The sequence below is a fragment of the Kitasatospora sp. NPDC048715 genome (assembly GCF_043198905.1).
Taxonomy (GTDB): Bacteria; Actinomycetota; Actinomycetes; order Streptomycetales; family Streptomycetaceae; genus Kitasatospora; species Kitasatospora lactacystinica.
Genome location: NZ_JBICVH010000024.1, coordinates 113,570 through 164,134 on the forward strand (window position 1 = coordinate 113,570; position 50,565 = coordinate 164,134).

44 protein-coding genes (1 of these 44 running past the window's edge) are annotated in these 50,565 nt (G+C 72.3%); 15 read left to right on the forward strand and 29 right to left on the reverse strand.

The window, feature by feature from the left end; genetic code table 11:
* From ACGFSC_RS37120 to alaS, 3 genes are all read left to right on the forward strand, one after another.
* Window positions 1-528, forward strand: partial view of a phosphoribosyltransferase family protein gene (locus ACGFSC_RS37120; RefSeq protein ID WP_359910228.1) — the 3' portion only. The gene continues 24 nt to the left of window position 1, outside the view; 528 of the gene's 552 nt are visible here — the last part of the coding sequence; its start codon lies off the left edge, out of view; it ends in the stop codon at window positions 526-528.
* The gene (locus tag ACGFSC_RS37125) at window positions 525-1,193 is read left to right on the forward strand and encodes an HAD family hydrolase (protein WP_359910231.1); all 669 of its coding nucleotides are present in this window, start codon (window positions 525-527) and stop codon (window positions 1,191-1,193) included. The genes ACGFSC_RS37120 and ACGFSC_RS37125 overlap by 4 nt, the downstream gene beginning before the upstream one ends.
* A 229-nt stretch (window positions 1,194-1,422) precedes the next feature.
* Window positions 1,423-4,083: an alanine--tRNA ligase gene (alaS, locus tag ACGFSC_RS37130; protein WP_359910233.1), complete on the forward strand. Its 2,661-nt coding sequence runs from the start codon at window positions 1,423-1,425 to the stop codon at window positions 4,081-4,083.
* 72 nt (window positions 4,084-4,155) lie between these two features.
* Here the strand turns inward: alaS and ACGFSC_RS37135 are convergent, their stop codons facing one another.
* Window positions 4,156-4,617, reverse strand: a complete 462-nt coding sequence (locus ACGFSC_RS37135; RefSeq protein WP_359910235.1) for a GNAT family N-acetyltransferase — start codon at window positions 4,615-4,617, stop codon at window positions 4,156-4,158.
* Between the two features lie 551 nt (window positions 4,618-5,168).
* Here ACGFSC_RS37135 and ACGFSC_RS37140 point away from each other — a divergent pair.
* Entirely contained in the window at window positions 5,169-8,885 is a 3,717-nt protein-coding gene (locus ACGFSC_RS37140; protein WP_392864729.1) for a hypothetical protein, read from the forward strand.
* A gap of 306 nt (window positions 8,886-9,191) precedes the next feature.
* Here the strand turns inward: ACGFSC_RS37140 and ACGFSC_RS37145 are convergent, their stop codons facing one another.
* A complete protein-coding gene (locus ACGFSC_RS37145; RefSeq protein WP_359908275.1) occupies window positions 9,192-9,857 on the reverse strand; it encodes a hypothetical protein in 666 nt (221 codons plus the stop codon).
* Window positions 9,858-9,967: 110 nt separating this feature from the next.
* On the opposite strand from ACGFSC_RS37145, the gene ACGFSC_RS37150 reads away from it, so the two are divergent.
* Window positions 9,968-10,594: a TetR/AcrR family transcriptional regulator gene (locus tag ACGFSC_RS37150; RefSeq protein ID WP_359908277.1), complete on the forward strand. Its 627-nt coding sequence runs from the start codon at window positions 9,968-9,970 to the stop codon at window positions 10,592-10,594.
* Window positions 10,595-10,654: 60 nt separating this feature from the next.
* The gene (locus ACGFSC_RS37155) at window positions 10,655-11,299 is read left to right on the forward strand and encodes a TIGR03085 family metal-binding protein (RefSeq protein WP_359908280.1); all 645 of its coding nucleotides are present in this window, start codon (window positions 10,655-10,657) and stop codon (window positions 11,297-11,299) included.
* 54 nt (window positions 11,300-11,353) lie between these two features.
* Here ACGFSC_RS37155 and ACGFSC_RS37160 read toward each other — a convergent pair whose 3' ends face one another.
* Both ACGFSC_RS37160 and ACGFSC_RS37165 read right to left on the reverse strand, forming a co-directional pair.
* Complete coding sequence (locus tag ACGFSC_RS37160) at window positions 11,354-11,986, reverse strand: PASTA domain-containing protein (RefSeq protein ID WP_359908283.1); 633 nt, start codon at window positions 11,984-11,986, stop codon at window positions 11,354-11,356.
* Window positions 11,986-12,531 (reverse strand): SigE family RNA polymerase sigma factor, encoded by a 546-nt coding sequence (locus ACGFSC_RS37165; protein ID WP_380358256.1) that lies wholly within the window; start codon window positions 12,529-12,531, stop codon window positions 11,986-11,988. The genes ACGFSC_RS37160 and ACGFSC_RS37165 overlap by 1 nt, the downstream gene beginning before the upstream one ends.
* 279 nt (window positions 12,532-12,810) lie before the next feature.
* On the opposite strand from ACGFSC_RS37165, the gene ACGFSC_RS37170 reads away from it, so the two are divergent.
* Window positions 12,811-13,590, forward strand: a complete 780-nt coding sequence (locus tag ACGFSC_RS37170; RefSeq protein WP_359908286.1) for a VOC family protein — start codon at window positions 12,811-12,813, stop codon at window positions 13,588-13,590.
* A gap of 81 nt (window positions 13,591-13,671) precedes the next feature.
* Here the strand turns inward: ACGFSC_RS37170 and hisF are convergent, their stop codons facing one another.
* The 8 genes from hisF to hisD are packed head-to-tail and all read right to left on the reverse strand — an operon-like array spanning window position 13,672 to window position 19,581.
* Window positions 13,672-14,442 carry an imidazole glycerol phosphate synthase subunit HisF gene (gene hisF, locus ACGFSC_RS37175; RefSeq protein WP_359908289.1) on the reverse strand — a complete coding sequence of 257 codons (771 nt, stop codon included), beginning with the start codon at window positions 14,440-14,442 and terminating at the stop codon, window positions 13,672-13,674.
* Window positions 14,439-14,942, reverse strand: coding sequence for a RidA family protein (locus ACGFSC_RS37180; protein WP_359908292.1), 504 nt, complete (start codon window positions 14,940-14,942; stop codon window positions 14,439-14,441). The genes hisF and ACGFSC_RS37180 overlap by 4 nt, the downstream gene beginning before the upstream one ends.
* Complete coding sequence (gene priA / locus ACGFSC_RS37185) at window positions 14,939-15,661, reverse strand: bifunctional 1-(5-phosphoribosyl)-5-((5-phosphoribosylamino)methylideneamino)imidazole-4-carboxamide isomerase/phosphoribosylanthranilate isomerase PriA (protein WP_380548722.1); 723 nt, start codon at window positions 15,659-15,661, stop codon at window positions 14,939-14,941. Before priA ends, ACGFSC_RS37180 begins: the two co-directional genes overlap by 4 nt.
* Before the next feature lie 20 nt (window positions 15,662-15,681).
* A complete protein-coding gene (gene hisH, locus ACGFSC_RS37190; RefSeq protein WP_359908295.1) occupies window positions 15,682-16,317 on the reverse strand; it encodes an imidazole glycerol phosphate synthase subunit HisH in 636 nt (211 codons plus the stop codon).
* A 51-nt stretch (window positions 16,318-16,368) separates the two neighbouring features.
* Window positions 16,369-16,521: a hypothetical protein gene (locus tag ACGFSC_RS37195; RefSeq protein ID WP_359908297.1), complete on the reverse strand. Its 153-nt coding sequence runs from the start codon at window positions 16,519-16,521 to the stop codon at window positions 16,369-16,371.
* Entirely contained in the window at window positions 16,518-17,111 is a 594-nt protein-coding gene (hisB, locus tag ACGFSC_RS37200) for an imidazoleglycerol-phosphate dehydratase HisB (RefSeq protein WP_049650368.1), read from the reverse strand. The genes ACGFSC_RS37195 and hisB overlap by 4 nt, the downstream gene beginning before the upstream one ends.
* 5 nt (window positions 17,112-17,116) lie before the next feature.
* Window positions 17,117-18,268 (reverse strand): histidinol-phosphate transaminase, encoded by a 1,152-nt coding sequence (locus ACGFSC_RS37205; protein ID WP_359908300.1) that lies wholly within the window; start codon window positions 18,266-18,268, stop codon window positions 17,117-17,119.
* 5 nt (window positions 18,269-18,273) lie between these two features.
* The gene (gene hisD, locus ACGFSC_RS37210) at window positions 18,274-19,581 is read right to left on the reverse strand and encodes a histidinol dehydrogenase (RefSeq protein ID WP_359908303.1); all 1,308 of its coding nucleotides are present in this window, start codon (window positions 19,579-19,581) and stop codon (window positions 18,274-18,276) included.
* Between the two features lie 90 nt (window positions 19,582-19,671).
* Between hisD and ACGFSC_RS37215 the strand changes: the two genes are divergently transcribed.
* The 3 genes from ACGFSC_RS37215 (at window position 19,672) to ybaK (ending at window position 22,624) form a co-directional block, all read left to right on the forward strand.
* Window positions 19,672-21,252, forward strand: coding sequence for an oxidoreductase (locus tag ACGFSC_RS37215; RefSeq protein ID WP_359908306.1), 1,581 nt, complete (start codon window positions 19,672-19,674; stop codon window positions 21,250-21,252).
* A 126-nt stretch (window positions 21,253-21,378) separates the two neighbouring features.
* Window positions 21,379-22,107: an LON peptidase substrate-binding domain-containing protein gene (locus tag ACGFSC_RS37220; protein WP_359908309.1), complete on the forward strand. Its 729-nt coding sequence runs from the start codon at window positions 21,379-21,381 to the stop codon at window positions 22,105-22,107.
* A 22-nt stretch (window positions 22,108-22,129) separates the two neighbouring features.
* Window positions 22,130-22,624, forward strand: a complete 495-nt coding sequence (ybaK, locus tag ACGFSC_RS37225; RefSeq protein ID WP_359908312.1) for a Cys-tRNA(Pro) deacylase — start codon at window positions 22,130-22,132, stop codon at window positions 22,622-22,624.
* Between the two features lie 94 nt (window positions 22,625-22,718).
* Here the strand turns inward: ybaK and ACGFSC_RS37230 are convergent, their stop codons facing one another.
* The 6 genes from ACGFSC_RS37230 to ACGFSC_RS37255 all read right to left on the reverse strand — a co-directional run bounded on the left by ACGFSC_RS37230 (window position 22,719) and on the right by ACGFSC_RS37255 (window position 29,252).
* Window positions 22,719-23,522 (reverse strand): hypothetical protein, encoded by an 804-nt coding sequence (locus ACGFSC_RS37230; RefSeq protein ID WP_359908315.1) that lies wholly within the window; start codon window positions 23,520-23,522, stop codon window positions 22,719-22,721.
* A gap of 127 nt (window positions 23,523-23,649) precedes the next feature.
* Window positions 23,650-24,459, reverse strand: coding sequence for an ABC transporter permease (locus ACGFSC_RS37235; RefSeq protein WP_380355618.1), 810 nt, complete (start codon window positions 24,457-24,459; stop codon window positions 23,650-23,652).
* Window positions 24,456-25,454, reverse strand: coding sequence for an ABC transporter ATP-binding protein (locus ACGFSC_RS37240; protein WP_359908318.1), 999 nt, complete (start codon window positions 25,452-25,454; stop codon window positions 24,456-24,458). Before ACGFSC_RS37240 ends, ACGFSC_RS37235 begins: the two co-directional genes overlap by 4 nt.
* A 78-nt stretch (window positions 25,455-25,532) precedes the next feature.
* On the reverse strand, window positions 25,533-26,882 hold the full coding sequence (locus tag ACGFSC_RS37245; RefSeq protein ID WP_359908321.1) for an NYN domain-containing protein: 1,350 nt from the start codon (window positions 26,880-26,882) through the stop codon (window positions 25,533-25,535).
* A gap of 318 nt (window positions 26,883-27,200) precedes the next feature.
* Entirely contained in the window at window positions 27,201-28,250 is a 1,050-nt protein-coding gene (locus ACGFSC_RS37250) for an aspartate-semialdehyde dehydrogenase (protein ID WP_359908324.1), read from the reverse strand.
* A 114-nt stretch (window positions 28,251-28,364) separates the two neighbouring features.
* Entirely contained in the window at window positions 28,365-29,252 is an 888-nt protein-coding gene (locus tag ACGFSC_RS37255; RefSeq protein ID WP_359908327.1) for a dihydrodipicolinate synthase family protein, read from the reverse strand.
* Window positions 29,253-29,345: 93 nt separating this feature from the next.
* Between ACGFSC_RS37255 and ACGFSC_RS37260 the strand changes: the two genes are divergently transcribed.
* On the forward strand, window positions 29,346-30,233 hold the full coding sequence (locus ACGFSC_RS37260) for a LysR family transcriptional regulator (RefSeq protein WP_359908330.1): 888 nt from the start codon (window positions 29,346-29,348) through the stop codon (window positions 30,231-30,233).
* Between the two features lie 88 nt (window positions 30,234-30,321).
* Here ACGFSC_RS37260 and dnaE read toward each other — a convergent pair whose 3' ends face one another.
* Together dnaE and ACGFSC_RS37270 are read right to left on the reverse strand one after the other, a co-directional pair.
* Window positions 30,322-33,855 carry a DNA polymerase III subunit alpha gene (gene dnaE, locus ACGFSC_RS37265; protein WP_359908333.1) on the reverse strand — a complete coding sequence of 1,178 codons (3,534 nt, stop codon included), beginning with the start codon at window positions 33,853-33,855 and terminating at the stop codon, window positions 30,322-30,324.
* Window positions 33,856-34,034: 179 nt separating this feature from the next.
* Window positions 34,035-35,114 (reverse strand): hypothetical protein, encoded by a 1,080-nt coding sequence (locus ACGFSC_RS37270; protein ID WP_359908335.1) that lies wholly within the window; start codon window positions 35,112-35,114, stop codon window positions 34,035-34,037.
* Between the two features lie 136 nt (window positions 35,115-35,250).
* Here ACGFSC_RS37270 and ACGFSC_RS37275 point away from each other — a divergent pair, with 136 nt between their 5' ends.
* Window positions 35,251-35,670 carry an I66 family serine proteinase inhibitor gene (locus ACGFSC_RS37275; RefSeq protein WP_359908338.1) on the forward strand — a complete coding sequence of 140 codons (420 nt, stop codon included), beginning with the start codon at window positions 35,251-35,253 and terminating at the stop codon, window positions 35,668-35,670.
* A 42-nt stretch (window positions 35,671-35,712) separates the two neighbouring features.
* Here ACGFSC_RS37275 and ACGFSC_RS37280 read toward each other — a convergent pair whose 3' ends face one another.
* Window positions 35,713-36,216, reverse strand: coding sequence for a DUF3592 domain-containing protein (locus ACGFSC_RS37280; protein WP_359908341.1), 504 nt, complete (start codon window positions 36,214-36,216; stop codon window positions 35,713-35,715).
* 117 nt (window positions 36,217-36,333) lie between these two features.
* Window positions 36,334-37,014 carry an MOSC domain-containing protein gene (locus ACGFSC_RS37285; RefSeq protein ID WP_359908344.1) on the reverse strand — a complete coding sequence of 227 codons (681 nt, stop codon included), beginning with the start codon at window positions 37,012-37,014 and terminating at the stop codon, window positions 36,334-36,336.
* A gap of 159 nt (window positions 37,015-37,173) precedes the next feature.
* Here ACGFSC_RS37285 and ACGFSC_RS37290 point away from each other — a divergent pair, with 159 nt between their 5' ends.
* A complete protein-coding gene (locus ACGFSC_RS37290; RefSeq protein ID WP_359908346.1) occupies window positions 37,174-37,953 on the forward strand; it encodes a VOC family protein in 780 nt (259 codons plus the stop codon).
* Between the two features lie 70 nt (window positions 37,954-38,023).
* On the opposite strand, the gene ACGFSC_RS37295 is transcribed toward ACGFSC_RS37290, so the two are convergent.
* The 3 genes from ACGFSC_RS37295 to ACGFSC_RS37305 form a co-directional block, all read right to left on the reverse strand.
* On the reverse strand, window positions 38,024-38,602 hold the full coding sequence (locus ACGFSC_RS37295; RefSeq protein ID WP_359908348.1) for a dienelactone hydrolase family protein: 579 nt from the start codon (window positions 38,600-38,602) through the stop codon (window positions 38,024-38,026).
* Between the two features lie 75 nt (window positions 38,603-38,677).
* Complete coding sequence (locus ACGFSC_RS37300; RefSeq protein ID WP_359908379.1) at window positions 38,678-39,535, reverse strand: ABC transporter permease; 858 nt, start codon at window positions 39,533-39,535, stop codon at window positions 38,678-38,680.
* A gap of 131 nt (window positions 39,536-39,666) precedes the next feature.
* Window positions 39,667-42,438, reverse strand: a complete 2,772-nt coding sequence (locus tag ACGFSC_RS37305) for an alpha/beta fold hydrolase (protein ID WP_359908350.1) — start codon at window positions 42,436-42,438, stop codon at window positions 39,667-39,669.
* A 97-nt stretch (window positions 42,439-42,535) separates the two neighbouring features.
* On the opposite strand from ACGFSC_RS37305, the gene ACGFSC_RS37310 reads away from it, so the two are divergent.
* Complete coding sequence (locus ACGFSC_RS37310) at window positions 42,536-43,555, forward strand: mechanosensitive ion channel domain-containing protein (RefSeq protein WP_359908353.1); 1,020 nt, start codon at window positions 42,536-42,538, stop codon at window positions 43,553-43,555.
* Between the two features lie 135 nt (window positions 43,556-43,690).
* Here ACGFSC_RS37310 and ACGFSC_RS37315 read toward each other — a convergent pair whose 3' ends face one another.
* From ACGFSC_RS37315 to ACGFSC_RS37330, 4 genes are all read right to left on the reverse strand, one after another.
* The gene (locus ACGFSC_RS37315; RefSeq protein WP_359908356.1) at window positions 43,691-44,155 is read right to left on the reverse strand and encodes a GNAT family N-acetyltransferase; all 465 of its coding nucleotides are present in this window, start codon (window positions 44,153-44,155) and stop codon (window positions 43,691-43,693) included.
* 1 nt (window position 44,156) lies between these two features.
* Entirely contained in the window at window positions 44,157-45,095 is a 939-nt protein-coding gene (locus ACGFSC_RS37320; protein ID WP_359908359.1) for an RluA family pseudouridine synthase, read from the reverse strand.
* Window positions 45,096-45,147: 52 nt separating this feature from the next.
* Window positions 45,148-45,798: a signal peptidase II gene (gene lspA, locus ACGFSC_RS37325; RefSeq protein WP_380355635.1), complete on the reverse strand. Its 651-nt coding sequence runs from the start codon at window positions 45,796-45,798 to the stop codon at window positions 45,148-45,150.
* A gap of 166 nt (window positions 45,799-45,964) precedes the next feature.
* Window positions 45,965-46,429 carry a TraR/DksA family transcriptional regulator gene (locus ACGFSC_RS37330; RefSeq protein ID WP_359908365.1) on the reverse strand — a complete coding sequence of 155 codons (465 nt, stop codon included), beginning with the start codon at window positions 46,427-46,429 and terminating at the stop codon, window positions 45,965-45,967.
* Between the two features lie 660 nt (window positions 46,430-47,089).
* Between ACGFSC_RS37330 and ileS the strand changes: the two genes are divergently transcribed.
* The gene (gene ileS / locus ACGFSC_RS37335) at window positions 47,090-50,221 is read left to right on the forward strand and encodes an isoleucine--tRNA ligase (protein WP_359908368.1); all 3,132 of its coding nucleotides are present in this window, start codon (window positions 47,090-47,092) and stop codon (window positions 50,219-50,221) included.
* The last annotated feature ends 344 nt before the right edge of the window (window positions 50,222-50,565 follow it).

A 50,565-nucleotide genomic window follows, 5' to 3' on the forward strand; every position in this document is an offset into this window, starting at 1 on the left:
GGCCTCGCCGCCCGGCTCGCCGAAACCGCGTGCGTCAACGCCCCGTTCAAGCTCGCCGACGGCGGACGGCTCGACGCGTACTTCGACGAGTACCGGCTCGCCTCCGACCCCGCGCTCCTGCGCGACACCGCCACCGCCATGGCCGACCTCGTCCCCGACGACGCCCAGGTGCTCGCCGGCATCGAACTCGGCGGCGTCCCCCTCGTCGTGGCGCTGTCCGCCGCCATCGGCCTGCCCGCCGTCTTCGTGCGCCGCAAGCCCAAGGGCTACGGATCGTTCCACCAGGTCGAGGGCCGTCCCATCGACGGCCGCCGCATCGTCCTCGTCGACGACGTGGTCCGCTCCGGCGCCCAACTGCTCCACATGGCACGCATCCTGCGGATGGTGGGCGGACCGGTCACCCACGCGCTCTGCGTCCTTGAGCGCCCGCTCGGCGGCCGGACGCTGCTGGCCGAGCACCGCGTCACCCTGAACTCGCTGTTCACCGAGGCCGACCTGCCGGCGCCCCGGGCGGGCGGTGCCGCGTGAAGCGGGCCGTGCTCTTCGACCTCGACGGCGTCCTCGTCGACAGCCGGGACGCCCAACTCGCCACCCTGGCAGGCTATGCGACCGCCGCGCTCGGCAGGCGGGTGACCGTCGCCGACCTCCCGACCGCCGCCGCGACCACCCCGCGCGAGTACGTCCTGTCCGACCTCGGGCTGGACGGACCGATCAACGAGGATGGCTGGGTCGCGGCGAGCGCCACGGCCACCCTGACCGCCGAGGTGTTCCCCTACGTCGCCGAAACCCTCGCCGCGCTCCGCGAGGCGGGAGTCGGCACCGGTGTCGTCACCCTGAGAAGCCGCGAACGGGTCAACTGGCTGCTGCCGCAGGACATCCTCGACCAGCTGGACACCGTCGTCTGCTACGAGGACGCCCAGCCCAAGCCCGCCCCTGACGGCGTGCTGCTCGCCCTCGAGCGGCTCGACGTCGCCCCGAGAGCGGGCATCTTCGTCGGCGACACCGAGACCGACATCCACGCCGCCCACGCCGCGGGCGTCACCGCCGTCGGAGCCGGCTGGGGCTTCGCCGGCCCTGAAGCGCTCACCCGGGCCGGAGCCCACCTCGTGATGCCCCGCGCCGACCACGCCGCCTTCGTCCTGCCCCTCCTGGTCGGCATCGGCCGTCAGGAGGACAACTCCAAGCGATCTTGACTCCGGAGCCGCTACTGTTGGTGGCGCAGTCGCAGCGCACCGTTGCGTCCGCTGTCGGCTGCGCCACCTCAGAGCGACGGAATACCGGAGTCATGGTCCACACCGTGGGGGCGCGAGCTATCTGCGCCGAGCTGGAGAACTGAGAACCACTCAGTCCTCGTTCTCGGCCCGGCTCGGCGTGTGATCACCCCCCACCTCTCCGCGACTCTTCCGTGAGGGCCCTACCGCCATGCGCTCGACGCAGATCCGCTCCACCTTCCTGGACTTCTTCACCACGCGCGGCCACCGCCACGTCCCGTCCAGCCCGCTCATCCCCTCCGACCCGACCCTGCTGCTGGCCAACGCCGGCATGAACCAGTTCAAGCCCTACTTCCTGGGCGAGGTCACCCCGGAGTACCCCCGCGCCACCACCATCCAGAAGTGCGCCCGCACCTCCGACATCGACAACGTCGGCCGCACCAACCGGCACGCCACGTTCTTCGAGATGATGGGCAACTTCTCCTTCGGCGACTACTTCAAGGCCGACGCCATCGCCTACGCCTGGGAACTCCTCACCCAGGGCTACAACCTGGAGAAGGACCGCCTCTGGATCACCGTCCACCAGGAGGACGACGAGGCCGAACAGCTCTGGCGCAAGATCGGCGTCCCCGCCGAGCGGATCCAGCGCCTCGGCGCGGACAACTTCTGGGACATGGGCGTCCCCGGCCCCTGCGGCCCCTGCTCCGAGGTCAACTACGACCGGGGCCCGGCCTTCGGGCGCGAGGGCGGCCCGGCCGTCGACGGCGAACGGTACGTCGAGATCTGGAACCTCGTCTTCATGCAGTCCATGCGCGGCGAGGACGACGACAACGGCACCTTCCCGATCCTCGGCAACCTCGCCCAGCAGAGCATCGACACCGGCCTCGGCCTCGACCGCCTCGCCGCGATCCTCCAGGACGTCGAGAACGTCTGCAGCACCGACCTCCTCCTGCCCACCCTGACCACCGTCCAGGAACTCGCCGGCCGTGACTACCCGGGCAGCGGTTCCGGTGGTGAGGAGAAAGTCTCGTTCCAGGTCGTCTCCGAGCACGCCCGTTCCATCGCCTACCTCATCGCGGACGGCGTGCTGCCCGCCAAGGACGGCCGCGGCTACGTCCTGCGCCGTCTGATGCGCCGGGCGATCCGGCACGCCCGCATGCTCGGCATCGACCAGCCCGTCCTCGCCCCGGCCACCGCCAGCGTCATCGCCAACCTCGGCGACGTCTGGCCCGAACTCACCGGCCAGGCCAGCCTCATCGAGCAGGTCGTCATCGCCGAGGAGGAGTCCTTCACCCGCACCCTCACCCAGGGCACCCGGCTGCTCAACGCCGCCATCACGCGCAGCCGTGAGGGCCGTTCCACTGCCCTCACCGGTGAGACCGCCTTCGAACTGCACGACACCTACGGCTTCCCCGTCGAGCTGACGATCGAGGCCGCCCGCGATGCCGGCCTGACCGTCGACGAGGACCGCTTCACCGCCCTGCTCGCGGAACAGCAGAAGCGCGCCAAGGCCGGCGGCAAGGCCAAGACCGCCGAGGCCCTGCGCCACCAGGACGCCTACCGCGAACTGTCCTCCCGCCACGGCCGCACCGACTTCGTCGGCTACGACCGCCTCGACACCGAAGCCACCGTCCTCGGCCTCATCTCCGACGGCACCGTCGTGCCCGGCGCCGACCAGGGCAGCACGCTCGAACTGGTCCTGGACCGCAGCCCGTTCTACGCCGAGTCCGGCGGCCAGGTCGGCGACAGCGGCACCATCCGCACCACCGGCGGTGCGCTCCTGGAGGTGCTGGACACCAGGCTCGGCCTGGAGGGCTTCCACGTGCACACCGTTCGCGTCTCCGGGGGTGAGATCCGGGCCGGCGAGCAGGCCGAAGCCCTGGTCGACGGCCCGCGCCGCGACGCCGTCGCCCGCTCCCACACCGCCACCCACGTCCTGCACGCCATGCTCCGCCGCACCCTCGGCGACCACGCCCGCCAGCACGGCTCCCTTGTCGACGCCGGCCGCCTGCGCTTCGACTTCGCCCACTTCTCCGCCCTCGACCCCACCCAGCTCGCCGCCATCCAGGCCCTCGTCAACGACCACCTCCTCGACGGCCCCGAAGTCCGCATCTGGCACGCCACCCGCTCAGAGGCCGAGGCTGCCGGAGCCACTGCCCTGTTCGGCGAGAAGTACGGCGACCACGTCCGCATCGTCGACATCGGCGACTTCTCCCGCGAACTCTGCGGCGGTACCCACGTTCCCCACGGCGCTGGCGCCGGCCCCGTCCGCATCCTCGGCGAAGCCTCCATCGGCTCCAACCTGCGCCGCATCGAAGCCCTCACCGGCCGCGACGCCCTCACCTACCACGACACCGAACGCCGTCTCCTCGAAGAACTCTCCGCCCTCCTCGGCACCCGCCCCCAGAACGCCCCCGACACCCTCCGCAAGCGCCTCGACGCCCTCACCACCGCCCAGCAGGAACTCGCCCGCCTCCGCGACACCGAGCTCCGCACCCGCGCCCAGCAACTCGCCGCCTCCGCCCGTACCGTCCCCGGCGGCCGGATCGTCGCCGAGAAGGTCACCGGCCTGGTCCCCGACGAACTCCGCGCCCTTGCCGCTAACACCGCCGACCTCCTGGGCAGCGACCACGCCGTCGTCGTCCTCGGCACCGAGCACGGCGGCAAGGCCCTCCTCGCCGCCGCCGTCACCCGCAGCCTCCACGACACCGGCGCCCAGGCCAGCCAGATCCTCGTCCCGGCGGCCCGCCTGGTCGGTGGCGGAGCCGGTGGCAAGGGCCCCGTCGCCAGCGCCGGCGGACGCCGCCCAGGGTCACTCGACCGAGCGCTCGCCCTGGCCGCCCAGGACGCAACCCAGGTTCTCGGGCAGTAGAGCCAGGCCGCCCTGGCACGGGCTGGAGGCTTTCCCTCCCCGGAGGTCCCGCCGGCCCGTGCCACCTCCGCCTCAGGCCGTCAAGTCCTTCTGCAAGACCACGCTCTCGTAGTTGGTCACATCCCACCGCCACGTCCCGACTGGCGCGTACCCCCGCCTGCGGTACCAGCCCACCAACTCGACGGCCTCGGCCGACGTATCGATGACAGCCACCGTGGAACCGAGCGCAACGATGCGATCCTCCACCAAGGTCAACAGCCGCTGCCCGAGACCCGTCCCCCGATACGTGGGATCCACTGCGAGCTGCCAGAACGAGCCCGCCCCGGCCGTAGCCGGATACCCCTCGGGCGCCACGTAGGGGGCCGCCACCGTCACCGACCCCACCATCTTGTCGTTCCGGAACGCGAGCCAGCACTCCCCCGTCGCCACACGGTCAGCCGTGTCCTGGACTGACTGGTACGACGCGAAGAAGACCCGTCCAGCCTCTGCGTGCTGAGCGTAAGCGCAGTGGAGTAGACCGGTTAGATCATCCACGGAATCGCCAGCCTCGAAACGCCGCACCACAACACCCGCACAAAGGCCTGGCGGTTTGGGTGTGCCGGTTGATCGCACTGTCACACAACAAGTGTCGGCCTGGTGCTGGCGTCCGGCATGTCGATGTCCAGGCTGGACAATTTCTCGACGTGTCGCGACCGATCTCCACCCCGAACCGATCCTGGTCAACGGCCTCGCTTAGGAAGCTACCGCAGGTGTCTGACCGGCCTGTCATGCTTCCCACATGGCCAGCAAGAGAAAGAGGCAGCAAGGGCGAGGCCGTCCCATCGCGGCCGCACAGCAGAGCGAACCAAGCAGCGGAAGCGCCGAGGCTCTATGGACGACAACACGTTCGGGCGCGCGCTGGGCGCGGGTTCCACTACCAGGATGCCGTTGGAGCGTGGCTGTGCGGACGTGTTCTCTCCGGTGCCATCGGCGCCGATCGGATCGTTCCGGAGGGTCTGGAAGACCTGTCATGTGACGGGCCGACGCCCTGGCACGTCCAGGTCAAGTCCCGACAAGAGCGTATCGGCGATTTCACCGCACCTGAAGTGGCCGAGCACCTCGTCACCATGGCCAAGGCGCACGCAAAGCGCGCCCGCGCAGGGGTGTCTGGTCAACCGCTCCTTGTGCTCGAACGACCAGTGGAAGGTGAGTCGTTCACCCGGTGGGGCCAGCCTTTGATCGATCTCCCGAAAGATCACCGGTTGCTGAACGCGTTCAGGATGAAGGCTGTGAAGGCCGGCCTGAACAGCGACGAGCTCGAAACGTGGTGTGACGCCGTCAGCCTCTATGTTTTGCCATGGGGTCTCGCCGCAGAGGGCACTCGTAGCGCAGTGGTGCAGCGACTCGGCTTGCTGCCCGTAGCAGCAGAGGCTGCCGTACTGGCCCTGCGCAGCACCGTGGCAAGCCGTGCCGACGCCAACGCCGAGACCAGCCTGTCAGAAGCTGCTGGGCTGAGCCGCACGGACATCCTCCGGATCGTGACCGAGGTTGCCGAGACCATCGACCATGCGTCGCTGGGGGAGGCACTGTCCGCAGGAATCTGCGAACCAGTGGACTTCGATCGGCCACTTGAGGCGGCCGGCTTCTACGAAGGCATCGATGTCCAGCCTGGCCATATCGCAGCTGGGCTACCGGCTCCCAGGCCGGTGTTGGCCGGGCAGATCGCGGATGCAATCAATCGTGGCCAGAGCGTTCTCGTTGCAGGCCCCTCCGGCGTCGGTAAGTCCACCGTGATGTGGACGGCCGCCTATGCGACCAGGCATGTGCTCTGGTACCGGATTCGGCGGCTCCGAGCCGAGGACATCGCACCGCTGGTACGGCTGGTCAGGGCGTTGAAGCCGTCGACCCGGTCTCCGGTTGGCTTCGTGGTGGACGGCGTCGGGATCGGAGCGGCCGACGCCTGGGATACCCTCCACCGTGAACTCGCGCCGATCCCCGGTGCCTTGTTGTTGGGCTCCGTCAGGAGTGAGGACCTCCTACCCCTCCGAAGCCAGGCCGATTGCGTCCAGATCACGGTATCGCTCGACGAAGAGGTCGCGGAGCAGATCCACGCCGGGCTGTCGGCGTCCGGTGCCACGACGGCTCCGCACTGGCGTGAAGCGTACGAAGCAGCGGACGGGCTGACCCTGGAGTTCACACACCTCCTCACCCGTGGACGAAGGCTCTCCGACGTCCTGTCGGAACAGGTCGAACGGAGGGTGTTCGAGGGACGGCAGGCGGAAATCGAGATCCTGGCCAGGACCTCGATCGCCCACCGATGGGGCGTCGATCTGCCCCTTCGAGCTCTTCAACAGCAACTCGGTCTTGGGGACTCGGACCTTCGCATCGCTCTGTCCCGTCTGGCGGATGAACATCTTGTCCACGAGCAGCTGGGGCGGCTGTCAGGGCTGCACCAGCTACGTTCGTCCCGCCTGGCCGACGCCGTGCATGCGCTCCCGCCGCCGGTTCTGGACGAGACCGTGATCGCGGTGATGCAGCTACTGGCGGATACGCAGCTCCAACCCTTCGTCGTCGGTGTTCTCTCCGACCGCCCCGACCTGGATTCCGTCGTGCTGGACCAGATCACAGTCGAACTCGCACGCAGGTCGGGCATGGAGGCCACTGTCGGCGCGCTGCAGGCACTTCGCCTGGTCGACGTCACCCGCTGTGCCACCGGCTGGGCGCAAATCCTCGACCGACACCAAGTCCCACCTGCTCTGCGTCCCACGACCTTGCAGTTCGCACTGATGGATGGGGACCTGCTCCCGAACCTGAAAGACGAAGTCGAAGCTGCCATCCCCGAGATCCGTGCGACCAGTTCATCTGGTTCGCCTCTGCGCGACGCACTAACAGATCGGCTCGGGACGACCACCACTGGTCTTCTCCTGTCCCAGTGCGACGACCCTGCCGAAGCCCAACGGCTGCTGGCCGTACTCGCCGGAGTAGAACTGGACATCACAGGCTGGCCCTCGATGCTCTCCGACTCGCCGTTTAGCCGAGTGCTTGCCGCTGCACCTGTCGAGTCACTGGGAGACATCTTCACCGCAGCTGGCGCCGTGTCAGTGGGGTTGGCTGGAGAGCTGTTGCGACTCGCGGGCGGCGAGGAATACGTCCTGAGTGCATTGACGGCACATTCGCCATGGGTAACTGAGGCGTCTGTTGTTGAGCGGGATGGCAGCCGCGTGGCGTACGCCCGTCTGCTGCATGTCTCTGATCAGGCCCAGCCGGACTCGGAGCGGGCACTCCAGGATTTCGGGCGGACCCTCCTACGGTGTCTCCCGGAATGCGACAGTGTGGACGTTCAGAGTCTGCTACCTGGCGGTGTCCCTCTGGCCATCGGTGACTTCATCAGTGGAGTCAGTCACCTGAAGCGCCGGTATGACAGTTCACCGACCCAGGTGGCATGGCTTCGGGCCCGCTCGCTGATCGGCGCGATGGCGGCCAATGCTGCCGACTGGACCACACGAACTGCCACCGCCTGCGCCGAACTCCCTACACTGCACCGCTACCTGACGGAGCTGACGCGAATCTGGTGCACCGGCCGCCACCCAAGGGACCCCAACGACCTAAGCACGATGCAAACGAAGCTGCAGGAGTGGGCCAACTCACTGGTCCGCCCTGTGGACATCTCCTTTCTGTCCACGCTGCCCGTCGGCAAAGTCGCACCAGGCGGCGGTGCCGATAGCCTGCAAATGCTCGTGAACGGGATCGCCGAGAACCTCACACGAAGGATCGGCGACCCTCAGCAGTATGCGGCGCTAGCCGGTTATGTCGGCGAAAACCTCAAGGGCCTCGCGTTGCGCGTACGGGACGAGGAACGCTGGCACCTCATCGGCCAGGAACCACCGGATGTCCTCGACCAACTGGCGACGATTCTCGCCGACCTGCACGTCGTTCTGGCTGAACTCGTCTGGGGAGCGCTCGGACCGAAGCCGCTAACGGCTGAGGCCCGATCCGGACCTTCCACACAAGCGCTCGCCCGGGCGGCGAACCTTGCCCGCCGGGTCGCCGAAGCACGGTCAGTCGCTGCCCCGCTGAAGCTCCAGGCCGACGCTGGGGCCGCAGGGCTCCGCATAAGCGTCTACACCAGACCAATCTCCGACCCCGGCACGACGGAGTGGCCTGCCATGGAACTGGCCGTGGGCGTGGAGCTCAACGAACTCACCGAGTGGCAGACGGCGCTGGAACAGTTGAGCACCCTGCTGAAGCACAACCCGGGCTCTCAGGGAAGCCGTAGGGCAGTCCTGCTTGTACCTCTGATCGCCGGCAGGCCGGTCAGACTCATGGCGCAGCAACTCCAGACGACGCTGTGGCCTGGAAGTGAACTCTTCGACACTTGGAAGACAGCACTGCCCGCGGCACACCCGACCCCACTCACCGATGCCTGCATCGATGCTCACCAGGCCCTTCAATGCCTCTCCGGATTGGCTTACCTTGCAAGCGTTCGGGACATCGACCCTCGGCATCAGGAAGTCGCAGACCAGGCGGCGGCGCGGTTCCACCAGGCGTGCCGCGCCATCGCGGAACTCCGGCTGGGAAATTCGGTCGCCGAGACGGTCGTCGGCTTCCTTGAGGGCCTGGCTCTCCGGGTGGATGGTGAAGCCACCGAGGCCGAAGCCCTCCGAAACTCAGGCATTCCGACCCTTGCCGCCGCCATCGCTCATGGCGCAACCGGCCACCCAAACGATGACTATCGGCAACTGGATGGTCTGACAACGATCGCCCTTCAGTGGGATCTCGACCCCGCTCGGGCAGCACGACTCCTCGCCGGAGTCGATGTCTGAACCACAAAGACCGGGGCCCATGACCGATGCTGCCCGCCGCCCCCGGGCAGCGAGGCGGGCAGCATCAAAGCCCGGAACGACAGACGGTGGCCTCCCCCTGCGAGAAGGCAGCCGTCAGAAGTCAGCACGCGGATTCACCACTCACGGCGCACGAGAGAACTGGTCGAGCACACGTAAACCACGCCACCTCTCATGAAGTCTGATCCCGCCTGCCCGCCGTCCGTCCACCAGCGCGGACGACGGCCCCGACCGAACCGGTCGGGGCCGTCGTTGCCGGCGTGCCGCGAGCGGCCGCCGGGCTGCGGGTCAGGCCGTCCGGCCGGGGGCCGGGCGGGGCAGGCGGCGGAGCGCCCAGACGGCCGCCGCGAGGGCGAAGCCGTAGACGGACACCAGCCCGTGGCCGTTCTCCTGGGCGAGCCACATGGCGAGGCCCAGCGCGGGGACGCCGGCGGCCAGGGCGATCTCCTTGGGGAGGCGGGTGCGGGTGAGGAGGGCGAGGGCGAGGGTGGCGCCGAGGAAGTAGGTGGCGCCGGAGCTGCCGGCGAAGTTGCGCGGGTCGGTGCTGGGGCCGCCGCCGAGGCCGAGCAGGGTGTCGATGCGGCCGGGCAGCAGGATGCCGGCGAGGAAGAAGCCGAGGGTGAGCGGACCGCCCCAGTACCAGTGGGCGAGCGCGGCGACGGCGGCGAGGGTGACGAGGTTCCACAGGCCGCCGAACAGGCCGCCGTTCTGCATGAACACCGAGGTGAGCTCGCGCCACCAGCCGGACTTGGCGGGGTCCGCGTCCAGCGCGTCCATCGCGCCGGACCAGAGGAGTTGGAGCAGCACGCCCGCGACGGCGACCGCGGTCAGGGCGATCGCGGCCCACGGGAGCGGGCGTCCGCGCAGGGTGTCGCGGCCCACCACGCCGAGCCCGCAGTTGACCATCATGACCATCAGTGCGGCCGTGGTCACGTTGAAGACGATCGCCCCCATGTCCGGCTCCTCCCCCTGGCTCCGGCGTTTTCCAACACCGTTCGAAAACTTGATGGGGCAAAGCTAGCACAGTTTTCGAACGGTGTTGGAAAACGCTGTACGGTGAGGTCATGAAGCTCACCAAGGACCGCATCGTCGACGCGGGCATGGCCGTCTTCGCCGAGGTCGGCTACCAGAACCTGTCCATGCGCCAGGTCGCCGACCGGCTCGACGCCCACGCGGGCAGCCTCTACTACCACGTACGCGGCAAGGACGAACTCCTCGCCCTGATGGCCGACCGGGTCTGTCTCCGGGCCTACGACGCCGGCACCCGAGCCCTCACCGCACTCCCACCCACCGCCACCTGGCAGGACCGCACACAGGCCCAGGCCACCGCCCTGCGCCTGAGCATCAAGCAGCACCCCGGCGGCGCCCAACTCCTCGCCGAGAGCCCCGGCATGCTCAGCACCGGCGCCCTCTCCCTGATGGAACGCCTCCTGCGCACCCTCCTCGACGCCGGCCTGCCCGCCGACCACTGCCACATCGCCGCCGACACCCTGCTCAGTCACGTCACCGGCTTCGTCCTCCAGGAACAGAACCAGCCCGCGACACCCCCACCCGTCACCGCCGAGCTCTACTCCGAACTGCGCGAACGGTTCCCCCTCCTCATGGACCCGTCCACACCCCGCCACAGCCAGGACGAGAAGTTCGCGCGAAGCGTCCGCCTGCTCTGCGCCGGCATCGCGACGCTCCCCTAGGGCGTGTCTGACCCGCCGCGCACCCGGCGGGAATGGTCAGACACGCCCTAGGCTGACGGCATGTCGAACCACGCCCTCGCCGAACGCCACCGGCTCGCCCAACTCCTCACCGCCGCCGGGCCGGACGCGCCCACGCTCTGCGCCGGGTGGACCACCCGGGACCTCGCCGCCCACCTGGTGGTCCGGGAGCGCCGGCCCGACGCGGCGGCCGGCATCCGGGTCGGGGCGCTGGCCGGGTGGACGCGGCGGGTGCAGGACGGGTACGCCGAGCGGCAGTACGAAGAACTGGTGCGGCTGTTCCGGGCCGGGCCTCCGGTCTACTCCCCGTTCGCCCTGCCCGGCGCGGACGAGGCGGCGAACACGGTGGAGTACTTCGTCCACGCCGAGGACGTCGTACGGGCGGCCGAGGACTGGACCGCTCAGCCCGTGCCGCCCGGGCGCGCCGAGGCCCTCTGGCGCCGCCTCCCGCTCATCGCCCGCCTGGAGGCGGGCCGCCGCTCCCCCGTCCGCCTGGCACTCACCCACCCGGACGGCCGTTCCCTCACCGTCGGCCCGGCCGGAGCCGCCACCGTCCGCGTCACCGGAGAACCCGGCGAGCTGGTGCTCTTCACCTACGGCCGCGGGGCCCTGACCGCCCTCGCCGTCGACGGTGCCTCCGACGCCGTCGAGGCCCTGCGCCACGTCCTTCCCCTGCCCCCGAGGTAGCAGCGGAACGGGGGCCGGGTGGCCGCCGGCCCACGCGCGGCCGGGGGTGGGCGGTCAGCTTCCGGGGCGGCCCTTGGAGACGAACAGCTGGACGACGCCGTTCGCCGCCGCGGTGCGCCCGGCCTGCGGCTCGGAGTTGACGACCGACCCGGCGGGCACCTTCCAGTCGGTGAGTTCGTGGACCTCGTAGCGCAGCCCGGCCGCGTCCAACAGCCGGGTGGCGGCGTCCCGGGACAGGCCGGTGACCGCGGGGACGGTCACGGTCGCGGTGCCGCGCGCGGGCGGGGCGACGGGGGAAGGGGTGCCTTCGGTCGCCGACGGCGCGAGCGCGGACGCCGACACCGGGGCGGAAGGAGCGGAAGAAGCGGCAGGGGAGGCGGGCGGGGCAGGGGCCGGTGGCGCTGACTGGACGGCCGGGCCCGGCGCGGTCCCCGCCGGGCCGTCGCCGCCGCCCGGCGATCCGGGCAGGAGCAGGGCCGCGCCCGTCGCGATGGCGGCCACCGCCGCCACCGCCGCGACCCCGGCGAGAGCGGTGCGACGGCGCACCGCGCGCCGGATTCCGGCGGCGTCGATCACGGGGGTGGGGGTGTTGTCGGCGAAAGCGGTCATGGCGGCGAGGAGTTCCTTGTCGAAGCCGGGGTCGGGGGCGGGGGCGGAAGCGGGGTCCTGGGGCGGGAAGCGGATCATCACGCACCTTCACGCGAGGTCGACGACGCGGACGGGACGTCCTGCCGGGGCAGCGCGGCCCGCAGTTTCGCGAGCCCGCGGGCGAGTTGCGAGCGCACGGCGCCGGGGGAGATGTCGAGGGTCTGCGCGATCTCCCGGTCCCCCAGGTCGTGGAGGTAGTACAGGACGACCACGGTGCGCATCCCCATCGGCAGGGTGTGCAGCGCCGCGACGAGCTCGGCGCGCAGCTCCACCGACCGGTAGGCGTCGCGGGGGTCGGGGCGCTCGATGACGGGTTCCGGCGCGGGGCGCTCACCCGAGCGGTGCAGGCGCCGCCAGCGGTCGTTGGCCAGGTTCACCAGGATCCGGCGCACGTACGCCTCGGGCACCTCCGCGCGCGCGACCCGCCGCCAGTGTCGGCAGGCCCGTTCCAGGGCCTCCTGCACCAGGTCCTCCGCGGTGTGCGCGTCCCCGGTGAGCACGTACGCCGTGCGGAACAGCGCGCCCGCACGCTGTTCCACGAACTCGACGAAGTCGATCCCGGGACTGGCCCTGCGCAGCCTCACCCGCGGCCTCACTCTCTCTCCCGCCGTCTCTTCCGCCCCCCTGACGGCCCCCGTCCGCCCGCTGCTGCACCGCGGGCGGGGAAGTGACGCGGCTCACAGCGGGCCCCGGCCGCCTCCCCGGCTGTCCCAGGCCGTCCCGGGCCGTCCCCGGCCACCTCCCAGGCCGTCCCCCCGGCGGCTTCCCCGGCTGCGGATGTCAGTGCCCGGGTGCAGACTCGCAGGTGGCCGGGGTCCGCCCCGGGCCACCCGGCCGTCCCATCCGTCGAAGGGCACACCGCCATGCTCACCACCGACTTCCCCATCGGCTCGCCCTGCTGGATCGACCTGGGCAGCCCGGACATCCCCGCCACGGCCGCGTTCTACAGCACGGTCTTCGGCTGGACGTTCCTGGAGATCCCCGACACCGGTGGCTACGGCTTCGTCCAGCTGAACGGGAAGACCGTCGGCGCGATCGGCTCGCTCAACGAGGGTGACCCGTCCACCTGGACGACGTACTTCCGCAGCTCCGACGCGGACGCCACCGCCAATGCCGTCCGGCAGGCCGGCGGCAAAGTCCTGGTCGAGCCGATGGACGTGATGCAGGAGGGCCGACTGGCGCAGTTCTCGGACCCGCAGGGCGCCCGGTTCGCCGTCTGGCAGTCCGGCAACACCAAGGGCCTGGACGCCGTGTCGGAGGAGGGCGCCCTGGTCTGGGCCGAACTGCACACCTCCGACCAGGACGGCGCCTTCGCCTTCTACCGGCAGCTGTTCGGCTGGCGGGTGGAGAACTTCGAGCCGTCGCCGGGCATGACCTACCGGGTGCTCTCCACCGCCGAGGGCGACCAGCGGGACACCAGCTTCGGCGGCATCGCCCCGACGATGTCCCCGGAGCAGCCCTCCGCCTGGACGCCGTACTTCGCCGCCGAGGACGTGGACGCGGTGATCGCCAGGGCGACGGCGGCCGGCGGCTCGGTGCTGATGCCGGCCGCGGACGTGGAGAACGTCGGCCGGCTGGCCTGGCTGGCGGACCCGAACGGCGCCCCCTTCGCGCTGATCAAGGGCGAGCCCCAGGAGTCCTGAGGGTGCGGCGAGGGCCCGCGGTTCCGGGAACCGCGGGCCCTCGTCACGCACGGAACGCGCACGGAACGCACGCGCCGAACGTCAGCGCACCGGGTGCCCGGCCTCGCGCAGCGCGCCCTTGACGTCGCCGATCCGCAGGTCCCCGAAGTGGAACACGCTGGCGGCCAGCACCGCGTCCGCGCCCGCCTCGACGGCCGGCGCGAAGTCGGCGAGCCTGCCCGCTCCGCCGGAGGCGATCACCGGCACCGAGACGGCCTTGCGCACGGCCCGGATCATCTCCAGGTCGTAGCCGTCCTTGGTGCCGTCGGCGTCCATCGAGTTGAGCAGGATCTCGCCCGCGCCCAACTCGGCGGCGCGGCCCGCCCATTCGACGGCGTCCAGGCCGGTGCCCTGCCGCCCGCCGTGCGTGGTGACCTCGTAGCCCGACTCGGTCTCCGTCCCGGGCGGGCAGCGCCGGGCGTCCACCGAGAGCACCAGGACCTGCCGGCCGAAGCGCTTGGCGATCTCGCGGATCAGCTCGGGCCGGGCGATGGCCGCGGTGTTGACGCCGACCTTGTCGGCGCCGGCCCGCAGCAGCTTGTCGACGTCCTCGACGGCACGGATGCCGCCGCCCACCGTCAGCGGGATGAAGACCTGCTCGGCGGTGCGGCGGACCACGTCGTAGGTGGTCTCCCGGTCGCCGGAGGAGGCGGTGATGTCGAGGAAGGTGAGCTCGTCGGCGCCTTCGGCGTCGTAGAGCTTGGCCATCTCGACCGGGTCGCCGGCGTCGCGCAGGTTCTGGAAGTTGACGCCCTTGACCACCCGCCCGGCGTCGACGTCCAGGCAGGGGATGACACGTACTGCGAGGGTCACGGCTGTTCGCCTTCCAGGGCTTCCAGGGTTTCCAGTGCTTCCAGGGTCTTCGCCAGCCCGGACCGGTAGGCGTCGAGCTCGATCTCGACCATCATCCGGGAGTCGATGAGTCCCTCGACCACCACCATGGTGGCCGCCGGGCGTGCGGCGTCGAAGAGTTCACGGTGGGCGCGGCCCACCTCCTCGGCGTCGCGGACGTGGGTGATGTACATCCGGGTGCGGACCACGTCGTCGATGGTCAGACCGTACGCGGCCAGGGCCTTGAGCCCGACGCCGAACGCGGCGAGGGTCTGCCGGTACGGGTCGCCCTCGTGCTCGATCCGGCCGTCCACCCAGGCGGTGGAGCCGGCCACGTGCACGTGGTCCCCCGCGGCGACCGCCCGGGAGTAGCCGAACTCGTCCTCCCAGGGGGAGAATCCGCCGACCCGGCCGCGCACGACCGCGCCGTGCCCGACCGCGCCGTGTTCGACCTCGCCGCGTACGATCCGACCATCCGTCATCCTGAAACCGCCTCCAGGGCCTCTTCGAGGGTGAACTTCTGCTCGTAGAGTGCCTTGCCCACGATGGCTCCCTCGACACCCTCACCGACGAGCGAGGCGATGGCGCGCAGGTCGTCGAGCGAGGAGACGCCGCCGGAGGCGACCACGGGCTTGGCGGTCGCGGCGCAGACGTCGCGCAGCAACTGGAGGTTGGGGCCGGTCAGGGTGCCGTCCCGGTTGACGTCGGTGACGACGTAGCGGGCGCAGCCCTCCTGGTCGAGGCGCTCCAGCACCTCGAAGAGCTGGCCGCCGTCGCGGGTCCAGCCGCGGCCGCGCAGGGTGGTGCCGACGACGTCCAGGCCGACGGCGATCTTGTCGCCGTGCTCGGCGATGGCCTTGGCGACCCACTCCGGGGCTTCCAGGGCGGCGGTGCCGAGGTTGACCCGGGTGCAGCCGGTGGCGAGCGCGCGGGCGAGCGACTCGTCGTCGCGGATGCCGCCGGACAGCTCGACCTTGATGTCCAGCCGGCCGGTGACGTCGCGCAGCAGCTCGTAGTTGGAGCCGGTGCCGAAGGCGGCGTCCAGGTCGACCAGGTGCAGCCACTCGGCGCCGGCGTTCTGCCAGGCGAGGGCGGCGGCGAGCGGCTCGCCGAAGGAGGTCTCGGTGCCGGAGGCGCCCTTGACCAGGCGGACGGCCTGACCGTCCCGGACGTCGACGGCGGGCAGCAGTTCGAGGCTCATCAGATCCAACTCTCAGACAGTCAGAGGGTGTTGACCCAGTTGGTCAGCAGGGCGGCGCCGGCGTCGCCGGACTTCTCGGGGTGGAACTGGGTGGCCCAGAGCGGGCCGTTCTCGACGGCCGCGACGAACGGCTGCCCGTGGGTGGCCCAGGTGACCAGCGGCGGGTTGATCCGCGCGCTGTGGGCCTCCAGTTCCCAGTGCCGCACCCCGTAGGAGTGCACGAAGTAGAAGCGGGTCTGCGGGTCGAGGCCGGCGAACATCCGGCTCTCCGCGGGCGCGTCCACGGTGTTCCAGCCCATGTGCGGGACGACGGGGGCGTCCAGCGGCTCCACGGTGCCCGGCCACTCGTCGCAGCCGGCCGTCTCCACGCCGTGCTCGACCCCCTTCTCGAAGAGGATCTGCATGCCGACGCAGATGCCCATGACCGGTCGGCCGCCGGCGAGCCGGCGGCCCACGATCCAGTCCCCGCGGACGGACTTGAGTCCGCGCATGCAGGCCTCGAAGGCGCCCACGCCGGGGACGAGCAGACCGTCCGCGGCCATCGCGGTGTCGTAGTCGGAGCTGACGGTGACGTCCGCTCCGGTCCGCTCCAGGGCGCGCTGCGCCGAGCGGAGGTTGCCGGAGCCGTAGTCGAGGACGACGACGTTCTTGCCCATGTTCAGGTGTCCAGTCTCTGTGCGGCGGGCGGCGGGTCCCGGGCGGCGGGTCTACAGGCGCAGGAGGCCGGAGGCCAGGCACATCACGGAGCCGAAGGCGAGCACCAGGATGACGCTCTTCGAGTGCTTCTGCTTCCAGAAGGAGATGACTCCGCCGGCCAGGAAGAGGCCGACGAAGATGAGGATCATCGCGGTATTGCTCACAGCGCACCCTTGGTCGACGGGAGGATTCCGGCCGCGCGCGGGTCGCGCTCGGCGGCGTAGCGCAGCGCCCGGGCCAGCGCCTTGAACTGGCACTCCACGATGTGGTGCGCGTTGCGCCCGTACGGCACGTGGACGTGCAGCGCGATCTGCGCCTGGGCCACGAAGGACTCCAGGATGTGCCGGGTCATCGTGGTGTCGTACGAGCCGATCATCGGCGCGATGCCCTCGGGCTCGGTGTGCACCAGGTACGGCCGGCCGGAGAGGTCCACGGTGACCTGGGCGAGCGACTCGTCCAGCGGCACCGTGCAGTTGCCGAAGCGGTAGATGCCCACCTTGTCGCCGAGCGCCTGCTTGAAGGCGGCGCCGAGCGCGAGGGCGGTGTCCTCGATGGTGTGGTGGGTGTCGATGTGCAGGTCGCCGTCGGTCTTGACGGTGAGGTCGAACAGGCCGTGCCGGCCGAGCTGGTCGAGCATGTGGTCGTAGAAGCCGACGCCCGTGGAGATGTCGGTCCTCCCGGTGCCGTCGAGGTCTATCTCGACCAGGACCGAGGTCTCCTTGGTGGTGCGCTCGACGCGTCCGATGCGGGACATGGGGGTTACAGCTCCTGACTGGCAGCGCGCGCGGAGCGTGCTCGATCAAGGGTGGGGGTGGGAGACGGGAGGGCGGTGCGGACGGCGTCCAGGAAGGCGTCGTTCTCGGCGGGCGTGCCGGCGGTGACGCGCAGCCACCCGGGGACGCCGTTGTCGCGGACCAGGACGCCCTGGTCGAGGATGGCCTGCCAGACCGCGTGGGTGTCGGCGAAGCGGCCGAACTGGACGAAGTTGGCGTCCGAGTCGGTGACCTCCAGGCCCATTCCCCGCAGCGCGTCGACCAGCCGGTCGCGCTCCTCCTTGAGCCGCCCGACGTACCCCAGCAGGGTGTCGGTGTGCTCCAGGCAGGCCAGCGCGGTGGCCTGGGTGACGGCCGACAGGTGGTACGGCAGGCGCACCAGCTGCACCGCGTCCACCACGGCCGGGTCGGCGGCCAGGTAGCCCAGGCGCAGTCCGGCCGCGCCGAAGGCCTTGGACATGGTGCGGCTGACCACCAGGTTGGGGCGGCCCTCGATCAGCGGCAGCAGCGAGGCGCGGTGCGAGAACTCGACGTACGCCTCGTCCACCACCACCAGGCTGGGCCGGGCGGCCTGCGCGGCCTCGTACAGCCGCAGCACGGTGTCGGCGTCCACGGCGGTGCCGGTCGGGTTGTTGGGTGAGCAGACGAACACCACGTTCGGCCGGTGCTCCGCGATGGCGGTGACGGCGGCGTCCACGTCGATGGTGAAGTCGTCGTTGCGCGGGCCGGAGATCCAGGCCGTGCCGGTGCCCCGGGAGATCAGCGCGTGCATCGAGTACGAGGGCTCGAAGCCGAGCGCGCTGCGGCCGGGGCCGCCGAAGGTCTGCAGCAGCTGCTGGAGCACCTCGTTGGAGCCGTTGGCCGCCCACACCTGCTCACGCCGGACGGGGAAGCCGGTGGTCTTCCCGAGGTACCCGGCGAGGCCCTCGCGCAGCTCGACCGCGTCCCGGTCGGGGTAGCGGTTCAGCCCGCGGGCGGCCTCGGCGACGCGCTCGGCGATCCGGGCGACCAGCTCCTCGGGCAGCGGGTACGGGTTCTCGTTGGTGTTCAGCTGGACGGGCACGTCCAGCTGCGGCGCGCCGTACGGGGACTGGCCGCGCAGCTCGTCCCGGATGGGCAGGTCGTCGATGCGAGTCATGGCAGTCACGCTCCCGGCACCGTCCAGTCGAAGCGGGCCTTGATGGCGTCCCCGTGCCCCGGCAGGTCCTCGGCGTTCGCCAGGGTGACCACGTGCGCGGCGACGTCCGCCAGCGCCTCCCGGTCGTACTCGACGACCTGGACGCCGCGCAGGAAGGTCTGCACCGACAGCCCGGAGGAGTGGCAGGCGCAGCCGCCGGTCGGCAGCACGTGGTTGGAGCCGGCCGCGTAGTCGCCCAGCGAGACCGGGGTCCAGCGGCCGATGAAGATCGCGCCGGCGTTGACCACCCGGGCCGCCACGGCGTGGGCGTCGCGGGTCTGGATCTCCAGGTGCTCGGCCGCGTACGCGTTGACCACGGCGAGGCCCTGCTCCAGGTCGTCGACCAGGATGATGCCGGACTGCCTGCCGCCCAGCGCTTCGGCCACCCGCTCGCCGTGCTTGGTCCTCGCGACCTGCACGGCCAGCTCGGCCTCGACCGCGTCGGCCAGTGCCGGGGAGTCGGTGACCAGCACCGAGCCGGAGGTCGGGCCGTGCTCGGCCTGGCTGATCAGGTCGGCGGCGACGTCGGACGCCAGCGCGCTGTCGTCGGCGAGGACGGCGATCTCGGTCGGGCCGGCCTCGGAGTCGATGCCGATCCGGCCGGCGAAGTAGCGCTTGGCGGCGGCCACGTAGATGTTGCCCGGGCCGGTGACCATGTTCACCGGCGCGCACTCCTCGGTGCCGAGGGCGAACATCGCGACCGCCTGGGCACCGCCGACGGCGTACACCTCCTCCACGCCGAGCAGCGCACAGGCCGCCAGGATGGCCGGGTGGACGCGGCCGCCGAACTCCTTCTGCGGCGGCGAGCTGACGGCGATGCCCCGGACGCCCGCCGCCTGGGCCGGCACCACGTTCATCACCACGGAGGACGGGTAGACCGCCAGCCCGCCCGGCACGTACAGGCCGACCCGCTCGACCGGCACCCAGCGCTGGGTGACCGTGCCGCCCGGCACCACCTGGGTGGTGTGCCCGGTGCGGCGCTGGTCCGCGTGCACGGCGCGGGCCCGGCGGATCGACTCCTCCAGCGCGGCCCGGACCTTCGGGTCCAGCGTCTCCAGTGCCGCGGTCAGCTGCTCGGCCGGGACCCGGGTCGACTCCAGCCGGACGCCGTCGAAGCGCTCGGTGATCTCGATCAGCGCCGCGACCCCGCGATGGCGTACGTCCTCGGCGATCGGCCGCACCTTCTCCAGGGCGGCCGCGACGTCGAACTCGGCACGGGGCAGCAGGTCACGCGGGTCGTCCAGCGAGCCGCGGAGGTCGATTCGAGAGATCACGCCACCCAGTGTAAGGAGTGGCCGGAACCGCTGGTCCCGCATTTCAGTCCGTGATACGAAGGGCGAGACGACCGGGGGGACGGGGGAAACATGGCGGAGCGTGCTCCGGAGGGCTGGAACGGGGTCGAGCGGAGGCTCTGGGAGGCCTACCGCGAGGGCGAGATCCTGGACCTCCGTACGGGCGAGGCGGAGGCCGACGACCCCTTCGGCGAGGCCGTCTGGGGCCCCGAGCGCACCGTCCGCGCCGAGGTGCTCGCCCACCTGCTGCTGGCCGGCCCGGAGCCCGCCGCCGGGCGGGTCGCCTCGCTGCGGCTCAGCGGCGTGCTGGTCACCGGGGCGCTCAAGCTGGCCGGCGCCGACATCGACCGCTACGTCGAGGTCCACGGCTGCCGCTTCGACCAGAAGATCCTGATGTCCGAGGCCGTGGCCTCGACGCTGCGCTTCGTGGGCTGCCTCATCCCCCGGCTGGAGGCCTCCCGGCTCTCCACCACCGGCGACCTCCACCTGGCCCGCTGCCGCGTCCCCGAGGGCATCCGGCTCACCGACTCCAAGATCGGCACCGACCTGCTGCTCAACCAGACGGTGGTCGGCGGCGACCGCTTCGCCCGTGCCGTCTCCGCCGACGGGATCACCGTCAACCAGGACTTCGAGGCCGAACGCCTGGAGACCACGGGCGAGTTGAGCATACGGACGGCCCGGATAGGCGGCCGGCTCTCGCTGCGCGGCGCCCAGCTGCGCGCCGTCCCGGAGAAGAACCGCATCTGCTTCAACGCCGTCCGGGTCAGTGTCGGCCACACCCTGTACCTGACCGGCTCCGCCGACCGCGGCTGGTCCGGCTCCCGCGGCTACTACGGCTCCGGCTACGGCGAGTACCCGCCGCCGGACGGCCCGGTCACCCCGTTCCGCGCCTGGGGCCAGGTCCGCCTCTCCGACTCGCGCTTCGACAGCGCCTGCCTGATCTCCGGCGAGTTCCACCTGGCGGACACCGACGAACTCGCGCTGAGCCGCATCCAGACCCCCGAGCTGCGCTTCACCTGCAAGTTCCGCCCCACCGGCACCGTCTCGCTCTCCCGCGCCCGGGTCGGCAACCTGGTCGACGCCCCGGAGGCGTGGCCGCTCGGCAAGCACCTGCGCCTCACCGGCTTCGTGTACGAGAACCTGCGTCCGGCCCGCCCCTTCACCGTCCAGCAGCGGATCGCCTGGCTGGAGGGCTCCTCGGTGGACTTCCAGCCGGAGTCCTACGAGCAGCTCGCCGCCGCCCTGCGCCGCGACGGCGCCGACGACGACGCCCGCGAGGTGCTGTACGCCAAGCAGCGCCGGCGCCGGCGCACCCTGCCGCTGCCCGCCCGGGTCTGGGGCGCGGTCCAGGACGTCACCGTCGGCTACGGCTACCGGCCCGGCCGGGCGGGACTGTGGCTGCTTCTCGCCTGGATCCTCGGCAGCGTCTGGTTCGCCACCCACCCGCTGGAGCCGCTCAAGGCCGACGAGCGCCCGCACTGGAACCCGGTGCTGTACACCCTCAACCAGCTGCTGCCGATCGTGGACCTCAACCAGGGCGGCTGGAACCCCGCGGGCCTCACCCAGTGGATCTCCGCCGGGCTGGTCGTGATCGGCTGGCTGCTCGCCTCCACGGTCGTCACCGGCGCCACCAGGATGCTCCAGCGCGGCTGAGCCGGCCGACGGCCGGCCCGACGGCGGTCGGCAGTCGGCGATCGGCCCGTCGGCGGCCGCCTCGTCGACGGCCGACCCCGCAGACCGTGCGACAAGGCCCCCGCCCGGGGAACTACGCTGTCCGCCGTGACAGAACGGCTGCCGCTCTTCCCGCTGAACACCGTGCTCTACCCGGGCCTGGTGCTGCCCCTGAACGTCTTCGAGGAGCGCTACCGCCGTCTCGTCGCCGACCTGCTCGAACAGTCCGAGGACACCCCCCGGCGGTTCGGTGTGCTCGCGATCAGGGACGGCCGGGAGGTCGCCCCGGTCAGACCCGAGGGCGGCCCGGCCGGCCCGCTGGACGGCCTCGGCACCGCCACCGGGGACCCCTTGGAGGCGATGTTCCACATCGGCTGCGTCGCCGACATCGCCTCGGTCGAGCACCAGCCGGACGGCCGCTACGAGCTGCTGGTCACCGGCACCACCCGGTTCCGGCTGCGCTCGGCGGACGTCTCCGGCCCGTACCTGACCGGTGAGATCGAGTCGATCGAGGAGCGCCCCGGCGAGGGCTCCGGCGCGCTGGCCTCCGAGGTCGAGCGGGCGTTCCGGGTCTACCAGAAGCGCCTGGCCGGCGCCCGCGAGGCCAGCACCGTCGGCCACCAGGAGCTCCCGGACGACCCTCAGGTGCTCTCCTACCTGGTCGCCGCCGCCTCGGTGTTCGAGACCCCGGTCAAGCAGCAGCTGCTCGCCTGCCCGGACAACGCCCAGCGGCTGCGCGCCGAACTCGACCTGCTGCGCCGCGAGAGCGCCGTCCTCAGCTGGCTGCCCTCGCTGCCCGCCACCGACCTCACCCGCCAGCGCTTCAGCCCCAACTGACCGAGGACCCCGAGGACCCGACATGGCCAAGAAGCCCAGGAAGGGCGGCCAGGGCACGCCCGCCACCGTCGCCCTGGAAGCCGCCGCCGTCCCGTTCACCGTGCACGCCTACGACCACGACCCGGCCGCCGCCTCCTACGGCGGCGAGGCCGCCGAGGTCCTCGGCATCGCCCCCGAGCGGGTCTTCAAGACCCTCGTCGCCGACGTGGACGGCACCCTCACCGTCGGCGTGGTCCCGGTCGCCGGCCAGCTCGACCTCAAGGCCCTGGCGGCGGCCGTCGGCGGCAAGCGCGCCGCCATGGCCGACCCGGCCGCCGCCGAGCGCAGCAGCGGCTACGTCCTCGGCGGCATCTCCCCGCTGGGCCAGCGCCGCCCGCTGCGGACCGTCGTCGACGCCAGCGCGCTCGGCCACCCCACCGTCTACGTCTCGGCGGGCCGCCGCGGCCTCGAAGTCGAACTGGCCCCGGGCGACCTCGTCACCCTCACCAGGGCCAGCACCGCCCCCATCGCCCGCTGAGCGCTGCCGAGCACCTTCCGGGCCCTGCCGAGCGCCCCCGGAGCCCCTCCCCCGCGAAAGCGGCGGCTCGGGGGCTCGGGGGACGACGCGTACGTCAGTGCCCCGTACCGCTCCCCGTTCCCGTCCCCGGCTGCGACCCCGCTCCCGGGTACGGCCCGGCCCACGGCCCCGTCGGCGCCCCCGCCGGAGGCACCCCCAGCGGCGACTGCGCCACCGGCGCCCAGTACGGCGGCGGGTCCTCCTCGCGCTTCCCGAACGCCGCCGAGAGCAGGAGCAGCACCACCATCGCCGTCATCGGCCAGACCAGCAGCGCACCCAGCGCCCCCAGGTCGATGCCCGCGTCGAAGTGCCCGCCGTTGCCGACCCGCCGGGCCTCGCCGATCAGGTCGTTGCCCGGCCCGAGCCAGCGCCCGATCCGCCAGGCCCCGATCGACCCGAGCAGCCCGCCGACGGTCAGCCCCAGCGCGACCGCGATGCCGCCGCCGCGCCTGCGGGTGATCAGGAAGGCGCCGAGCGCGGTCAGGATCCCCGCCCCCAGGCAGATGAGCACGAACACCGCGTCGGCACCGGCCCGCTGCTCCCCCTCGGGGTCGGCGTAGAGGATGCGGTCCCCGTCCACCACCAGCGGCACCTTCGGCGCCAGCCAGGCCCACAGCCCGGCCACCACCAGACCGGCCACCAGGCAGGCGACCACGACCCCCGCCCCGACCCGGACCTCCGGCAGCAGCCGCTGCCCCAGCGGGGTCGTCCCGTGCCCGAGGGCGGTGGCCCCGTACGGCGGCGCGAACGGGTCGGACGCTGCGTCCGGCACCGCCTGCGCATCGCGCGCGTCGTGCACGCCGTGCGGGCCGTGCACGTCGGCGGGGGCGGGATCCGGAGGTGTGTTCGGTACGGTCACGGACCCCATCGTTTCACGACGGCCACTCGAACGACCCACCACCGTACCGACCGCCGTACCGGGCCCGCACCGGCCCGTGCCGCCCGGGACCGGGCAGCGACCGCGGGACGGCCCGCCGCGCAACGCCCTACCGCGAGACCGCCCGCCGGTACGCCCAGGTGGCGACGGCCAGCGACACCACGCCCACCCCCGCGCAGACCGCCAGGTCCCCGAGCACCAGCGCCCAGTCCGGATCCGGCGCGAACGTCCGCGCGAAGGCGTCCACCCCGTACGTGGACGGCAGCAGGTCCCGCAGCCACTGCACCGGCTGCGGCAGGTGGTTCACCGGCAGCACGCCCAGCAGCAGGGCCGCCGACATCCCGAGCTGCCCGAGCATCGTCGCGATCTCCTGGCGCGGCGCCAGCAGGCCGCAGGCCGCTCCCAGCCCGGACAGCGCGGCCCCGGCCAGCGGCACGACCGCCAGCAGCACCCACAGCTGCCCGAGCGGCAGCCCGAACATCACCGCCCCGAACACCGCCGTGACGAGCGTCCCGGGCAGGGTGAAGGAGGCGTACGCGGCGGCCGCCCCCAGCACCACCGAGGCGGCCGGCACCGGCAGCGTCGCGTAGTGGTCGAGCCCGCCGGTGGCCCGCAGCTTCCCGAAGTACTGGGCGAGCAGGTTCAGCGCGACGAAGGCCACCACCAGCACGCTCGACCCGGCGACCACCGACCGCGCCTCCGAGGACTGCCCGGCGTCCACCACGCCCCGCATCATCACCAGGATGCCCACGGACTGGAAGGTGGCCACGAACAGCAGCGGGATGCGCGCCACCCGTGCCCGGGCGAGCTGCGCCCGGTACACGGCCGCGAGCGCCGGCAGCAGCCTGGCCGCGGGGGCGAGCGGAGCGGGGGCGGCCGTGGACCGGTCGGTCCGCGGGGGCACCGAGAGCAGTGTCACTTGGCCAGTCCTCCGTGGCGGCCGCCCAGCTTGAGGTACGCGTCCTCAAGGCTCGGGGTGGCGAGGGTGAAGTCGTCGAGGGCGGCGAAGGCCGGGCCGGTGGTGACGGCGGCGACCAGTTCGCGGGCCTGCTCGGGGGTGGTGCGGACGGTCCAGCGGCGGCCGGTGCACTCAGCCCGCTCGCGCAGCGCGGCGACGGCGGGCACGCCGACCGGCGCCTCGTCCCGCCAGACCAGGTCGAGCCGGACGTCACCGTCCACCAGCACCTTGAGCCCGCCGGGCGTGTCGCAGGCGATCACCCGGCCGTCGTCCACCACGGCGACCCGGTCGAGCACCGTCTCCGCCTCGATCACGTTGTGGGTGACCAGCAGCACCGTCGTCCCGTGCTCGGCGCGCCGCCGGTCCACGGCGCTCCACACGGCCCGCCGGGCGACGGGGTCCATGCCGGTGGTGGGCTCGTCCAGGACGAGCAGCGGCCGGTCCCCCACCAGGGCGGCCGCGAAGCAGGCGAGCCGCCGCTGTCCGCCGGACAGCTTGGCGAGCGGCCGGGTGGCGATCGGCTCCAGCCCGAGCTCCGTCAGCACGTCCGCGGCCGTACCGCGGGCCTGGGCCCGGGTGAGTCCGCGCAGCCGTCCGGTGGTCTCGGCGGCGAGCGCCACCGTCAGCTCGTCCAGCGCGGTGGATTCCTGCCCGAGGTAGCCGAGCAGCCGGGCGGCCCGCTCGGGGTGCCGCACGATGTCGTGGCCGAAGAGTTCGACGGATCCCGAGTCGGGGCGCAGCAGCCCGGTGAGCTGGCGCACCAGCGTCGACTTCCCGGCTCCGTTGGGCCCGAGCAGCCCGAAGATCTCGCCCCTGCGGACGGTGAGGGTGATCCCGTCGTTGGCCCGGATCTCGGTGGCGGCCGCGCCGCGCCCGCTGCGGTAGGTCCTGACCAGGTCGCGCACGACGGCGCACGGCTGGGGTTCCTCGGGTGCTCGCCCGGCCGTCTCGTTCACGACCGACGACTCTACGCGCTCGTACGGGCGAACCGGACAACGGGGCCCTGCCGACCCCCGGGCCGCCGACCGGCCGGCTCAGTCGTCGACGACCATCGACCCGCCCGGCACCCGGGCCGCCAGTTCCTTCCAGAACCCGGCCCGGATGGCGTAGCGGTCGTGCTCGTCGATCTGGTCGTCCTTGTGCGCCAGCAGCCCGAAGCGGGCGGCGTAGCGCAGCAGCTCGCCGTCCACCCGGTGCGGGATGCGCGGGTAGTCGGGCCAGAGCATGGTGAGTCTCTCGGTGTCGCCGACGCGGTCGCTCCAGCGGCGGGCGAAGACCTGTCCGACTTCGTGGGCGTCGCCGCCGATGGAGGTGATGTCCTCCTCGCGGTCGGCCCAGCGCTGCTCGGCGGTGGTGAGCTGGGCGAGTGTGGGCAGGCTGTCGCCGGCGGTGACGGCGGGCTCCGGGGCGGGCCGGTCCACCCAGCCGCGGTCGGAGGACCAGCGCAGCACCGGCCCGGCCTGCGCGACGGCCCCGTGCCCGTTGACCCCGTGCCCGTTCGCGGCGTGCCCGTTCGTGCCGTGGCCGGTGGCCCCGGGGCCGTTGGTCCCGTTCGCCGACGGGGTGATCGCGGTGACGGAGGAGGCCCTGCCGGCGAGGTCCTTCGGCGTCGGGACGACCTTGAGCGCGGCCGCGGCCGGCTGCGGCCGGCCGTCGGCGTCGGGGTCCGCTCCCGCCGAGGCCGCGGCGGGAGCCGCGGCGGCCGAGGCGGCGGCCACCGGACGGACCACCGGCGGCACCACGGTGGGCAGGACGGCGGGCGGGGCGGCGGGCGGGGCGGCGAGGATCTTGGCGATCTCCTGCCGGGCCCCCGGGGCCGGGAACATGCTGGAGTGCTCCCGCAGCGAGAAGGACCCCTCGATCCACTCCCGGTCCAGCACCCGCCGCTCGTCCGCCTCGCCGACCAGGTCCTCGGACTGGTTGAAGTCGCCGTCGGCGGCCTGCAGGGCCCACAGGTGGACGGCCACCCCGTGTTCCTTGGCGGTCATCATGCCGGGCAGCAGGTCCCCGTCACCGGTGATCAGCACGACGTCGGCGCAGGCCCGGTTGCGGGCGAGTTCGGAGAGTTCGGCGTGCATCGCGGCGTCCACGCCCTTCTGCACCCAGCGCCCCTCGGCCCGGGTGAGCGCGCCGAGCCGCACGGTGACCCGGGGCAGTACCCGCAGCCGCCGGTGCTCGGGCATCGGGCGCCGGTCGGGCGCGGCGTCGAACCAGTAGATCCGCAGCAGCGGCAGCCCGGTCTCGGCCTCGGCGCGCTCGCGCAGTGCGGTGATCAGGGCGGTGTGGTTCACCGTGACCTTGGACCGGGACGGATCCCCGGCGAGCAGGCTGGCGGCGGCGCCCAGCAGATATCCGGCGTCCACCAGGACGACACAGCGGTCCATCGCGCACCTCTTTTCGCTCGCCCTCGGAATCAGTCGGGTGGGTCGATTCGGGAATGGGCGGTCCTCCCGCCGTCCGGGCGTGCCGAGGTGAGGGGCCCCCGTCGTCGCCCGATCGTTGGGTCACCTTTTACCCCCGGTTCGCCCGCCGAACCTCGCCGGTTGTCCCGGCGCCGCAACAGCCGCCCCGGCGCGGAGCGAACAAAAGCGAGGGCGGGCCCCGTACAACGACGAGGCCCGCCCGAGGTCACGCGGCGGTGTTCCGACCAGTGGACGCCGGTGGTCCGGCCCGGGGGTCCGGCCGCGCAGGACCGGAGGCGCTCAGCCCCTGAGCTCGGCGGCGACCAGCTCGGCCAGCTGGACGGCGTTCAGCGCGGCGCCCTTGCGCAGGTTGTCGTTCGAGACGAACAGCGACAGTCCGTTGTCCACCGTCTCGTCCACCCGGATGCGGCCGACGTAGCTCGGGTCCCGGCCGGCGGCCTGGAGCGGGGTGGGGATGTCGGACAGCTCGACGCCGGGGGCGCCGCTGAGCAGCTCGACGGCGCGCTCGGGGCTGATCGGGCGCTCGAAGCGGGCGTTGATCTGCAGCGAGTGGCCGGAGAACACCGGGACGCGCACGCAGGTGCCGGCGACCTTCAGCTCCGGGATGCCGAGGATCTTGCGGCTCTCGTGGCGGAGCTTCTGCTCCTCGTCGGTCTCGTTGGAGCCGTCGTCCACGACGGAGCCGGCCAGCGGCACCACGTTGAAGGCGATCGGCCGCTGGTAGACCTTGGGCTCCGGGAACTCGACGGCGCCGCCGTCGTGGGCGAGCGCGGCGGCGCCCAGCTCGACGACCTTGGCGGCCTGGTCCTGGAGCTCGGCGACGCCGGCCACGCCGCTGCCGGAGACGGCCTGGTAGGTGGAGACGACGAGCGCGGCCAGGCCGGCCTCCTCGTGCAGCGGGCGCAGCACGGGCATGGCGGCCATGGTGGTGCAGTTCGGGTTGGCGATGATGCCCTTGGGGCGGTCCGCGACGGCCTCCGGGTTGACCTCGGAGACGACCAGCGGGACCTCGGGGTCGCGGCGCCAGGCGGAGGAGTTGTCGATCACGACGGCACCGGCCGCGGCGACCTTGGGGGCCAGGGCCTTGGAGGTGGAGCCGCCGGCCGAGAAGATCACGATGTCCAGGCCGGTGTAGTCGGCCGTGGCCGCGTCCTCGACGGTGACCTCGGTGCCCTGCCAGGGCAGCGTGCGTCCGGCCGAGCGGGCCGAGGCGAACAGCCGCAGCTGCTCCACCGGGCCCAGTCCGCCTTCACGACCAGCGCGCTCCGCCAGGATCTCGCGGACCACGCCGCCGACCTGGCCGGTGGCACCGACAATGCCGATCTTCATCTCCGACTACTCCTCTGAATGGTGCTGTTCACAGCCGCACTCTGCCCATCATGCCTTGTCACGCGGGTGGGGCGGCCTGGTGTTCCACGGTGTGAGAGGCCGCCCGGACGACCCCTACTGGTCCAGACCACTGGCGAGGGCCAGCGCGGCGTCGACCTCCGCCCGCCCGGCCGGCAGCAGCGGCAGCCGCACGTCCGGGGTCGGGATGCGGCCCTGGGCGTGCAGCACGCCCTTGGTCACCGACGGGTTGGGCGCCGTGAAGGCGGACAGCGCCAGCCCGGTCAGCCGGTGCCCGAGCGCCCGCGCCCGCGCCACGTCCCCGGCCTGCCAGGCCTCGGCCAGCTCGACGAACCGGGCGGTCGCCAGGTGGGCGGAGGCGAGGATGCCGCCGGCCGCGCCCAGCGCCAGCATCGGCGAGAGGAACGCGTCCTCGCCGGTGAGGAAGGCGAATCCGGCGGGGGCGTCGGCGAGCAGCTCGGCGGCCGCCTGGTCCAACCCTCCGGTCGCGTACTTGACGCCCACCACGCCCTCGATCGCGGCGAGTTCGCGCAGCGCGGCGGTGGAGAGCTGCTGCCCGGTGCGGTACGGGATGTGGTAGACGATCAGTGGCAGCGGGCTGCTCGCGGCCAGTGCCCGGAAGTGCGCGACCGTCCCGGCCTCGCCGGCCCGGACGAAGGACGGCGTGGTGACCAGCGCCGCCGCCCGCGGCACCCGCGCGCCGAGCGCGGCCAGCGCCTCGCCGACGGCCCGGGTGTCGCCGCCGGAGGCTCCGACGGTCAGCTGCGCCCCGCGCGCGGCGCAGGCGGCCGCGGCGACGTCCACCACCGCGTCCCGCTCCTCGGCGGTCAGCGCGGCCGGCTCGCCGGTGGTGCCGAGCGCGACCAGCCCGGCCGCCCCGGCGTCCAGGACCTCGTGCGCCAGCTTCTCCAGCGCGTCGAGGGCGACGGAGCCGTCGGCGGCGAAGGGGGTGATCAGGGGGACGTGGATGCCCTTGAGTTCCATGTCCACGATCCTGCGACCCGTCGATCGCCCAGGTCCAGTTGATATTTCCGACGCTTCTCGTAAGCTGAGCCGATGCTCGACTAGGCTGGCCCGATGCTGGACGTCCGACGCCTGCGCCTGCTGCGCGAACTCGCCCACCTCGGCACCATCGCGGCCGTCGCCGAGGCGCTCTCCTTCAGCCCTTCGGCGGTGTCCCAGCAGCTGTCCGTCCTGGAGAAGGAGGCGGGCGTCCCGCTGCTGGAGCGCACCGGGCGGCGGGTCACCCTCACCCCGGCCGGGCTGGGCCTCGTCCGGCACGCCGAGGCGGTGCTCGCCCTGCTGGAGCAGGCCGACGCCGAACTCGCCCACGCCAAGCGGGGGTTGGCGGGCCCGCTGCGGATCGGCACCTACCCGTCGGCGGCCCGGGCGATCATTCCGGCGGTGCTCGCCGAGCTGGCCGGCTGGCACCCGGGGCTGGAACCGATGGTCACCGAGGTGGACCCGGCGGCCGTCGGCGCGGCCCTGCGGGCGGGCGAGCTGGACGTGGCGCTGGTGCACGAGTACGACCTCGTCCCGGCCGACCCGGAGCCGGGCCTCGCGGTGACCCGCCCGGTCTTCACCGAGCCCATGTACCTGGCCGCCCGCACCCCGGGCACCCTCGCCGAGCAGCGCGGCGCCCCGTGGATCATGTCCCCGCCCGACACGCTCTGCCACACCATGGCCGTCCGGGCCTGCGAGGCGGCGGGCTTCGCGCCGCGCATCCGGCACCAGATCGACGACTTCACCACCGTGCTGGCCCTGGTCGCGGCCGGCCAGGGCGTCGCCCTGGTCCCCCACCTGGGCACGGCCGGCCTCCCGCCCGGGGTCGTCCTCACCCGCCTGCCGATGTACCGCCGCACCCGCGCCGCCTTCCGCGCCGGCGCCGGCTCCCACCCGGCCATCTCCGCCTTCGTCTCCGCCCTGCACACGGCCGTCCCGCCGGGCCTGGGCGGCGGCAGCTGAGCCGGAGCCCCCGGGAGTGGTTCCTCCCCGGACGCGAAAGGCCCGGGGCGCCCACCGCGACGGGTGCCCCGGGCCTTTCGCCTCCGCGCTAACCCGCCAGACAGCTCGGCCCGAGCAACTGCTTCAGGTCCCCGAACAGCGCCGGGTCCGACTTCACCCGGTGCCGGTCCAGTCGCAGCACCGTGGTCTTGTTGCGGCCCTCCAGCCGCACCCGCACCTCGGTGGTGCCGCGGTGGCTGCCCAGCACCTCGCCGAGCCGGGCGACCAGCGGCGGGGTGACCTTCCCGCTCGGGATGTTGATGACGATCGGCGCCTCGGCGTGCGCGTTCGACAGGTCGGGGACGGACAGCTCCATCCCCATCAGCCGCGGCACGTCCTCCCGCTTGTCCAGCTTGCCGCGCACGAAGACGACGGCGTCCTCGACGAGCTGCGAGGAGACCAGCTGGTAGCTGGCCGGGAAGAACATGCAGTCGATCGAGCCCGCGAGGTCCTCGACGGTCGCGATGGCCCAGGCGTTGCCCTGCTTGGTCATCTTCCGCTGGAGGCCCGAGATGATGCCGCCGATGGTGATGATCGTCCCGTCCGGCCGCTCCGCGAGGTCCGCGACCGCGCAGTCCGCCTTGTCGGCGAGCACGTGCTCGATGCCGTGCAGCGGGTGCGAGGAGACGTACAGGCCGAGCATCTCCCGCTCCTGGGTGAGCAGGAAGGACTTCTCCCACTCCTCCTCGGAGAAGACGACGTCCAGGCCGAAGCTCGGCTCGTCGGCGGTGGCGTCGCCGCCGAAGAGGTCGAACTGCCCCTCGGCCTCCTTGCGCTTCACGCCGACGACGTTGTCGATCATCGGCTCGAACTGGGCGCTCAGGCCCTTGCGGGTGTGGCCGAGCGAGTCGAAGGCACCGGCCTTGATCAGCGATTCGACGGTCCGCTTGTTGCAGACCACCGACTCCACCTTGTCCAGGAAGTCGGGGAAGGACGCGAACTTCCCCTTCGCCTTCCGGGTCCGGATCATCGAATCGACCACCGGCCCGCCGACGTTGCGGATGGCGGTCAGGCCGAAGCGGACCAGGGTGTCACCGTGCGGGGTGAAGTCCGAGTCCGACTCGTTGACGTCCGGCGGCAGCACCTGGATGCCCATCTTGCGGCACTCGTTGAGGTAGACCGCGGACTTGTCCTTGTCGTCCTTGACGGAGGTGAGCAGGCCGGACATGTACTCGGCCGGGTAGTTGGCCTTGAGGTAGGCCGTCCAGTACGAGACCAGCCCGTAGCCGGCGGTGTGGGCCTTGTTGAACGCGTAGCCGGAGAAGGGGACGAGGACGTCCCACACGGCCTGGATGGCCGCGTCGGAGTAGCCGCGCTCGCGGCAGCCCTTCTGGAAGGGGACGAACTCCGCCTCCAGGATCTCCTTCTTCTTCTTGCCCATGGCCCGGCGCAGCAGGTCCGCCTGTCCGAGCGAGTAGCCGGCCAGGATCTGCGCGGCCTTCTGCACCTGCTCCTGGTAGACGATCAGGCCGTACGTCGGCCGGAGCACCTCCTCCAGGGGCTTCTCAAGCTCCGGGTGGATCGGGGTGATCTCCTGCTGGCCGTTCTTGCGCAGCGCGTAGTTGGTGTGGGAGTTGACGCCCATCGGGCCCGGACGGTACAGCGCCAGAACGGCGGAGATGTCCTCGAAGTTGTCGGGCTTCATCAGGCGCAGCAGCGAGCGCATCGGCCCGCCGTCGAGCTGGAAGACGCCGAGCGTGTCGCCGCGGGCGAGGAGTTCGTAGGTCGGCTTGTCGTCGAGCGGCAGCTTGAGCAGCTCGATCTTCTCGCCCTTGTTCTTCTCGATCGCCTTGACGGCGTCGTCCATGATCGTCAGGTTGCGCAGGCCGAGGAAGTCCATCTTGAGAAGGCCGAGGCCCTCACAGGTCGGATAGTCGAACTGCGTGATGGTGACGCCGTCGGTGTGCCGGGTCCAGACCGGGATGTGGTCGGTCAGCGGCTCGGCGGACATGATGACGCCGGCGGCGTGCACACCGGGCTGGCGGATCAGGCCCTCGATGCCGCGCGCGGTGTCGATGACCTTCCGGACGTCCGGGTCGGTCTCGTACAGCCCGCGGATCTCGCCGGCCTCGCTGTAGCGCGGGTGCGAGGAGTCGGTGATGCCGGAGAGCGGGATGCCCTTGCCCATGACGTCCGGCGGCATCGCCTTGGTGATCCGGTCGCCCATCGCGTACGGGTAGCCGAGGACGCGCGAGGAGTCCTTGATGGCGGCCTTCGCCTTGATGGTGCCGTACGTGACGATCATGGCGACCTTGTCGGATCCCCACTTCTCCGTCACGTAGCGGATCACGTCACCGCGCCGGCGCTCGTCGAAGTCGATGTCGACATCGGGCATGGAGATGCGCTCGGGGTTGAGGAAGCGCTCGAAGATCAGGCCGTGCGGGATGGGGTCGAGGTCGGTGATGCCCATCGCGTACGCGACCAGCGAGCCGGCCGCCGAACCACGGCCGGGACCCACCGCGATGCCCTGGCTCTTGGCCCACATGATGAAGTCGGCGACCACGAGGAAGTACGCCGGGAACCCCATCTGGATGATGGTGTCCATCTCGTACTCGGCGAGCTTCTTGTGCTCCTCGTCGTACCCGCCCGGGAAGCGCCAGTCCATCCCCTCCCAGACCTTGGACTTGAAGAAGTCCGCCTCGGACTCGAAGCCCTCCGGGATGGGGAAGCGGGGCATCAGGTTCTTGAACTTGAACATGCCCTCGGTGTCGACCCGGGAGGCGACGAGGAGCTGGCTGTTGCGGCAGCCCTCCTGCCAGGCGTCCGAGGAGTCGAGGGCGTACATCTCGGCGGCGGACTTGATGTAGTAGCCGGTGCCGTCGAAGCGGAAGCGGTCCGGGTCGGAGAGGTTCTTGCCGGTCTGGACGCAGAGGAGGAGGTCGTGCGCGCCGGCGTCGGCCTCGGTGGTGTAGTGCGAGTCGTTGGTGACGACCGGGGGGATGTTGAGCTTCCTGCTGATCTCCAGCAGCCCGTCGCGGACCCGCTTCTCGATGTCGAGGCCGTGGTCCATCAGCTCCAGGAAGTAGTTCTCCTTGCCGAAGATGTCCTGGTAGTCGGCGGCGGACTTCAGCGCCTCGTCGACCTGGCCGAGGCGCAGCCGGGTCTGCACCTCGCCGGACGGGCAGCCGGTGGTGGCCATCAGGCCGCCGGACAGCTCCGCGATCAGCTCCTTGTCCATCCGGGGCCACTTCACCAGCCAGCCCTCGGCGTAGGAGCGCGAGGTCAGCTTGAAGAGGTTGTGCAGGCCCTCCTTGTTGCGGGCCCAGATGGTCTTGTGGGTGTACGCGCCGGACGCGGAGACGTCGTCCCGCTTCTGGTGCGGCTGGCCCCACAGGATGCGCTTGGTGTTGGAGCGGGACTCCGGGGCGACGTACGCCTCGATGCCGATGACGGGGGTGATGCCCGCGTCGGTCGCCTGCCGGTGGAACTCGGCGGCGCCGTACATGTTGCCGTGGTCGGTCATCGCCACGTGGGTCTGCCCGAGGCGCTCGACCTCCTTGAACATCTGCTTCAGCCGGGCGGCACCGTCCAGCATCGAGTACTCGGTGTGGACGTGCAGATGCGCGAACGGCTGATCGCTCAAGGCGGGGCCTCCGGAGGCTCTGGTGCTGGTCTGGTGGGCCGGCGAACGCGCAGGTCACGGGGGAAACGCCCCGGAAATGGGTGTGGCCCGGAACACCTCTCGGGGTCCGGACCACCACTCACGCGTTCACGCGTCCACTCTAGCCCCCCACCGCCGGGTTGCCCCTCTTCCGGGAAGGCCTACCGGGCGAGCCCGGCGAGTCGTCCCGCGGCCGCCTCACGGACCTCCGGCTCCTCGATCGGATCGTCCCGCAGGAGGGCCAGGCGCTCCCGCACGTCGGGCCGGTCGGGGGCGTGCTCGACGGCGAGGAGCCGGGCTCGCGGCTCGCAGTCCCACAGCGACTCGGTGTACGCCTCGGCCATGCCCGGGGCCCCCATCGCCGACAACGCCTCCAGGTAGTCGGCACGCTCGTACGAGTGCGGGGTGCAGAGCCAGAAGCGGCGCAGCAGGGAGACGGCACCGGCCGCCTCCGGCCCGAAGCGGGCGAGGCGGGCGAGACCGCGCGCGAGCTCGTCCGGCCCGCACCAGGACCGGTCCACCCACCGCCGCTCCAGCTCGGCGATCAAGGCCGGCACGTCCCCCTCGTCACCGTGAGCGGCCAGCACCGCGTAGCCGATCTCGGCCAGCCACGCCTGCTCCGAAGCCGCCCACTCCCGGGCCGCCGGCACGGCCTGCTCGGCCAGCCGCTCGACGGCCTTGCCCAGCAGCGGCAGCGGTCGGGTGCCGTCGGCGGAGCCGAGGCCGGGCACCAGCGGGATCAGCGCGGGCTCGGGCGGGCGGAGCGAGAGGGCCACGAGAGCGGAGGTCCTGGCTCCCTCCGGCGCCGCCGGATCGCGCAGCAGGGCCAGCAGGCCCGTACTGTCCCGCTCCGGGTACGGATCCGGCCGCCGCACCGGGCGACGCGCGGACGGCTCGTCCTCTTCCGGAACGAAGTCCGGCAGCGCCGCCCGGGCGTCCGCCGAGCCGGCGAGCACCAGCAGTTCCAGCACGCCGGTGGCCCGGCCCCGGGTGTCCTCGTCCTGGGCCGTCGCCATCTCGACCACGGGCCCGAGCGGGAGTTCCAGGTCCCGGATCAAGCGGGCGAGATACAGGTGTCGGTCGTCCACCTGCGAGTCCCAGCGCCAGTCCCAGCGGATGCAGCCGTGGACGAGTTCGGCGACCGACATCCGGTCCTCGGCGGCTATCCGCGCGCCCTGGCCCCGGCCGCGCTGGAGGAGGCCGAGGAGGGTGGTCGGCGGCGCGTAGTGGTCGCTGTGCATGGGGTCCATCGTGCCGCAGCCCCCGGCGCGGGGCGTAGCTCGTTCAGGTGATGGCGGGCCGAGGCCCCTGCCCCGGCTTCCTCCGAGCACGTACAACTGTCCTGCATCTCGCCCGCACCGCGAAGGAATGACAGCCATGGCCCAGTTGGAGTCCGGCCTCTACACCATCCAGCACGGCGACGCCAGGATCGGCCGAGCCCGTCACGAAGCCCTGGACCTCTCCCCCAAAGCCGTCTTCGCCGACACCGACGACCAGGACGCCGTCTGGGTCGTCGAGGCCCACCCCGACAACCGCTACCGGCTCTACGCGAAGGGCGCCCCGACGGCCGTGGAGGACCTCGGGCCCGCCGGCCCGCTGGTCTCCCTCCTCCTCGACCAGGGCGACGCCCCGGAGTGGGAGCTGATCCCCGTCGACGGCACCCCGAACACGTACCGGATCGCGTCCCCCCACGGTTCCTCGTGGACCGTCCTCGAACCCGGCAGGCGGAGCCCGATCGAGGTCATCCCCGTCCTCGAAGGCGCCACCGCCTTCACCTTCGAGAAGCTCGACGTCTGATCCCCCGAGCCGCGCCCCTCGCCCTCCCCGGGCGAGGGGGCGTCACGTCGCCCCGGGCCGGCTGCGCGCCCGGGTGAGCCATCGGTACGCGAGAAGGACCGCGAGGCCCAGCAGGACCATGACCACCGACGCGACCACCGCGACCACGTCGAGCGCGTTCCGGCCCAGTGAGTTCCAGAAACCGATGCTCGAAGCGAGGGCGGCGGTGTCGGTGTGCCGGGGGTCGTACACCACCGTCACGGTGTCACGGGCCTTGACGCTGCCGGTGACGTAGGCGAGTCGGGTCTCGACGGACGCCCCCTCGGACGTCGTGAACCGCACCCGGCACTCGGAGTTGCCCGCCGGGTTGTCCTGCGGCCCGCTCACCTCCACGCACCCGGTGACGACCGCCGTGGCGTGGACGCCGCGGCTGCGCAGAGCCGACGTCACCCCCATGTCGTGCGGTATCAGATAGACCAGGCTGAGGACGAACAGCAGGACCCCCAGGCCGATCATCGCGAGCGAACCGTTCCGCACGGTCCGGCCGTGGTCCGGCGCGTTCTCCATCGATCCCCCCGGTGTCAGCCCAGCTGCCCACGTGCGCTCACGCTAGCCGTACCCACCGACACCGGCCGTACCGTCGTGGGCCCCGATCGCGAGGCGGCCGGACGGTGGCCGGTGTGCTCACAGCGCCGCGTCCAGGGGCCGGACCCGGCGGCGCACCAGCTCCTTGATCTCCTCCGGGAACGCCTCCACCGCCAACAGGCCCGGCAGCAGCTCCGGTTCGGTCGTCACCGCACGGAACGACCGGGCCACCGTGACGTCGTGGTCCGGACGGTGCACCACCTCCACCGCGTCCCCGGCGCGCAGCTCGCCCGGTGCGACCACCCGCAGGTAGGCGCCCGGCAGGGCCGCCTCGGTGAAGCGCCGGATCCAGCCCTCCCTCGCCAGCCAGCCCTGGAAGGTGCCGCAGGGGATGCGCGCGCAGGACACCTCCAGGACGACGTCCGGGCCGACCCGCCAGCGCTCCCCGATCAGCGCGTCGTTCACGTCCAGGCCCGTGGTGGTCAGGTTCTCGCCGAAGGAGCCGTTGGCCAGTTCCCGGCCCAGCTCGGTCTGCCAGCCGTCCAGGTCCTCCCGGGCGTAGGCGTACACCGCCTGGTCGTCGCCGCCGTGGTGCTTCAGGTCGTACACCCGGTCCCCGGCCAGGGCGACCGCGCCCGTCCCCCGGGGGCCCGGTGCGGCCACCGCGACCGGGCCGTCCACCGGGCGCTTGTCGATGCCGGTGAGCCCGAGGTCCTTCTTCCACGGGTTCGGCCGGGGCCTGCCGACGTTGACGGAGAGCAGTCGCGCCTGTGCGTCCATATGTCGACCGTACGCCGAACGGGCGCACCTGTACGGCCATCGGGGAGCTCTCCGCCCTGGTCCCGCCCGGGCCGGCGGCCGCGGCGGTGTGTCGAGTGGCGAGCCACGGTGCACGAGGAGATGGTGACCGGCAGGGACCCCTCACCAGAAAGGGCGATCATGCCCGAAGTCACCACCCCGTACGCGACCGGCACCCCGTGCTGGGTCGATCTGATGGCCAAGGACCAGCAGGCCGCGCTGGACTTCTACCGCGACCTCCTCGGCTGGCAGGGGCAGGCCGGCCCGGCCGAGTTCGGCGGCTACGCCGTCTGCACCCTCAACGGCAAGGCCGCGGCCGGCATCGGCCCGGGGACGGCCCCCGAGGGGATGCCGGAGCCGCCGACCGTCTGGACCAGCTACCTGGCCTCCACCGACGCCCAGGCCACCCAGGACGCGATCGTCGCCGCCGGCGGCACCCTGATCGTCCCGGTCATGGACGTCGGCGACCTGGGCCGGATGCTGATCGCCGCCGACCCGCAGGGCGCGGTGTTCGGCGTCTGGCAGCCGGGCGAGTTCTTCGGCGCCCAGGTCGTCAACGAGGCCGGCGCGCTGACCTGGAACGAGCTGCACACCAGCGACATCCCGGCCGCCACCGCCTTCTACGGCGAGGCGTTCGGCATCGAGATCGAGCCGATGCCGGGAGTGGACTCGTACTGGGTACTGAACGTCGGCGGCCGGGCGGTGGGCGGCGCCACCCTGCTCGCCAACGACCCGCCCGGCACCCCGGCCCACTGGCTGACGTACTTCGCGGTCGACGACGTCGACTCCACCGTGGACGCCCTGGTCAAGAGCGGCGGCACCGTCCTCGCCCCGCCCTTCGACATGATGGCCGGCCGGATGACCGTCGTCACCGACCCGCAGGGCGCCCCCTTCGCCATGATCAAGCCCCAGCCGCTCTGACCCCGAGCCCGACCGTTCCGCCCGCCCGGACTCCCGCCCGGGCGGGCGAGGCCGTCTCCCGCCGCAGCCGTCAGTCGTCCAGCTCCGCGAGGAAGTCCAGCGACGCCGCCCAGGCGCGCTCGGCCGCCTCCTCGTCGTAGTCCGGCAGCTCCGGGTCGGTGAACAGGTGCCCGGCGCCCCGGTAGCGGTGCACCTCCACCTCGGCCCCGGCCCGCCGCATCCGCAGGTACCAGGCGTTCAGCCAGTCCTCCGGCTCGAACGGGTCCGGCTCCGCGATGTGCAGCTGCACCGGGATCTCGGTGGCCGCGTCCTCCCGCAGGTCCGAGGTGCCGTGCAGGAGCAGCAGCCCGCGGGCCTTCTCGTCGGCCAGTGCCAGGTTCTGCGCCACCGCGCCGCCGAGCGAGAAGCCGGCGTACACCAGCCCGCCCTCGGACACCGGCGCGGCCGCGGTCACCGCCCGCCGCAGCAGCTCGTCACGGCCGCCGAGTTCCTCCTGGAACTCCTGCGCCTCCTCGACGGACTCGAAGGTCCGCCCGTCGAACAGGTCCGGCGTGTGCACGGTGTGCCCGGCGGCGCGCAGCCGCTCGGCGGCGGCGCGCACGGCGGGGCGCAGCCCGTAGGCGGAGTGGAAGAGGACGATCTGGGCCACGGTTCGGGTCCTTCACCAGCGAGGTCAGCTACCCACCCATGATCCCGCATGCCCCGGCGGTGCCCCACCGCACGCCTACGACACCACGTCCTTGCGCGCGAACCCCCGGAACGCCAGCGCCAGCAGCACCGCCGCGTACGAGAGCGACAGCGAGACGCCCTGCACCATGCCGCCCCATTCCAGCTGCGGCTGCAGGGCGTCCGCCCAGGAGTACTGCCAGTGCGCCGGCAGCCACTCCCGCAGGTCGCCCAGCGCGGTGACGGCGTCCAGCACCCCGGTGATGATCGAGGCGAACACCGCGCCGCCGACGGCGCCCAGGGGCGCGTCCGTCGCGGTGGAGAGCCAGAAGGCGAGCGCCGCGATCACGGTCTCGCTCAGGAGGACGAAGGCCACCGCGATGGCGATCCGGGGCAGCGCCTGCCCGGCCGGCAGGCTGACCCCGGCGGGCAGTTCGAGGTCCCCCCAGCCGTACGCGGCCGTGCCGACGACCAGCCCGATCGCGGGCAGCATCACCACCGCCACCGCCGAGAACGCCAGGCCGACGGCGAACTTGCGGGCCAGCAGCCGGGCCCGGGGCACCGGTGCGGCCAGCAGGTAGCGCAGCGAGGACCAGCTGGCCTCGGAGGCGACGGTGTCCCCGCAGAACAGCGCGACGGGGATGACCAGCATGAAGCCGGTGCCGACGAACAGCATGGTGACCGCGAAGTTGGCCCCCGAGGCGGTGGCCAGCTCGATGAAACTGGTCCGGCCCGGACGGCCCGGGGTGCCGCCGATCTGGAACGCGGCCAGGAGGACGAACGGCATGGCGGCCAGCACCCCGCCGATCACCATCGTGCGGCGCCGGCGCAGCTGCCGCATGGCCTCCACCCGCAGCGGCAGCGTCCGGCTCGCCCGGTACCCCTCGGCGTGGTCCCTCGACTCGGCGCGGTCCATCGACTCGGCGTGGTTCCTCGACTCGGCGCGGTCCATCGACTCGGCGTGGTTCCTCGACTCGGCGCGGTCCTCGGCACGGTCCATCGACTCGGCACGGTCCTTCGGCTCGGTGTGGTCCTTCGGGGCGACGCTCACGCTCCACCTCCGATCAACGAAAGGAACGCGTCCTCCAGGCGGCGCTGCGGCCCGGCGCTCTCCACCGGTACCTCCAGCCGCACCAGTTCGGCCAGCAGCGCGCTGGCCGCCAGTCCGTCCAGGCGCACCAGCAGGCCGCCGTCGACGGCCTCCACCGAGCCGACCCCGGCGAGCGCGGCGACCTTCTCGACCACCGGCACCGGGTCGTACGGGCCGGCGATGCCGATCATCAGCAGCTCGCCGGCGCCCACGATGTCCCCGACCGGGCCGGCCGTGACCAGCCGCCCGCGGTCCATCACCACCAGGTCCGTACAGCTCTGCTCGACCTCGGACAGCAGGTGGCTCGACACGATCACGGTCCGCCCGCCGGCCGCGTAGCGGATCATCACCTCGCGCATCTCACGGATCTGCGGCGGGTCCAGCCCGTTGGTCGGCTCGTCCAGGATCAGCAGGTCCGGCATCCCGAGCATCGCCTGCGCGATCGCCAGCCGCTGCCGCATGCCCTGCGAGTACGTCCGCACCGCGCGGTCCAGCGCCTCGCCGAGCCCGGCGATGGCCAGCGCCTCGTCGAAGCGGGCGTCGGCCTCCGGCCGTCCGGTCGCCTGCCAGTACAGCCGCAGGTTGGCCCGCCCGGTGAGGTGCGGCAGGAAGCCCGCGCCCTCCACGAACGCCCCGACCCGCGAGAGCACGGGCGCGCCGGGCCGCACCAGGTGACCGAAGATCCGGATCTCCCCGGCGTCCGGCCGGATGAGTCCCATCAGCATCCGCAGCGTGGTGGTCTTGCCGGCACCGTTCGGCCCGAGCAGGCCGAGCACCTGTCCCTGCTCCACCCGGAAGCCCAGTTCCCGTACGGCGTAGCGGTCCTGGGCGCCCTTGTAGCGCTTGCTCAGCCCGCTGATCCGCAGCGGCACCGCGGCCAGCTCCGGGTCGAAGGCGGGCCCGGCGGCCCGGCGGCGGCGCAGCCGCGGCGCCAGCACCAGGGCCGCGGCCACCAGGACGGCGATCACCGGCAGCAGCCAGGTGCGCGAGGGCAGCGGGGCCGCCTCGGTGACCAGTTCGGCGACGGTCGGCGCGGTGAGCGCCCCGGCCGGTGCCACCCGGTAGGTGGCCGGCTCGACCGGCGAGGCGTAGGCGAGGTCGGTGGCGGCCAGCACCAGTCGCACCCGGTGCCCGGCGGGGAAGGTGTGGTCCACGGTCGGCAGCGCGACCGTGACGGTCTGCCCGGCGTCCGCGCCGGTGACCCGCAGCGGGGCCGCGAGCTGCTGCGGCAGCACCGCCTTGCCGTCCGGCCCGACGTCGTACAGCTTCGCGAACAGGACCGCGTCCGGCCGGTCCGCCGTCACCCGCACCGGCACGGTCGGCTGCCCGGTCAGGTGCAGCGGCGAGTCCAGCGGCGCCGAGTCGAAGGCGGCGTTCTGCCCGGGGAAGTCCAGTGAGAGCCCGGCGCCCAGCGAGGCCGCCTGGCTGAGCGCGCCGACGCCCGGCAGGGTCGAGATCCCGGGCGGCGCGCCGCCGGGAGGGTTGGCGAGGGTCTGCTCGCCGCCCGTCAGCTCGACGGTCCGCGAGCCGGTTCCGCCCAGCCCCGGGTACCGGTCGGCGGTGGCTCCGCGCAGCACGGCCTGGAAGCCGGTCGAGTCGACCCCGCCGGTGCGGGTGACCCGGAAGGCGGCGCCGGTGTCGTTGCCGTCCCCCTTCAGGTAGTGGTCGAACCAGGCGGTCACCCGGTCGTCGACCCGCGCGCTGGTGTCCGTCCCGCCGTCGTGGCCGCCGGCGAACCAGTCCACCGCGACCGGCGCGCCGTTGGCGGCCACCGCCTTGGCGATCCGGTCGCCCTGGTCCAGCGGGAACAGCGAGTCCTGCTGCCCCTGCACCACCAGCGTGGGCGCCTTGAGCTGCGCCGCCACCGAGGACGGGCTGGAGCGCTCCAGCAGCGCGACGGCCTCCGGATCGGCGTGCCCGGCGGTGGCGACCCGGTCGTACATCCGGCAGAGCGAGTCCAGGAACCGCCCGCAGCCGACCGGCCCGTCCGCGGTCGGCTTCGGCCCGCCGCCCTCCCGCGGCGCCCCGCCGGAGGGCCCGAGGTCCCCGGCCGAGCCGGTGGTGAAGAAGATCCCGGCCCACAGCTTCTTGAACACGCCGTCCGCCGCGCCCGAGCCCTGGACGCCCTGCGGGAACAGCGCGTCGGCCAGGTTCCACCAGGTGATCTGGGTGGCGACGGCGTCGATCCGGGGGTCGTACGCGGAGGCCAGCAGCGAGACCGCCCCGCCGTACGAGGCGCCGGTGATGCCGACCTTCGGGTCGCCGGCGGCGTCCAGCTGCACCTCGGGCCGCTGGGCCAGCCAGTCCACCAGGTGCTTGACGTCCTCGACCTCGCGGTCCGGCGCGTTCAGCCCGATCCTGCCGCCCGAGTGGCCGAAGCCGCGCGCCGACCAGGTCAGTACCGCGTACCCCTGCCGGGCCAGCTGTTCGGCGCGCTCGCGCTCGCCCTCCTTGGAACCGCCGAAGCCGTGCGCCAGGAGCACCGCCGGGCGCGGACCGCCGCCGGTGGTGAAGAAGGAGGTGTCCAGCTGGACCTGCTGGGTGCTGCCGGGCGTCTCCGGCATGCTGAGGAAACGGTCCTCCTGGTGGACCGCCCGCTCACCGCCGGACGCCACCGTCGCGGTGCCGGCCGCGGCCACCGCCACCAGGGCCACCGCCCCGGCCAGCAGCCCGCGTCCGACCGTTGTTCCCCGGGCGCGCCAGCGACGCCATGCCCCACCGAACTCCATGGGCGCTGATCGTATCCGCCGTCCGGGTAGGTGTCCGATAAAGCCGCCACACCATTTCGCCCGGTTCGCCCCACTTTGCCCGAGTATCGTACGGCGCATGCCCTGGCCGCTGATCTCACTGCTCGCCACCGTCGCCGCCACCCTGGCGATCGGCTGGATCGTCGACCAGGCCCTCCAGCGGATCGCCGCCCGCAACCCCTCGGCCCCGGTCTGGCCGCTGCTGCGCCGCTGCCGGATCCCGCTCCAGCTCTCCGTCGTGTCGGCCCTGCTGCTCGCGGCCAGACCGCTCCAGCGGATCTTCCACCTGAAGGGCGACGCCGGCGCCCAGCACCTGCTCCTGCTGTTCCTGCTCGCCTCGCTGGGCTGGCTCACCGTCCGCGTGGTGGCCGCCCTCCTGGAGGCGCTGCTCAGCCGCTACGAGACCCGCGTCGACGACCCGGCCCGGGTCCAGCGGGTGCGCACCCAGATCGGCATGCTGCGCCGGGTGGCCGGCGCGCTGATCGTCGTGGTCACGGTGGCCGTGATGCTGCTGACCTTCTCCGCCATGCGCACCGTCGGCGCCAGCCTGCTCGCCTCGGCGGGCGTCATCGGCATCGTGGCCGGCATCGCCGCCCAGAGCACCCTGGGCAACTTCTTCGCCGGCCTCCAGATCGCCTTCAGCGACACCGTCCGGATCGGCGACACCGTGGTGGTGGACGGCCAGCAGGGCACCGTCGAGGAGATCACCCTCACCTACCTGGTGGTCCGGCTCTGGGACTACCGCCGGCTGGTCGTCCCGGTCTCGTACTTCGTCAACAAGCCCTTCGAGAACTGGACCCGCCGCGACCCCGGCCTGCTCGCCGCCGTGCTGCTCCACCTCGACCACACCACCCCGATGGAGGAGCTGCGCGCCGTCCTGCGCGCCCGCCTGGACCGGCACCCGCTGTGGGACGGCGACGAGTGGGGCCTGCACGTCACCGACACCACGCCCAGCACCATCGTCGTCCGCGCCACCATGACGGCCCGCACCCCGGACGACGCCGCCCGGCTCCGCTTCGACATCCGCGAACAGCTCATCGCCCACCTGCGCGACGAGCACCCCCACGCCCTCCCCCGCCTGCGCACCACCGAAGGCTGAGCCGCGACCGCGACCGCGCCGGAAACAAGAGTTCCCCGCACCCCGACCGGGGCACGGGGAACCGCGCGAAGCGAAGGGCGACCAGCGGGAACCCGCCCCCGGAGGTGCGGCGCCGTCCGACCGGAACGCCTACAGCTACAGCATCCGCGTCATCGTCCGGTGCGGGATGCCCGCGGAGTCGTACACGGGCCCCTCGGCCACGTACCCCAGCCGCTCGTAGAACCCGAGCGCCCGCACCTGCGCGTGCAGCTCGACCTCCACCGCGCCGCGCTCGGCCCCCGCGGCCTCGACCGCCCGTACGAGCACCGCCCCGAGGCCCGTCCCCCGGGCCGCCGCGACGACCGCGAGCCGCCCGAGCAGCACGCGCCCCTCGACACCGCCGGTGAGCTCGCGCGCCTGCTCCCCGAAGATCAGCCGCGCCGTCCCCAGCGCGGCCCCGTCGGCCCCGAGGGCCAGCAGGTGCACCGAGGTCGCGTCGTACTCGTCGTACTCCAGCTCCTCCGGCACGTTCTGCTCGACGACGAATACCTCGCGCCGGACGGCCCGCACGAGCTCCAGGTCCGCCTCCCCCTCGGCGATCCGGACGGTGGCAGCCGCCACCTCAGCTCTCCGCCGCGATGATGTCCAGCGACTTCCTGAGGTCCTCCGGGTACTCGCTGGAGAACTCGACCCACTGCCCGTCCGCCGGGTGCTCGAAGCCGAGCGACACCGCGTGCAGCCACTGCCGGGTCAGGCCCAGCCGCTTGGCCAGCGTCGGGTCGGCGCCGTACGTCAGGTCGCCCACGCAGGGGTGCCGCAGCGCGGACATGTGGACGCGGATCTGGTGGGTGCGCCCGGTCTCCAGCTTGATCGCCAGCAGCGACGCGGCCCGGTACGCCTCGATCAGGTCGTAGTGGGTGACGGACGGCTTGCCGTCCCGGGTGACGGCCCACTTCCAGTCCGAGCTGGGGTGCCGGCCGATCGGCGCGTCCACCGTCCCGCTCATCGGGTCCGGGTGGCCCTGCACCAGGGTGTGGTAGCGCTTCTCGGTGATCCGGTCGTGGAACTGCCGCTTGAGGTCGGTGTAGGCGCGCTCGGACTTGGCGACCACCATCAGCCCGGAGGTGCCGACGTCCAGCCGGTGCACGATGCCCTGGCGCTCGGCGGCGCCCGAGGTGGAGATCCGGTACCCGGCCGCGGCCAGCCCGCCGATCACGGTGGGGCCGGTCCAGCCCGGGCTGGGGTGCGCGGCGACGCCGACCGGCTTGTCGACCAGCACGATGTCCTCGTCGTCGTGGACGATGCGCATGCCCTCGACCGCCTCGGCGACGATCCGCACGGGCGCGGCCGGGGCCGGGATCTCGACCTCCAGCCAGGAGCCGGCGGTCACCCGGTCCGACTTGCCGGCCGCGGCGCCGTCGAGCGTCACCTTGCCGTCGGCGGCCAGCTCGGCGGCCTTGGTCCGGGAGAAGCCGAACATCCGGGCCAGGGCGGCGTCGAGGCGCTCGCCCTCCAGGCCGTCGGGAACGGGGAGGCTGCGGATCTGCGCTGCGGTACTCACCCGTACGAGTATGCCGGAAACGCGGCCCTCCCCCGCCCGCCGGTGGCCGGGGCTACTTCTCCGCCTGCTCCGTCTTCTCCGCCTTGTCGGCCTGCTGGTGGAGCGTCCCGTCCGGGTTGCTGCCCCGGAAGGAGAGCAGCACCACCAGGATTCCGCCGCAGACGATCGCCGAGTCCGCGAGGTTGAAGACCGCGAAGTGCTGGACGGAGATGAAGTCCACCACATGCCCGCGGAAGACGCCGGGGGCGCGGAACAGCCGGTCGGTGAGGTTGCCGAGCGCCCCGCCGAGCAGCAGCCCGAGCGCGATCGCCCAGGGCAGGCTGTACAGGCGGCGCGCGATCCGCCAGATCACCACGATGACGGCGGAGGCGATCATCGTGAAGACGACGGTCAGCGCCTGCCCCATCCCGAAGGCCGCGCCCGAGTTGCGGATCACCTGGAAGGTGACCACGTCCCCGATCACCTTGATCGCCGCGTGGTTCTCCAGCCGGGCGACCACCAGCAGCTTGCTGCCCAGGTCGATCAGGAAGGCGAGCACCGCCACGACCAGCAGCACCCCGACCCGGCGCCGCCCCTTGGGCTTCTCGGTCCCCGCGTCGTCCACGGACGCCCCGGTCGGCTCCGCCACGGGCACCTCCACGGCATCGGCGGGGGACGGGACGGCGTCGTCCCGGGTCTGGGGGGAACCTTGCGTGCTGATGATCCGCTCCGCTGCCGATGGAGCTCCCCCGGTCCGCAGGAGGGGGAGGGTGGTGGGCCGGTGACAGCCTGCCCGCGTTCACGAACGCGTCAGGCGACGTTACTCGGGCGACATTACGGGGTCGAGCGTACGGCAAGCCCGACCCCGCGCGTCGCTCCGGTCGCCCGGTTCAGCGGCGTTCCTGCTTGGCCTTGCACTGCACGCAGAGCGTCGCCCTGGGGAAGGCCTGCATCCGGGCCTTGCCGATGGCCTGCCCGCAGGACTCGCAGGTGCCGAAGCCGACGCCCTCCAGTCGATCCAGCGCGCGCTCGGTCTGGGCCAGGCTGTCCCGCGCGTTGTTGGCCAGCGCCAGCTCGCTCTCCCGCGAGATGTTCTTCGTACCGGCGTCCACCTGGTCGTCGCCGGCTCCGTCGTTGGAGTCGCGCATCAGGCCGGAGATGGCCGCCTCGGCGGCGCCGATCTCGGTCCGGAGCCGGTCCAGGTCGCTGATCAGCTCGTCGTGCAGCTCGTGGACCTCCTCGGCGGTCCACGGGTCCTCGCCGGGCCGGACCGGCAGCGTGGCCGGGTCCACCGACTCGGCGCCTCTCGGCGCGGTGACGGTGTCGGTGCTGCTCTTCGGTGCGGTAGTGGTCACGGGCCCCTCCCCTGGGTCGACCGCCACGGCCTTGCGTGCCCGCTTGGTGGCGGTGCCCGCGCCGGTTCCCTTCTCAGCCATGGCTTTCGACCCCATCTACGAACGAATCGAGCCGCCGGTTCCCGGCGGCTTCCAGTGCCGGAACGATAATCCCGATCAAAACCGGTCACAACATGACATACCGACGCCTCATAACGTTCCCACCCAGGCAGCCGTCCCAACCGTCACGCCCCGTGCGCTCAGAGATTTGTGCCCAGATCGACTCCGGCTAACCTCCCTCGGCGAACGCCCCCGGAACGCTCCCGGAGCGCCCCCGGAGTGCTCCGGACCACCCACCGGGAAACGGTTTGGACAAACCGCCGCACCCGGCCGATACACTGGCGGGGCAAGGCGCAGATGGGACGAGTACCGACGTACGCAGCCACCAGCGACCCGGGGACGGTGCGAGCCCGGGGGTGTGCACGACGGGAAGATCACCCCGGAGCCGCCGGAAGAACGGCCGCCGCGATGCCGCGGTGGCCCACTAGACCCGGCAGCAAGCCCAAACAAGAGGGCCGCGAACGCAGCACCGCGGCCAAGGAGGGTGGTACCGCGGGACGGCCGGGCCGTCTCGTCCCTCCGGAGGATCCAGTCCCGCATCCACCGGAGGTAGACGCCGCGATGGCCAGCTCCTACAACCCCGTCCCCGCGCAGGTGGATCTGCCTGCCCTGGAGCACCAGATCCTGTCCTTCTGGCAGGACAACAAGATCTTCCAGCGCAGCCTGGAGCAGTCCGAGGGCCGCCCCGAGTGGGTGTTCTACGAGGGCCCGCCCACCGCCAACGGCATGCCCGGCGCCCACCACATCGAGGCCCGCGTCTTCAAGGACGTCTTCCCGCGCTTCCGGACCATGAAGGGCTACCACGTCGCCCGCAAGGCCGGCTGGGACTGCCACGGCCTGCCGGTCGAGCTCGCCGTCGAGAAGGAGCTGGGCTTCTCCGGCAAGCAGGACATCGAGGCGTACGGCATCGCCGAGTTCAACGCCAAGTGCCGCGACTCGGTGACCCGCCACACCGACGCCTTCGCCGAGCTGACCACCCGCATGGGCTACTGGGTCGACCTCGACGAGGCCTACCGCACGATGGACCCGTCGTACGTCCAGTCCGTGTGGTGGTCGCTCCAGCAGATCTTCGACAAGGGCCTGCTGGTCCAGGACCACCGGGTCGCCCCCTGGTGCCCGCGCTGCGGCACCGGCCTGTCGGACCACGAGCTGGCCCAGGGCTACGAGACCGTGGTCGACCCCTCGGTCTTCGTCCGCTTCCCGCTCACCAGCGGCCCGCTGGCCGGCCGGGCCGCCCTGCTGGTGTGGACCACCACCCCGTGGACCCTGGTCTCCAACACCGCCGCCGCCGTCCACCCGGAGGTCACCTACGTGGTGGCCACCGACGGCGAGGAGCAGCTGGTCGTCGCCGAGCCGCTGGTCGCCAAGGCGCTCGGCGAGGGCTGGGAGACCACCGGCGAGTCCTTCACCGGCGCCGAGATGGAGCGCTGGGCCTACCGCCGCCCCTTCGACCTGGTCGAGATCGAGAACGCCCACTACGTCCTCAACGCCGACTACGTCACCACCGAGGACGGCACCGGCATCGTCCACCAGTCCCCCGCCTTCGGCGCGGACGACCTCGCGACCTGCCGCAAGTACGGCCTGCCGGTGGTCAACCCGGTGCTCGGCGACGGCACCTTCGCCCCCGAGGTCCCGCTGGTCGGCGGCCAGTTCTTCAAGAAGGCCGACGAGGCCCTGGTCGCGGACCTCAAGGAGCGCGGCCTGCTCTTCCGTCACCTGCCGTACGAGCACAGCTACCCGCACTGCTGGCGCTGCCACACCGCGCTGCTCTACTACGCGCAGCCGTCCTGGTACATCCGGACCACCGCCGTCAAGGACGCGATGATCCGCGAGAACGAGGCCACCAACTGGTTCCCGGACACGGTCAAGCACGGCCGCTTCGGCGACTGGCTGAACAACAACATCGACTGGGCGCTCAGCCGCAACCGCTACTGGGGCACCCCGCTGCCGATCTGGCGCTGCGAGGAGGGCCACCTCACCTGCGTCGGCTCGCTGGCCGAGCTGTCCGAGCTCACCGGCACCGACCAGAGCGGCCTCGACCCGCACCGCCCGTACATCGACGCGGTGACCTTCGCCTGCCGCGACTGCGGCGGCACCGCCACCCGCGTGCCCGAGGTCATCGACGCCTGGTACGACTCGGGCTCGATGCCCTTCGCCCAGTACGGCTACCCGTACCAGAACAAGGAGCTGTTCGAGAAGCGCTACCCGGCGCAGTTCATCTCCGAGGCGATCGACCAGACCCGCGGCTGGTTCTACACGCTGATGGCGGTCGGCACCCTGGTGTTCGACAGGAACAGCTACGAGAACGTCGTCTGCCTGGGCCACATCCTGGCCGAGGACGGCCGCAAGATGTCCAAGCACCTGGGCAACATCCTCCAGCCGATCCCGCTGATGGACCAGCACGGCGCCGACGCCGTCCGCTGGTTCATGGCGGCCGGCGGTTCGCCCTGGTCGGCCCGCCGGGTCGGCCACGGCACCATCCAGGAGGTGGTCCGCAAGACCCTCCTCACCTACTGGAACACCGTCGCCTTCCAGGCCCTGTACGCCCGCACCTCGAACTGGGCGCCGTCGGCGAACGACCCGGCCCCGGCCGACCGCCCGCAGCTGGACCGCTGGGTGCTCTCCGAGCTGAACACCCTGGTCCGCGAGGTCGACGCGGCCTACGAGGCGTACGACACCCAGCGCGCCGGCAAGCTGCTGTCGGGCTTCGTCGACGACCTGTCCAACTGGTACGTCCGCCGCGGCCGCCGCCGCTTCTGGCAGGGCGACGCCGCCGCGCTCGCCACGCTGCACGAGGCGCTGGAGACGGTCACCCGCCTGATGGCCCCGCTCACCCCGTTCATCACCGAGCGGGTCTGGCAGGACCTGGTCGTCCCGGTCGCCCCGGAGGCCCCGGCCTCGGTGCACCTGGCCACCTGGCCGGAGGCCGACGAGTCGCTGATCGACACCGAGCTCTCCCGGCACATGGCGCTGGTCCGCCGCCTGGTCGAGCTGGGCCGGGCCACCCGCGCCGAGTCCGGCGTGAAGACCCGTCAGCCGCTCTCGCGCGCGCTGGTCGCCGCCCAGGGCTGGGAGGAGCTGCCGGCCGACCTGCGCGCGCAGATCGCCGAGGAGCTCAACGTCTCCACCCTGGAGTCGCTGGCGGAGGTCGGCGGTTCGCTGGTCGACACCAGCGCCAAGGCCAACTTCCGCGCGCTGGGCAAGCGTTTCGGCAAGGGCGTCCAGGACGTCGCCAAGGCGGTCGCCGCCACCGACGCCGCCCGCCTGGCCGCCGAACTGCGCGCCTCGGGCACCACCTCCGTCGAACTGAACGGTGAACCGATCACCCTCTCCCCCGACGAGGTGATCATCACCGAGACCCCGCGCGAGGGCTGGGCCGTCGCCAACGAGTCCGGCGCCACCGTCGCCCTCGACCTGGCCATCACCCCGGAGCTCAAGCGGCTCGGCATCGCCCGCGACGCCATCCGCCAGATCCAGGAGGCCCGCAAGAACTCCGGCCTGGACGTCGCCGACCGCATCGTCCTGCGCTGGCGCGCCACCTCGGAGGAGACCGCCGAAGCCATCGCCGAACACGGCCCCCTCGTCGCCGAGGAGGTCCTCGCCACCGACTTCGCCGCCGGCGCGGCCGACTGGGACTCCGAGACCTTCGCCGACGACTCCCTCGGCCTCGCCTTCCAGCTCCGCAAGGCCTGACCCGCACCACCCCCGAACCGCCGCCCGGCTCCCCGCCGGGCGGCGGTTCCGCATTTCCCCCTGCCCCACCCCCACCCCCAGCGCCCACCTCTCTCTCCCTCCCTCCCTCCCTCCCTCCCTCCCCACCGAGAGGAGCACCCCCCGAGAGCACCCCCCGAGAGCACCCCCGAGAGCCCCCTCCTCCCCAGCGAGGCCCCCCGCGAGAGGGACGCGCTGCGGAAGGGGGCGGCGCAGGGGGTGGGTGCGGAGAGGGGCGTGACGGGTGATTTTCAGACTGCCAACGACGCCCAGCGCCCCACCCACAGGGTCGGCAGTCTGAAAATCACCCAGCCCCCGGAGCACCC

Coding starts and splice junctions, on each gene's coding strand:
- ACGFSC_RS37310 (WP_359908353.1), top strand. CDS start 42,536: ATGCCCTGGCCGCTGATCTCACTGCTCGCCACCGTCGCCGCCACCCTG.
- ACGFSC_RS37180 (WP_359908292.1), bottom strand. CDS start 14,942: ATGACGGATGGTCGGATCGTACGCGGCGAGGTCGAACACGGCGCGGTC.
- ACGFSC_RS37170 (WP_359908286.1), top strand. CDS start 12,811: ATGCTCACCACCGACTTCCCCATCGGCTCGCCCTGCTGGATCGACCTG.
- hisH (WP_359908295.1), bottom strand. CDS start 16,317: ATGGGCAAGAACGTCGTCGTCCTCGACTACGGCTCCGGCAACCTCCGC.
- ACGFSC_RS37155 (WP_359908280.1), top strand. CDS start 10,655: ATGTCGAACCACGCCCTCGCCGAACGCCACCGGCTCGCCCAACTCCTC.
- ACGFSC_RS37215 (WP_359908306.1), top strand. CDS start 19,672: ATGGCGGAGCGTGCTCCGGAGGGCTGGAACGGGGTCGAGCGGAGGCTC.
- ACGFSC_RS37160 (WP_359908283.1), bottom strand. CDS start 11,986: ATGATCCGCTTCCCGCCCCAGGACCCCGCTTCCGCCCCCGCCCCCGAC.
- ACGFSC_RS37150 (WP_359908277.1), top strand. CDS start 9,968: ATGAAGCTCACCAAGGACCGCATCGTCGACGCGGGCATGGCCGTCTTC.
- ACGFSC_RS37145 (WP_359908275.1), bottom strand. CDS start 9,857: ATGGGGGCGATCGTCTTCAACGTGACCACGGCCGCACTGATGGTCATG.
- ACGFSC_RS37260 (WP_359908330.1), top strand. CDS start 29,346: ATGCTGGACGTCCGACGCCTGCGCCTGCTGCGCGAACTCGCCCACCTC.
- ACGFSC_RS37300 (WP_359908379.1), bottom strand. CDS start 39,535: ATGGACCGCGCCGAGTCGAGGGACCACGCCGAGGGGTACCGGGCGAGC.
- ACGFSC_RS37275 (WP_359908338.1), top strand. CDS start 35,251: ATGGCCCAGTTGGAGTCCGGCCTCTACACCATCCAGCACGGCGACGCC.
- alaS (WP_359910233.1), top strand. CDS start 1,423: ATGCGCTCGACGCAGATCCGCTCCACCTTCCTGGACTTCTTCACCACG.
- ACGFSC_RS37250 (WP_359908324.1), bottom strand. CDS start 28,250: ATGAAGATCGGCATTGTCGGTGCCACCGGCCAGGTCGGCGGCGTGGTC.
- ACGFSC_RS37280 (WP_359908341.1), bottom strand. CDS start 36,216: ATGGAGAACGCGCCGGACCACGGCCGGACCGTGCGGAACGGTTCGCTC.
- ACGFSC_RS37205 (WP_359908300.1), bottom strand. CDS start 18,268: ATGACTCGCATCGACGACCTGCCCATCCGGGACGAGCTGCGCGGCCAG.
- hisB (WP_049650368.1), bottom strand. CDS start 17,111: ATGTCCCGCATCGGACGCGTCGAGCGCACCACCAAGGAGACCTCGGTC.
- ACGFSC_RS37270 (WP_359908335.1), bottom strand. CDS start 35,114: ATGCACAGCGACCACTACGCGCCGCCGACCACCCTCCTCGGCCTCCTC.
- ACGFSC_RS37245 (WP_359908321.1), bottom strand. CDS start 26,882: ATGGACCGCTGTGTCGTCCTGGTGGACGCCGGATATCTGCTGGGCGCC.
- ybaK (WP_359908312.1), top strand. CDS start 22,130: ATGGCCAAGAAGCCCAGGAAGGGCGGCCAGGGCACGCCCGCCACCGTC.
- priA (WP_380548722.1), bottom strand. CDS start 15,661: ATGAGCCTCGAACTGCTGCCCGCCGTCGACGTCCGGGACGGTCAGGCC.
- ACGFSC_RS37290 (WP_359908346.1), top strand. CDS start 37,174: ATGCCCGAAGTCACCACCCCGTACGCGACCGGCACCCCGTGCTGGGTC.
- ACGFSC_RS37285 (WP_359908344.1), bottom strand. CDS start 37,014: ATGGACGCACAGGCGCGACTGCTCTCCGTCAACGTCGGCAGGCCCCGG.
- ACGFSC_RS37255 (WP_359908327.1), bottom strand. CDS start 29,252: ATGGAACTCAAGGGCATCCACGTCCCCCTGATCACCCCCTTCGCCGCC.
- ACGFSC_RS37305 (WP_359908350.1), bottom strand. CDS start 42,438: ATGGAGTTCGGTGGGGCATGGCGTCGCTGGCGCGCCCGGGGAACAACG.
- ileS (WP_359908368.1), top strand. CDS start 47,090: ATGGCCAGCTCCTACAACCCCGTCCCCGCGCAGGTGGATCTGCCTGCC.